Raw genomic sequence first — 56,732 nt, forward strand, 5'->3', positions numbered from 1 at the left:
CCTTGGGGAATAAACGATACCGAATTCTAGCACCAAGCAAGGGTAGCGGGGTAAAGGGAACGTCTATCGCCGTGGTGCCCTGTGCGGTGCAGTGCTGCGGTATACTCCGCGATTTTTCATCCAGGGGCAGATTTTATCGGCGCCTGGCAAAAACCGCTTACGCATTTGGCGTGTGCGGAGCGGGTTTTTCGTCCAGCCTGTATCCAGGATGGTACGGCGATTTGTGGAGTTGCACATGCTCGAACAGGCTCAGCGCGTTCTCAAGGACATTTTCGGCTACGACAGTTTCCGTGGGCGCCAGGCAGCAATCATCGAATGCGTGGCCAATGGCGGCGACGCCCTGGTGCTGATGCCCACCGGTGGCGGCAAGTCGCTGTGTTTCCAGGTGCCGGGGCTGCTGCGCCCAGGCCTTACGGTGGTGGTCTCGCCGCTGATTGCGCTGATGGATGACCAGGTCGCCACGCTGGACGAACTGGGTGTATCGGCCGCCGCGCTGAACTCGACCCTGACGGCGGAGCAGCAGCGTGAACTTGCCGGGCGCCTGCGCCGTGGCGAAGTGAAGATGCTGTACCTGGCGCCCGAGCGCCTGGTGCAGCCGCGCATGCTCGACTTCCTGCGCGAGCTGGACATCTCGCTGTTTGCCATCGACGAGGCGCACTGCGTGTCGCAATGGGGCCACGATTTCCGCCCCGAATACCTGCAACTGGGGCAGCTGGCCGAGCTGTTCCCGCATGTGCCGCGCATCGCGCTGACCGCCACCGCCGACATGCGCACCCGCGAAGAGATCGTCCAGCGCCTGCACCTGCAAGGCGCCGAGCGCTTCCTGTCGAGCTTCGACCGGCCGAACATCTTCTACCGCATCGTACCCAAGGAAGCGCCGCGCAAGCAGCTGATGGCCTTCCTCGGCGAGCGCCGCGGCAACGCCGGCATTGTCTACTGCCTGTCGCGCAAGAAGGTCGACGAAACCGCTGCCTTCCTTTGTGAACAGGGCTTCCCGGCATTGCCGTACCACGCTGGCCTGGCCGCCGAAACCCGTTCGTCCAACCAGCACCGCTTCCTCAACGAGGAAGGGCTGATCATGGTCGCCACCATTGCATTCGGCATGGGCATCGACAAACCCAACGTGCGCTTCGTTGCCCACCTCGACCTGCCCAAGTCGCTTGAGGCCTATTATCAGGAAACCGGCCGTGCCGGCCGTGACGGCCTGCCATCCGATGCCTGGATGGCCTACGGCCTGCAGGACATGGTAATGCTCAAGCAGATGCTGCAGAACTCCGAAGGTGACGAGCGCCACAAGCGCATCGAGCAGCACAAGCTCGACGCCATGCTGGCGCTGTGCGAAGAAACCCGCTGCCGTCGCCAGTCGCTGCTGGCCTATTTCGACGAAACCCTCGAACAGCCGTGCGGGCACTGCGACAACTGTGTCGACAACATCCAGACCTGGGACGCCACCGAGCCGGCCCGTCAGGCGCTGTCGGCGGTGTTCCGTACGGGCCAGCGCTATGGCGTGGGCCACCTGGTCGATGTGCTGCTGGGCAAGGACAACGAAAAGGTGCGCAATTTCGGCCACGAGAAGCTGTCGGTGTTCGGCGTCGGCAAGGGCCTGGCCGAGGTCGAGTGGCGTTCGCTGTTCCGCCAACTGGTGGCGCGCGGCCTGGTCGACATCGACCTGGAAGGCTACGGCGGGCTGCGCCTGTCCGACAGCTGCCGGCCGCTGCTGCGCGGCGAGGTGACCTTGCAACTGCGTCGCGACCTCAAGCCGCAGACCACGGCCAAGTCCTCGTCGTCCGGTGGCGGCAGCCCTGCCAGCCAGTTGGTGCGTGCCGAAGAGCGCGAGCTGTGGGAAGCGCTGCGTACCCTGCGGCGCAAGCTGGCGGAGGAGCACAGTGTGCCGCCCTATGTCATCTTCCCCGACTCGACGCTGCTGGAAATGCTGCGCAGCCAACCGGTCAGCCTCAGCGACATGGCCCAGGTCAGCGGTGTGGGCGCGCGCAAGCTGGAGCGCTACGGCCAGGCGTTCCTCGAAGTGCTGAACAGCAGCGGTGGCACTGAAGAGGCGCCGAAAGTGGTGCTCGACCTGCGCCACGAACTGGTCAGCCTGGCCCGGGCCGGCATGACCCCGGCGCAGATCGCCGGGCAGCTCAACTGCAGCGAGAAGAACGTGTATAGCCTGCTGGCCGAGGCGCTGGGCCGCCAGGAGCTGAGCCTCGACCAGGCGCTCGACCTGCCGGAAGACCTGCTGATGGAAGTGCAGGATGCCTTCCTGGATGGCGAGGGCGAGCTGCCGCCGGTGTCGGCTATTGCGCCGCAGTTTGCGGGCCGTGTGCCGGAGGGTGTGCTGTATTGCGTGCGTGCGGCGCTGGCGGCCGAGTTCGAGATGTGACTGGCATGCGGATCGAGGGCAGAACCGCCATCTGCTGACCTTTGTCATGCTTTTTGACGATTATCGAACAATGAGGAGGGCGCGAGCCTTGCCTCGTGGGGCAGGTCATGGTTAGCTGCCTAACAATTAGATCTGTTCAATGAGTTGCTTATGCCCCTGACCGACAACCAACACCGCTTCGGCATGCAGCTGGCCCAGATGTCCCGGGGCTGGCGTGCCGAGCTGGACCGCCGCCTGGCCGGGCTCAACCTGTCCCAGGCGCGCTGGCTGGTGTTGCTGCACCTGGCCCGGTTTGAAGAAGCCCCCACCCAGCGTGAGCTGGCCCAGAGCGTGGGCGTCGAAGGCCCGACCCTGGCGCGCCTGCTCGACAGCCTGGAAGCCCAAGGGCTGGTGCGCCGGCAGGCCGTGGTAGAAGACCGGCGAGCCAAGAAGATCTTGCTGTGCCCGCCGGCCAAGCCGCTGATCGACCAGATCGAAACCATCGCCAATCAACTGCGCGTGGAGCTGTTTACCGGGGTGGACGAGGCAGAGTTGCAGGTGTGCATGCGCGTGCATGCCACGATCCTGGCCAACCTCGAAAAATCCTGAGGCCCCTGGGGCCGCTTTGCGGCCCATCGCGACACAAGGCCGCTCCTACAGGGGAACGCGTACTCCTGTAGGAGCGGCCTTGTGTCGCGATGGGCTGCAAAGCAGCCCCCGACGATTCAGAAAGTATGCCCAAGGTTCAGGTACACCGCCTGCTCGTGCGCACTGTTGGTGCCATAGCTTAAGTTCAGCGGCCCCAGCGGCGTCTCCAGCCCCAGGAAGATGCTCGCCGCATTGATGTAGCCACTGTCGAACTCGTTGTCGTTGTTCCACGCGCGCCCACGCTCCAGCGACCCGCCAATGTACAGCGGGAAGTCCAGCGGTACGTAGGCCCGCGGCGTCAGCCGGCGGTAGTAGACCATGCGCAGCAGGCTCACGTTCTGCCCCGACACCGAGTCCTGGCGGAAGCCTGACAGCTCCCGCGCCCCGCCCATCACGAAGCTGGATGTCACCACTTCGGTGTCATCCAGCGTGCGCCCGTAGCGCCCGCCCAGCACGAACGTGTTCGGCCCGCTGCTGATGGCCTTGTCCAGGTTGAACAGCCACTGCCGGTAATCCTGGTCAGAATCCAGCGACTTGTCGTACTTGCGCAAGGTCAGGCTGATGTCCTCACCGCTGTGCGGGAAGTACACGTTATCGAGGGTGTCGAACGAGTACTTCAGCTCATAGAAGCCCTCGTTGAAACTGACATTGGGCAGGTCCTGGTCGCCGATGCGTACCTCGGCCTCGCCCCAGGCCTTGCCCACGCCCAGGCGTACTTCCCCGTTGGTGCCAATCTGCCGGCCGACGTTCAGGCCAAAGCCGTAGCGCTCCAGGCGGTACTCGGCGACGGGGTCGTTGTCCAGGGTGGCTTCGATATTCTGTGAGCTGAAGTCCAGGTACGGCGCGATGAAGTAGCGCGAGCCCACGTCCAACGGCTGGTAGAACTCGCTGTACAGTTCTTGCTGGTCGCCGATCTGGCCCCGGGTCAGCCACTCGGCACCCAGGCTGTTGATGCCGTTGACCCGGTAGCTGGCGCCCAGGTTGAAGGCGCTGTCACCGCGCAGGTCGTCCGACAGGTTCAGGCCCAGGCGCAGGTAGTCGGTGCCGCCGCGTCTACCGCGAGCGTTGATCACCAGGGTGTTGTCGTTGCCCTTGTGCACCACGCGGTACTGCACCCGGTCGAAGTAGTCCAGGCCGTACAGCGTGCCCATGTCGGTCTGCAGGCGGTCCAGCTCCAGCGGCGCGTCGATCGGCTGACGGATGTACGAGCGGATCACGTCGTCGCTGACCTTGGAGTCGTTTTCGATCCGGATCGCAGTGATTACCGGCGTGCGCTGGCGCGGCGAGCGGGCCACGGCCAGGCTGCTGTCGCCCTCGGGGTGGCGCAGGGCGGCAAGACGCGGGTCGAGCAGCCGGGTGGCGCGGTAACCGGCGTCGATCATGTCCCGTGCACGACCGAAGTCGGTCACGCCGAAGGCAGTCAGCGATGGCTGGATGAGGATGTCGTTGCGGTGCAGGCTGGCCAGTTGTTCTTCCGAATTGCGCCGGGTCATCAAAGTGATCGATTGATTGAGCACGTCGACCACGGTCAGTAACTGCTTGCGATCGCGCAGCGGGGTACCAATGTCGACCACGATGGCCAGGTCCACGCCCATTTCCCGGGCCACGTCCACCGGGATGTTGTCGACCATGCCGCCGTCCACCAGCAGGCGGCCGTCCAGTTCGACCGGGGCGAACACGGCGGGGATCGACATGCTGGCACGGATTACCTGGGGCAGGTGACCGCGGCGGAATACCACTTTTTCGCCACTGGCAATGTCGGTGGCCACTGCGCGAAAGGGGATGGGCAGCTTGTCGAAGTCGCGGGTGTCGGCGGTGTGCGCCAGCTTGCTTTCCAGCAGCAGTGACAGGTTCTGGCCCTGGATTACCCCCAGCGGCAGGCCCAGGCTGCCGTCGTCACGAAAGCTGAGCTTTTGCTTGACCAGGAAGTCGCGGTCATCCTGCTTGCGCCGGAACGGCACGTCCTTGCGCGGCGGGGCATCGGACAGCGCCTGTTGCCAGTCGAGGGTGGTGGCGAGTTTTTCCAGCTCTTCGACACTGTAGCCCGAGGCATAAAGCCCGCCGACCACTGCGCCCATGCTGGTGCCGGCGATGGCGTCGATGCGCACGCCCTGTTCTTCCAGGGCCTTGAGCACACCAATGTGGGCCAGGCCACGGGCCGCGCCGCCCGACAACACCAGGCCGACCTTTGGCCTGGCAGTTTCGGCGGCGATGGCCGTAAGCGAGGTGAGAACGAGGATGAAACAGAACAGCAAACGGCGCATCGTGAGTCTCAAACCGTGGGCTAAAGACCGCTAGTATAAGCGGCCCCTCACCTGGAGATGCCTCAGCATGGCCGACAACAAGCCCGAAATCGTCATTACTTATTGCACCCAGTGCCAATGGCTGCTGCGTGCTGCCTGGCTGGCCCAGGAACTGCTCAGCACGTTCACCGACGACCTTGGCCGGGTGGCGCTGGAGCCGGGTACCGGCGGCGTCTTCCGCATCACTTGCAATGGCGTGCAGATCTGGGAGCGCAAGGCCGACGGCGGCTTCCCTGAAGCCAAGGTGCTGAAGCAGCGGGTGCGTGACCAGATCGACCCGCAGCGTGACCTTGGCCACAACGACCGCTGATCAGGCGCCCTCGGCCAGAGGCCGCTGCTTGGGCGGTTGCTCGGTGGCGATGCGGCTGGACAGCACGATGGCGAAGATGATCAGCGCGCCGCCCAGCAGCATGCGCAGGGTCGGGGTTTCGGCGAACACCGCCCAGGCCACGGCAATGCCGTAGACCGGCTCCATGCCGAATACCACGGCGGCGGTGCGCGCCTTGATCACTGCCAGGCTGGCGACGAACAGGCTGTGCGCCACGCCGGTGCAGAATATGCCGAGCAGGGCGATCCACAGCCAGTCCATGGCGGCCACGCCTGCCAGGCCGGGTGCTGCAAACGGCAGCAGGCACAGGCCTACCACCAGGTTTTGCCACAGTGCAGCCTGTACCGCTGGCAAACGCCCGGAGCCGGCGCGGTTGGTGAGGGATAGCAGCGAGAACAGCAACCCCGAAAGCAGTGCCCAGAGCAGGCCGCCAGTGGCCTCGCTGGCCAGGTCGAAGGCCGGCGTGACCAGTATCAGGCCGATGCTGACCAACACTACCAGCACGGCCTCGTTGCGGCGGATGCGCTCGCGGAACAGCACGCCTTCAAGGATGACGGTGAAGGCCGGGAAGCTGGCAAAGCCGAGGGTGGCGATGGCCACGCCGCCGACTTTGACGGCGATGAAGAAACTGACCCAGTGGCCGGCCAGCAGCACACCGCCGAGCAGCAGGCGGCGGATGTCCTGGCTGCTCAGGCGTTGCCAGCCCGGGCCGGTCAGGCTGGCGAACAGGGCCAGGGCGAGTACGGCGAAGGCGGCGCGGCCGAAGACGATGATCGCCGGGCTGGCGCTGGCGGCCAGTTTGCCGAAGACGCCGGTCAGGCCGAAGAACAGTGCGCCAATGTGCAGGGCGCCCAATGCAGTACGGTGGTTCATGGTGGTCCTTGCTCAAGATCTTTATCGACTGAGCCGGCCTCTTCGCAGCACAAGGCTGCTCCTACAGAATACGTACAGGCCCTGTAGGAGCAGCCTTGTGCTGCGAAGAGGCCGGCACTGGCAAAGTGTAAAACCACAGGCCAACGATTTCTGTCGCAAGACTGCTGTCAGTTGTCGCCAGGCTCTCGCCGCAAAGCCCTTGGCGTACACCCGAACGCCCGCAACATCGCCGCTGAAAACGCACTCTGCGAGCCATACCCCACCTGCGCCGCAATTTCCCCCATCGGCAACAAGGTCTGCACCACCAGCCGCCGCGCCTTGAGCAAGCGCCGCTGGCGAATGTAGTCCATCGGTGTCATCGCGCACTCGGCAGTAAAGCGCGCGTGCAGCCGGGCGCTGGACAGCCCGGCGATGCGCGCCAGGTCGGCGACCTGCAACGGGTAGGCAGCATGCTGCTCGATATGTGCATCGAAAGCTGCATAAGGCAGGCGCTGGCTGGGGCGTACGTTGGCTGCTGCCGTGGAGTTGAGGCTGGCCAGCAACAGCGCTGCGCCTTGCCGGGCAATCAGCGGGTCGTCCATGGGGCTGGCCGCCAGCCAGTCGACCAACTGCTGCTGACGGTTGTCCAGGCCCAGCGCGGCGGGGCGGTCGAGCAGGCGGCGGCTGGCATCGGCATGCTCGCCCAACTGCTCGTGCAGCCACTGTTCCCCAGGCACATCAAGCACCAGGCAGTGGCTGCCGGCATCGCTGGCGCAGGTGTGATGCGCGCCCGCCGGTACCACCACCAGCCCCTGCCGGTCGATCCCGGCGCCTTGCCCCTGTACCTCGAACTCCAGGCGGCCGCGCAGGCCGAACACCAGTTGCGGGTGTTCGTGGCTGTGGGCGATCAGGCTGTCGCGGTAATGGCGCAGCGAGAGGATCGGGCCGGCGGTCATGGGGGCGTCCTCGCAGGGCAGATGCGTATTGTGCCTCATTCCCTGCAGGCCATCACTCGTAACCGTTTTGCCACGGCGCTGTCATGCGCGCCTGCCAGTCTCCAGCAAACTGCGCCGGAGCCTGTCCATGACCCATGCCGAACTCTCCCGTCCCTCGCGCAAGCAACGCGTGCGTACCTTGTGGATCTCCGATGTGCACCTGGGGACCCGCGACTGCCAGGCCGAACACCTGTCGCAGTTCCTCAAGGGTTACCAGGCCGACCGCGTGTACCTGGTAGGCGACATCATCGATGGCTGGAAACTGCGCGGCGGCATCTACTGGCCGCAAGCCCACACCAACGTGATCCGCCGCCTGCTGACCATGAGCAAGCGCGGTACCGAGGTGATCTACGTCACCGGCAACCATGACGAATTCCTGCGCCGATACTCCAGGCTGATCCTGGGCAACATCCAGCTGGTGGACGAGGCCGAGCACCTGACTGCAGATGGCCGCCGCCTGTTGGTGATCCATGGCGACCAGTTCGATGTGATTACCCGCTATCACCGCTGGCTGGCGTTTCTCGGCGACCGTGCCTACGAAATCACCCTGGTGCTCAACCGCTGGCTCAATCACTGGCGTGCGCGGTATGGCTATGGTTACTGGTCGCTGTCGGCGTACCTGAAGCACAAGGTCAAGGGCGCGGTGAACTTCATCAGCGACTTCGAGGATGCCATTGCCCACGAGTGCACCCGGCGGGGCTTTCATGGGGTGGTGTGCGGGCATATCCACCATGCCGAGATCCGCAAGGTGGGCGAGGTGGAGTACCTCAATTGCGGGGACTGGGTGGAGTCGTGCACGGCGCTGATCGAGCATTGGGATGGCAGTATCGAGCTGTATCGGCTGGCCGATGCCCAGGCGCGGCAAGCGCAGGCAGTGGCGGCGTTGCGTGAGCCGGATTAGGGCCTGAGGGCCATGGGGCCGCGACGCGGCCGCAGCTTCCTACAGCCTGATCTTGCCCAGCAAGATATCCCGGAACATTACAAAATCGCCGGCCAGGCTATATAGCGGATAGGTAAAGGTCGCCGGCCGGTTCTTTTCGAAAAAGAAGTGCCCGACCCAGGCAAAGCCATAGCCGAACAACGGCACGGCCAGCAAAAGCAACCACTTGCCACTGCCAATGGTGTAGGCCAGCAGGGCTATCACCAGGCTGGTGCCGACAAAGTGCAGGCGGCGGCAGGTGGGGTTGCTGTGCTCCCCCAGGTAGTACGGGTAGAACTCGGCAAAACTGCGATACTGCGCTGTGCGGTTCATGGCAGTGCTCCGGGATTAATACTTCTGGACAAGATGCACGGCGTGGAGCCTGATTCGAGTCTAGAGTGACTGACGGGCCCTACCAGTGACAATAGGCGCCAAATGAGTATCCTTGGGGTTCACCGCAGGAGCGGTCGGTAAAAAGAAGCCTGTCATGAGCGAAAGAACCACGTCAGCCAGCTGGGCATCAGGGATTGTGAAGGCACTCGAACTGGAAGGGCTGGACTGCCCGTCCATGTTCAAGCAGCTGGGGCTGGACTTCGCTGCCCTCGACGACCCCGATGCACGGTTCCCGCAAGATTCCATGACCCGGCTCTGGCAGCTGGCGGTGGAGCTGTCGGGCAATGAAGCCATCGGCCTGAACATGGCGCGGGTGGTACGGCCTGCGTCATTCCATGTGGTGGGCTATGCATTGATGTCCAGCCGCACTTTGGCCGAAGGCTTCCAGCGCCTGGTGCGTTACCAGCGCATCATCGCCGAAAGCTCCGATCTCAGTTTCGTCCTTGGCGCCGAGGGCTACTCGCTGATCCTGACGGTGCATGGTGACCACCTGCCACCGACCCGGCACAGCGCCGAAGCATCGCTGGCCTGTGCGCTGGCGCTGTGCAAATGGCTGAGTGGTCGGCCGGTGCAGCCGCGCCGGGTACTGGTGCAGGGGCCACAGCCAAAAAATGTCGAACCGTACAAGGTGGCGTTCCATTCGCCCCTGGTGTTCGGCGCGCCGCACGATGCACTGGTGTTCGAACGGGCCGACATGGAGGCGCCGCTGCCGACTGCCAACGAGGCCATGGCGGTGCTGCACGACCGATTTGCCGGGGAGTACCTGGCACGCTTTTCCGAAAGCCGGGTTACCCACCGTGTGCGCCAGGTGTTGTGCCGCATCCTGCCGCAGGGTGAGCCCAAGCGCGAAACCCTGGCCCAGGCCCTGCACCTGTCGCAGCGCACTTTGCAGCGGCGTCTGCAGGAGGAGGGCACCAGTTTCCAGACCTTGCTCGACGACACCCGCCGCGAGCTGGCCGAGCAATACCTGGCCCAGCCGGGCATGACACTGCTGGAAACCGCCTACCTGCTGGGCTTTGCCGACCCCAGCAATTTCTACCGGGCGTTCCGCCGCTGGTTCGATGCCACGCCAAGCGAGTATCGCGCCCGCCTCGGCGCGGACACCGAGGGGGTCAGTGACGCCAGAACGCCGGCATACACAGCACCAGCACCGTAATGATTTCCAGACGGCCAAGCAGCATGCCGGCCGCCAGGATCCACTTGGCCGCGTCCGGTAGCGTGGCATAGTTGCCCGACGGGCCGATCACTTCACCCAGGCCCGGGCCCACACCCGAAACCGTGCCGGCAGCACCGGTCAATGCGGTCATCCAGTCCACGCCCAGCAATGACAGCAGCAGGGCCATGACGCAGATGGTGATGGCGAAGAAGAACGAGAACGTCAGAATCGAACGCACGATGTCTTCGTCGAGGCGGTGGCCGTTGTATTTCTGCTTGATCACCGCACGCGGGTGGATCAGTTGGTTGAGGCTGGCCTTGAGCAGGATGTAGGCCACCTGGAAGCGGAAAATCTTGATACCGCCTGCCGTAGAGCCGGAGCAGCCGCCGACGAAGCCCAGGTAGAAGAACAGCATCAGCGAGAAGTTGCCCCACAGGCTGTAGTCGCCCAGGGCGAAGCCGGTGGTGGTGACGACCGAGGTCACGTTCAACGCCACGTGGCGCAGGGCATCGAGCCAGTGCAGGTTGGTGCTGTACCAGTACCAGGTGCCCAGTACCAACCAGGTAACGACCAGCATGCCCAGCAAACCTTGCACCTGCTGGTCACGGATCAGTGCCCTGCGGTTGCCGCGCAAGGTGGCGACGTAAAGGGTGAACGGCAGGCTGCCCATGATCATGACCACCACCGCGACCCAGTGCACGGCCGGGATATCCCATTTTGCCAGCGACTGGTCGGAGGTGGAGAAGCCACCGGTGGAGATGGCCGACATGGCGTGGTTGATCGCATCGAACGGGCTCATCCCGGCCCACCAGAATGCGAGCGAGCCGAGGATCGAGAAGCCGACGTACACCCCGACGATCGACTTGGCGACCATGTGCGAGCGCGGCATGACCTTTTCCGAGCGGTCGGACGATTCGGTCTGGAACAGGCGCATGCCACCGATGCGCAGCAATGGCAGGATCGCTACCGCCATGGCGATGAAACCGATGCCGCCGAGCCAGTGCAGCATCGAGCGCCACATCAGGATACCCGGCGACATGGTATCGAGCCCGCTGAGCACGGTAGCGCCGGTAGCGGTGATGCCCGACATGCTCTCGAAGAAGGCGTCGGTATAGCTGATGTGCTGGGTCAGCAGGAACGGCAGGGCGGCAAACACGCACACCACCAGCCAGCTGCTGACCGTCAGCAGGTACATGTCACGCGGGCGCAGGTGCACATGCTCGGGGCGGCCCGGTACCACCAGGGCCAGGCCGGCGATGAAGGTGATCAGGCTCGACCAGAGGAAGGACGGCATGTCACCGGTGCGCTCGAAGATCACCAGGGTTGCCATGGGCACGGCCATGCCGACGGCGAGGGTAATCAGGAAGATGCCGATGATGAAACCAATGATCCTTAAGGTCGGCAACGCCATGTGATCTGCTCTGACTTGAAACGGAAGGGCGCCATTCTACCTATGGGTCTGGTGATGTAAACGCTAGAATGGCCGCACATTCAACTGCCAGGAGGGTAGCCGATGGAGGCTCTCGACGCATTGCTCAACCGTGTTTCCGTGCCACGCCTGACCGAACCGGCACCCAATGCCGCCCAGCGCGAGGCGCTGTTCCAGGCTGCCTTGCGCGCCCCGGATCATGGCCAGCTGCGGCCATGGCGTTTCCTCACCATCGAAGGCCAGGGCCGTGAAAAGCTGGGCGAGCTGTTCGCTGAGGCCGTGCAGAACAAGGGCGATGCCAGCCAGGCAGCGCTGGACAAGGCCCGCGCCATGCCGCTGCGGGCACCGTTGCTGATCGTGGTAATTGCCAAGTTGCAGGAGCACTTCAAGGTGCCCAAGTCCGAGCAGCGCCTGGCTGCGGGCTGTGCCGCGCACGGCATTCTGATTGCCGCGCATGCGCAAGGCGTCGGGGCGGTGTGGCGCACCGGGGACATGGCGTTTGATGCTCATGTGCACAAGGGCTTGGGGTTGGCCGAGAACGAAGAGTTGATCGGTTACCTGTATGTCGGCACGCCCCTGACCGAGCCGCGTACGGCGCCGGTGCTGGACACTGCCGAGTTCGTCAGCGCCTGGGGCGAATAATCCGTTTCAGGCTGATTGATCTATTGAGGCTTCCGGCCTCTTCGCGGGTGAACCCGCTCCCACAGGTACGGCGCAAGTTTCAAGGCTTGCACAGTCTCTGTGGGAGCGGGTTCACCCGCGAAGATCACGTCAACTGCCAGTAGCTTCAGCCAAGGGCAACTCCAGCCTGGCCACAAAGCCCCCCTGTGGATGGTTGTCCAGCACCAGTCTCCCGCCATGGCGCTCCGCCGCCTTGCGCGCAATCGCCAGCCCCAGCCCATGTCCCGGCGCATCCTGCCCCGGTGCGCGGAAGAACGGCTCACCCAGCTGCGCCAGGTGTTCGGCTGCCGCCCCGGGCCCATGGTCACGCACGCTGATCACGATACGGTCCTGCTCACGCACGGCGCTCACTTCCACCGGCTGACCCGGCGGGTTGAAGCGCAGGGCGTTGCGCAGCAGGTTGTCCACGGCGCGTTCGATCAGCGTTGGCCAGCCTTGCAGGGTCAACCCCGGCTGCGTCTCCAGGCGCACGTCCTGGTCTGGTGCGCTCAGCAAGGCATCCTTGCGCACGCTGCCGAGCAGCGCATTGAGGTCGACCGGCTCGGCATGCGCCTGCTCGGCATCGACCCGGGCCAAGGCAAGGATTTCGCTGATAAGGTCTTCCAGGCGGTCGCACTCGCGGGTCAGGCGCGGCCACAAGGTCTCGCGCTGCTCGGGCCCGGCGCGCTCGGCCAAGGCGAGGGCAATGCGCAGCCTGGCCAGCGGCGAGCGCAGCTCATGGGATACATCGCGCAGTAACTGGCGCTGGCTGCCAATGGTGCTTTGCAGGCGCGCGCCCATCTTGTTGAAGTCCTTGGCCAGCACGCCAAACTCGTCACGCCGTGCGGCCAGTTGCGCCAGGCTGTTCTGCTGGTAGGTGGTCTGGCCCAGGTCATGCACGGCGCTGCGCAGGCGGCTTAGCGGGCGGGTGATGGACAGGGTGACCAGCAGGCTGAACAGGGTCAGTACCACCAGTGCAATGCCCAGGGCGCTGAGCGGCCACAGCAGGCTTTCACGGTGCCAGGCGTCCAGCGCAGGGTGGGGAATGCGATAGATCAGCAGGTAGGTTTCGCCGGTCTCGGGGCTAGTGTATTCCTCGGTCAGCCGACGCCACGGCAGGCGCCGCTCGTCATTGTGCTGGCGTGCCTCGAAGGCCGCTGCACGGCGCGGGAAGGTGCCGGGCACCACGGCCTCGCCACTGTCGTCTAGCACCTGCACGTCGATCTTGTAGCGATCTTTGCGCCGTTCCAGAAAGTGCTGTGCCGCATCCAGGCCTTGCTGCTCGTAATGCTTGGCCCACTTGCTGGCCAGGGTGTTCAGGCCCGGGTGGCGGCTGAGGATCCAGGCATCCTGGTTGAGCATGTGGCCCAGCAGGATAGACAGGCCTGCGACCAGGGTGATGGCCAGCCAGAAACTGGCCAGGATGCGCCAGAACAGTGAACGCAAGTGCACCTCCTGTAAACGGTAAAAGCCCGGCCCGCGGGGAGACGGGCCGGGCATCGGGCGTACAGCTTACTGAGCCTTGGTGCCTTTTTCAGCTTTCCAGGCCTGGAACTCCTGCCACTCGGCTTTCTTTGCGGCGCGTTCCTTTTGCAGTTCGTCGAACTTCTTCTGCTGCTCAGGTTTGAGCAGGTTGCGCACTGCGGTGTCGGTCTTGGCCCGGCTGGCTTGCAGCTCGTCCTTCATGGCTTTCTGGTCGGCGGCTGGCAGCTTGGCCAGGTAGCGCTCGTTGATTTCACGGCGCTGCTGCATCTGCTCGCCCATCAGCTTGCCGATCTGCTGGCGCTGGTCGCGGCTCAGGTCCAGTTGATGGAAAGGCGCATCACCGCGATGATGCGGGCCGTCGTGACGCGGGCCGCCTTCAGGCATGGCCATGGCCACGGTCGGCAGGGCGGCGGCGAACATCAGGGCGATAAGGGTCTTGCGCATGGTGTCTCTCCTTTCATAGGCCGGTGGTTACCGGATGAGCACAGTCTAGGGAGATCACCGTCAAGCGCAGTCAGCGGATGGTAAAGGCTCGGTAAAGATGGTCAGAGGCAGTAGTAATAGCCACGGCTACGCAGCGCCACGATGCGTGGACGGCCATCGGCATGTGGGCCAATCTTCTTGCGCAGGTTGCTGACATGCATGTCCAGGCTGCGGTCGTACAGGGTCAGTTTGCGGCCCAGGCCGATCTGCGCCAGCTCCTGCTTGTCCAGCGGTTCGCCGGGTTGGCGCAGCAGGGCTTCAAGAATGCGGCTTTCCGACAGGGTCAGGGTCATTTCACGGCCGTCGATGCTGGCCACGCCACGTGCTGGGCTGTACACCAGGTCGCCCAGTTCCACCTGGCTGGTGGTGGCAGTGGGGTGGCTGCGGCGCAGTACTGCCCGCAGACGGGCTGTGAGCTCGCGCGGATCGCAAGGTTTGGCCAGGTAGTCGTCGGCGCCCAGTTCCAGGCCGAGAATGCGGTCCAGCGGCTCGCCGCGTGCAGAGAGCATCAGTACCGGCAGCTCGGCATGCTCGCTGCGCAATTGCTTGAGCAGCTCCAGGCCGCTGCCATCGGGCAGCATCACGTCCAGTACCACGGCCGCCGGCGCGTACTCGGCCAGGGCCTGGCGTGCGCTCTGGCCATCGTGGCAGGCACGCACCGTGAACCCTTCCTGGGTCAGCCAGCTGCCGAGCAGCTCGCACAGCTCCTGGTCATCATCAATCAGTAACAGCTCGCTCATGACTCACTCAATTCAACCATTGACGGCGGCTATTCGGCCCGCCAGTGGCAAAGATACCGCAGACTGATGGCAATCGTATAACTGCGGGTACCGCGTCTGCTTCTTCGCGGGCAAGCCCGCGAAGAAGGCGACTCAGTCTCAGGTCAAGGAAGTACTTGCTTGAAGGGCTTGACGACGACTTTGTCGTACACGCCTGCAGCAATGTAAGGATCGGCAGCGGCCCAGGCCTGCGCCGATGCCAGCGATTCGAATTCGGCAACGATCAGGCTACCGCTGAAACCGGCTTCGCCCGGGTCGTTGCTGTCGATGGCCGGGTGTGGCCCGGCCAGCACCACGCGGCCTTCGGCCTTGAGCTGCTGCAGGCGTTCGATGTGCGCCGGGCGGGCAGCCAGGCGCTTTTCCAGGGAGTTTGCGACGTCGCTGGCGATGATGGCGTAGAGCATGTCAATCCTTGGGTTTGGTAATGGAAGGGTCGTCGTGCAGGTGGCGCGACAGGTACACGCCTTGCGCCACCAGGAAGATCACGGTCATGCCCAGGCTGCCGAACACCTTGAAGTCGACCCAGAAGTCCTGGAAGGTGAAGGCAACGAACAGGTTGGCCGCGCCGCAGAACAGGAAGAAGGCGATCCAGGCAACGTTCAGGCGGGACCAGACGGCATCGGGCAGGGTCAGGGCATGGCCCATGATGCGCTTGATCAGCACCCGGTCACCGATGAAGTGGCTGCCGGCAAAGCCCAGTGCGAACAGCCAGTTCACCACCGGTGCTTTCCATTTGAGGAAGGTTTCGCTGTGGAAGGTCAGGGTCAGGCCACCGAACACCAGGCAGGCCACCAGGGTCAGCCACTGGCCCTTTTCCAGCCGGCGCTGGCGCAGGAACAGCGCGCCGTACACCACCAGCGAGCTGATGATCAGCATGGCGGTGGCACTGTAGATGCCGCCGAATTCGAAGCTGTGGCCGGCGACTTCCATGGGGCGCGGGTCGAGCTTGTAGACGATGAAGAACAGCAGCAGCGGGATGAAATCGATGAATTGTTTCACAATGGCAGCCAGAATCGGGATGTGACGGCATAATAACAAACATCGATTCCAGCGAAAGCGCTCCTCCATGAATGTTGATCTGCACTGTCACAGTACGGCCTCCGACGGCGCGCTGTCGCCCTCGGTACTGGTTGCCCGGGCCCATGAGCACGGGGTGCAAACGCTGGCACTGACTGACCATGACACCCTCGAAGGCCTGGCCGAAGCACGCCAGGCCTGCACTGAACGGGGCATGCGTTGGGTCAGCGGGGTGGAATTGTCGTGCACCTGGGGTGGCGCGACCATCCATGTGCTGGGTTATGACTTCCCGCTGGACGCGCCGCCCTTGCTGGCAGCGATTGAATCACTGCACCGGGGGCGTTGGTTGCGCGCCGAAGAAATCGACAAACGGCTGGCGGCCAAAGGCATGCCCGGCACGCTGGAGGGCGCCCGCGCCGTGCAGCACGAACTGGGCGACAGCGGCAACGCCCCGGCGCGCCCGCATTTTGCCGAGTACCTGGTGCGTGCCGGGCACGTCAAGGACCGTGGCGAGGCGTTTCGCAAGTGGCTGGGTGCCGGCAAGCTGGGCGACGTCAAGCAGCACTGGCCGACCCTCGACGAAACTGTCGCCACCCTGCGCCAGTCCAAAGCATGGGTGAGCCTGGCGCACCCCATGCATTACGACCTGACCCGCAGCAAGCGCAGAAGGCTGATTGCCGACTATATTCAGGCAGGCGGGCAGGCACTTGAGGTGGTCAACGGGATGATGCCGGCCGAGCAGGTGGGCACGATGTCCATCCTTACTCGTGAGTTCGGCCTGCTGGCAAGCGCTGGCAGTGACTTCCACGGCCCCGGCACCTGGGGAGAGATCGGTGCCTACCGGCCTTTGCCCGAGGACCTGCCACCTCTGTGGCGTCGATTCAGCCATGAACAGCCCTTGGCGCTATGAACAGGATGACTACGTGAGCCAATTTTTCCAGATTCATCCGGAGAACCCCCAGGCGCGCCTGATAAAACAGGCCGTCGAGATCATCCGCAAGGGTGGCGTGGTGGTGTACCCGACCGACTCGGCCTATGCGCTGGGCTGCCAGATGGGTGACAAGGCGGCGATTGAGCGGGTGCGTCGCCTGCGCGGGCTGGACAAGACGCACAACTTCACCTTGATGTGCTGTGACATGTCTCAGCTGGGGTTGTACGCCAAGGTCGACACCGGCACCTTCCGCCTGCTCAAGGCGCATGTGCCGGGGCCTTATACCTTCATCCTCAACGGCACCCGTGAAGTGCCGCGGCTGCTGTTGCACGACAAGCGCCGCACCATTGGCCTGCGCGTACCGGCCCACGCCATCACGCTGGCCTTGCTGGCCGAGTTGGGCGAGCCGCTGATGAGCGTGAGCCTGATCCTGCCGGGCGACACCGAGCCGATGACCGACCCTCACGAAATCCGTGAGCGGCTGGAGCACCACGTCGACCTGGTGATCGACGGCGGTTTCGGCGACCTCAAGGCGTCGACCATCATCGACTTGTCCGGCGATGAGCCGGAACTGATCCGCGAAGGCTGCGGCGATCCCACGCCGTTTCTGGTCAGCGCGTGAGCCAGGTGGAAACGCCCGAGGCACCGGCTGAGCAGGCCGAGTCGCCTCGGCAGCTGCAACTGGCCCTGGTCTACGGCGAAGCCCTGACCGAAATGCCGCTGGACCTGTACATCCCGCCGGATGCCCTGGAAGTCATCCTCGAAGCCTTCGAAGGGCCGCTGGACCTGCTGCTGTACCTGATCCGCAAGCAGAACATCGACATCCTCGACATCCCGGTGGCGGAAATCACCCGCCAGTACATGGGCTATGTGGAGCTGATGAAGAGCGTGCGCCTGGAGCTGGCCGCCGAGTATCTGGTGATGGCCGCCATGCTGGCCGAGATCAAGTCGCGCATGCTGCTGCCACGTTCAGCCGATGTCGAGGAGGAGGAGGGCGACCCGCGCGCCGAGCTGATCCGCCGCCTGCAGGAGTATGAGCGTTTCAAGGCCGCAGCCGAAGGCATCGACGAACTGCCACGGGTGGGCCGCGATGTCGTGGTGCCGCGCCTGGAAGCACCGCAGGCCAAGGTGCGCAAATTGTTGCCGCAGGTCAGCCTGGAAGAGCTGCTGGTGTCCATGGCCGAGGTAATGCGCCGCAACGACCTGTTCGAAAGCCACCAGATCAGCCGTGAGACCTTGTCTACCCGCGAGCGCATGAGCCAGGTGCTGGAGCGCCTCAAGGGCGGTGCTTTCGTGCCGTTCGGCGCGCTGTTTGCCGCCGAAGAGGGCAAGCTGGGTGTGGTGGTGACCTTCATGGCGGTGCTCGAACTGGTGAAGGAATCGCTGATCGAACTGGTGCAGAATGAACCCTTCGCCGCCATCCACGTGCGGCTTCGCCCAGCGCTTGTTGAAGAACCTGATGAACCTGAATGACCCCCGCGACCTGGCGTCACTGATCGAAGCTTTTTTGCTGGCTTCGGGCAAGCCGCAATCCCTGGAGCGCCTGTACGAGCTGCTCGAAGAAGCCGAGCGCCCCGAGCCCCACGTGTTCAAGCAGGCCCTTGAGGTGCTTGGCAAGTCGTGCAGCGGCCGTGCCTTCGAACTCAAGGAAGTGGCCAGCGGCTACCGCCTGCAAATCCGCGAAGACTTTGCGCCCTGGGTCGGGCGCCTGTGGGAAGAGCGCCCGCAGCGTTATTCGCGCGCGCTGCTCGAAACCCTGGCCCTGATCGCCTACCGCCAGCCAATCACCCGTGGCGAGATTGAGGACGTACGGGGCGTGGCGGTGAACAGCAACATCATCAGGACCCTGGTCGAGCGCGAGTGGATTCGCGTGGTCGGCTACCGCGAAGTGCCCGGGCGGCCAGCGATGTTTGCCACCACCAAAGGCTTTCTCGACCATTTCAACCTCAAGAGCCTGGATGAGCTGCCGGCCCTGGCCGAGTTGCGCGAAATGGAGCCGGAGCCGCTGCTCGACCCGGATGACGCGCCCGTGCCGGCGCACCTGCAGGCGTTGGCGGATGCCAGCCTTGAGGACGAAGCGGTTGCTGAGCCTAAGGACGAAACCAGCTTCCGAAGCTTGCTGGTGGAGCTTGATGCCATGGAGGAGGGGCTGAAGATCGATTTTGATGACTTGCGCGAGGAGGAGCCAGAGGCTTCCGTGGAAGAAGAGGGCAAGTTACAGCCCTGATTCTTCTTTTGGCAGTGCTGGCCCTATCGCCGGCAAGCCAGCTCCCACAGGGGTTTCGCAGGTCTTGAAAGTGGTGTTGCACTTGTGGGAGCTGGTTTGCCGGCGATAGGGCCAGTGAACTCAACACAAGACCACTAGGCTGAAACCGCTCCCAATACTTGCAAAACCCTCTAACCTCCAGTGCGTTCCATTGCCGAACCGCGTATGATGCGCGGCCTTTTGGCGCGTTCGTCGCCAAGAACCTGTTTTCATTCCTACACCGGGAGGTGCCCAGATGAGTGAGCAAGACCTGCAAGATACCGAAATCACCCCGCCATCCGGCGAAAAGCTGCAGAAAGTGCTGGCGCGCATTGGCGTGGGCTCGCGCCGTGACGTCGAGGCCTGGATCAGCCAGGGCCGCATCAAGGTCAACGGCGTCGTAGCTACCCTTGGCCAGCGCGTCGACCTGCACGATGCCATTGCCGTAGACGGCAAGCTGATCAAGCGCGAAGAGGCCGCCGAGGCCACCCGCCGGGTGATCATGTACAACAAGCCCGATGGCGAAATCTGCACCCGTGACGACCCGGAAGGCCGTCCGACCGTGTTCGACCGCCTGCCACGGCCAAAAGAAGGCCGCTGGATCAACATCGGTCGCCTCGACATCAACACCACCGGCTTGCTGCTGTTCACCACCGACGGTGAGCTGGCCAACCGCCTGATGCACCCGTCCTACGAGATGGACCGTGAGTACGCGGTACGTGTGCGTGGTGAAGTCGACGACGAGATGATCGAGCGCCTGAAAGCCGGCGTAATGCTGGAAGACGGCCCGGCCAAGTTCACCGACATCCAGAAGGCACCAGGTGGCGAAGGCTTCAACCACTGGTACCACTGCGTGGTGATGGAAGGCCGTAACCGTGAAGTACGTCGCCTATGGGAATCCCAGGGCATGGTGGTCAGCCGCCTGAAGCGCGTGCGTTTCGGCCCGGTGTTCCTCAACTCCGACCTGCCGATGGGCCGCTGGCGTGAAATGAGCCAGGGCGAAATCGACATCCTGGCCGCCGAAGTGGGCCTGCAGCCAGTAGCGCTGCCGGCCATGAAGCTCAAGGCCAAGGACAAGATGGAGCGCCTGCAGCGCAAGTCCACCCGCCCGCTGGGCCGTGGCGAGCGCGTGCGCAACCTGCGCCCGGCTCACGAAGGTGCCGCTACCGGCGAGCGCCCGGCGCGTCAGCCGCGTGAAGAGGCTCCGCGTAAACCTAACCGTGGCAGCACGGTGGCCGAGCGCCCAAGCGATATGCGCAAGCGCCCGGGCAAGCCTGAGGGTGACAAGCCGGCAGGCCGTGGTCGCGGCAAGCCGCGTGGCTGATACGCCAGTGTGGTAATCAAGGAACCAGCCTTCGGGCTGGTTTTTTTATGCCTGTGGCAATTGGGGGCTGCAAAGCGACCCCAAGATATTGAACAAAAAGAATTTTTCGGACGACTGGCAAGTTCCTGAACCGCTCTGTAAAGAAATCTATACGAACATGGCCGTTTTCAGTCCGCATTTCAGATCAAGCCCAATCGTGTAAACAAACTTTGCCGGCGCCCATGTGCCAAAGCCGCCGCCCCGGCCCCACCCACCCTTGCCCAAACCCCCGTCCCCACGGTGTTATAGCCGCCATTGCCGTGTGCAAGAGCCCGTCCACAGAGCCGGGCTGACAAAACAACAAATGGAGGCGCCATGTACGCCGATCACTCCGCCTTTCAAGGCCCACACCACAGGATCGCTGCGTTTTTTCCGGATGGAAGGACGCAACGCGTTGACGCCTGCGCGTTTGCAGGGGTATACAGTGCGCCGCGTTTTACCTGTGACCCTCTTGCGTACCGCGCACTCTTGATCACGCCTGGTTGACCCGCCTCGGCGGCACCTGAGGTCAAGAAACCCAAGGTAACCACCTTGCCCATTCCGCTGCGCCACGAGCGCGGTGGGTCCGATTCCGTCACAGATAAAAACAATGCAGGTGACTTCGTTCATGAGTGGACAAAACATGCATTCAGGCGAGCTCAAGCGGGGCCTGAAGAACCGCCACATCCAGTTGATCGCCCTTGGTGGTGCGATTGGTACCGGCCTGTTCCTCGGCTCGGCAGGCGTGATGAAATCCGCCGGCCCGTCCATGATCCTTGGCTACGCCATTTGCGGCTTCATCGCCTTCATGATCATGCGCCAGCTTGGCGAAATGATTGTTGAAGAGCCGGTAGCCGGCTCGTTCAGCCATTTCGCCCACACCTACTGGGGTGGTTTCGCCGGCTTCCTGTCGGGCTGGAACTGCTGGGTGCTGTACATCCTGGTGGGCATGTCGGAGCTTTCGGCGGTGGGCAAGTATGTTCACTACTGGTGGCCGGAGATCCCTACCTGGGTCACGGCGGCGGCGTTCTTCGTGCTGATCAACGCCATCAACCTGATGAACGTGAAGTTCTTCGGTGAAGCCGAATTCTGGTTTGCCATCATCAAGGTCGTGGCCATCGTCAGCATGATCGGCCTGGGTGCCTACCTGCTCACCAGCGGCAGCGGTGGCCCGGACGCCACCATCGCCAACCTGTGGTCCCATGGCGGCTTCTTCCCGAACGGTGTCAGCGGGCTGGTCATGGCCCTGGCGTTCATCATGTTCTCCTTCGGTGGCCTGGAAATGCTTGGCTTCACCGCTGCCGAGGCCGACAAGCCCAAGACCGTGATCCCGAAGGCGATCAACCAGGTCATCTACCGCATCCTGATCTTCTATGTCGGTGCCTTGGTGGTGCTGCTGTCGCTCACCCCGTGGGACAACCTGGTTGCCAGCATCGATGCCTCGGGTGGCAGCTACGGCAGCAGCCCGTTCGTGCAGGTGTTCTCGCTGCTGGGCAGTGACGTGGCCGCCCACCTGCTGAACTTCGTGGTATTGACCGCCGCGCTGTCGGTGTACAACAGCGGCACCTACTGCAACGCCCGCATGCTGCTGGGCATGGCCGAGCAGGGCGATGCCCCGGCGTCGCTGGCCAAGGTCGACAAGCGTGGCGTGCCAGTGCGTGCGATCCTGGTGTCGGCAGCCGTTACCTTTGTCGCCGTGCTGCTCAACTACCTGATGCCGCAGAATGCCCTGGAGCTGCTGATGTCGCTGGTAGTGGCTACCCTGGTGATCAACTGGGCGATGATCAGCTACTCGCACCTGAAGTTCCGTCAGCACCTGGACCGTACTGGCCAGAAGCCGCTGTTCAAGGCGCTGTGGTATCCCTATGGCAACTACGTGGTAATGGCCTTCGTGGTGCTGATTCTGGGCATCATGCTGATGATTCCGGGCATCCAGGTTTCGGTGTATGCGATCCCGGTGTGGCTGTTTGCGATGTTCGTTGTCTACATGGTCAAGCCGCGCCGCCGGATGAATGCGGGTGGGGTTGCGGGTACCGCAGCCAAGTAAGCAACCCAACGTAGTAAGAAGAAACCCCAAGCCAGGTGACCGGCTTGGGGTTTTTTATTGCCTGTGCCGGCCTCTTCGCAGCACAAGGCTGCTCCTACAGGCGAACGCCGTTCCATGTGTAGGAGCAGCCTTGCGCTGCGAAGAGGCTGGTACGGGCAACCTATCCTTCAGATCTGTTCCAGCAACCAGCCCCTGAATGCCCGTAACGACGGCAAGGCCTCATTCCGGGGCGGATAGATCAGGTAGTAACTGCGCTGGCTGGCAAACGCTACCCCAGGGCTGTACAGCTCTGCCTTGGCCAGCTCCTCCTCTACCAGAATGCGCGGCACAAGGCCGATGCCAATCCCGGCGCGCACTGCCTGGATCAAATGCGAGGTCAGCTCAAAGCTCGGCCCCAGGCGCATCGACCGGTGCGGCAGGCCATGGTGCGAAAACCACTCGCCCCACGCATGCGGGTTGTTGGCCACATTCAGCAGCACCTCTTCACTGATCCTTGCCGGGCTCCAGCCCTGGCTATCTGCGCCGGCCTCCGGCGGCAGGATCACCACCAGTTCCTCGGCATGCAGGCGATGGCAGATCAGCCCCGGCAGGTCATGGCTGGCCACACCGATGGCGGCATCGATTTCGCTGGTGTCGAAGTTGATGGCTTCGATACGTGAATGAATGTGTACCAGCATGCCCGGGTGGGCGCTGTAGAACGCATGCAGCCTCGGCAACAGCCATTTCGAGCCGAAGGTAGGCAGCGTAGCCAGGCGCAAGGTGCCCACCCCTGACTGGTAGGCCAGTGCCTGCAAGGTGGCGCTGCGGATGCGCCCCAGTGCCTCGCTGAGCTCGCGCTGGTACAGGCGGCCGACATCGGTCAGCTGCACCTGGCGGCCCTCGCGGCGGAACAGGGTCAGGCCCAGTTGCTGTTCCAGCGCCTGCACCTGGCGGCTGACCGCGCTTTGGGTCAGTGACAGTTCGGCAGCGGCGCGGGTGTAGCTTTCATGCCGGGCGGCGGCCTCGAATGCCAGCAGCAGCGACATGGACGGTGTCAGGTGGCGGTAATTCATTCATAAAAGTCATTGATAGCGGCAGGATTATCCGTTTGCCCCTGAGGCGAAACTACAGGAACATTGGCCTATACGTCACCCCAGCATGGCAACACCTATGCCGGTGCGACAGGAATCCCGTGAATTAGCCAATATCAAGAGGCCATCCTTCGATGATCGCCCAGCTGCCGACCGTTGCACCGAGCGCCAACTACCCCGAATTCCTCGAAGCCCTGCGTAGCAGCGGCTTCCGTGGCCAGATCAGTGCCGACTACGGCACCCGTACCGTGCTGGCCACCGATAACTCGATCTACCAGCGCTTGCCCCAGGCGGCGGTCTTCCCGCTGGACGCCGACGACGTGGCGCGGGTTGCCACGCTGATGGGTGACCCGCGCTTCCAGGACGTCAAGCTGACCCCGCGCGGTGGTGGTACCGGCACCAACGGCCAGTCGTTGACCGACGGCATCGTCGTCGACCTGTCGCGGCACATGAACAAGATCCTCGAAATCAACGTCGAGGAGCGCTGGGTGCGGGTGCAGGCCGGTACGGTCAAGGACCAGCTCAATGCCGCGCTCAAGCCGCACGGCCTGTTCTTCGCCCCCGAACTGTCCACCTCCAACCGCGCCACCGTCGGCGGCATGATCAACACCGACGCCAGCGGCCAAGGCAGCTGCACCTATGGCAAGACCCGCGACCACGTACTGGAGCTGCACAGCGTGCTGCTCGGTGGCGAGCGCCTGCACAGCCTGCCGATCGACGATGCCGCACTGGAGCAGGCCTGCGCCGCGCCCGGCCGGGTCGGCGAGGTGTACCGCATGGCCCGCGAGATTCAGGAAACACAGGCTGAACTGATTGAAACCACCTTCCCCAAACTCAACCGTTGCCTGACCGGCTACGACCTGGCGCACCTGCGCGACGAGCAGGGCCGTTTCAACCTCAACAGCGTGCTGTGTGGCGCCGAAGGCTCGCTGGGTTACGTGGTCGAAGCCAAGCTCAACGTGCTGCCGATCCCCAAGTACGCGGTGCTGGTCAACGTGCGCTACACCAGCTTCATGGATGCCCTGCGCGACGCCAACGCGCTGATGGCACACAAGCCGCTGTCGATCGAGACCGTCGACTCCAGGGTGTTGATGCTGGCGATGAAAGATATCGTCTGGCACAGCGTTGCCGAATACTTCCCGGCCGACCCCGAGCGCCCCACTCTGGGCATCAACCTGGTGGAGTTCTGTGGCGACGAGCCGGCCGAGGTCAACGCCCGGGTGCAGGCTTTTGTCGAACACTTGCAGGCGGATACCAGCGTCGAGCGCCTGGGGCATACCCTGGCAGAAGGCGCCGAGGCGGTCACCCGCGTCTACGTCATGCGCAAGCGCTCGGTGGGCTTGCTGGGTAACGTCGAGGGCGAGGTGCGCCCGCAGCCGTTTGTCGAAGACACCGCGGTACCGCCGGAGCAGTTGGCCGACTACATCGCTGACTTCCGCGCGCTGCTCGACGGCTACGGCCTGACCTACGGCATGTTTGGCCACGTCGATGCCGGCGTGCTGCACGTACGCCCGGCACTGGACATGAAAGACCCGGCCCAGGCGGCGCTGGTGAAGCCGATTTCCGATGCGGTAGCGGCGCTGACCAAAAGCTACGGCGGTTTGCTGTGGGGCGAGCACGGCAAAGGCCTGCGCTCCGAATACGTGCCGGAGTACTTCGGCGAGCTGTACCCGGCGCTGCAGCGCCTGAAGGGGGCCTTTGACCCGCACAACCAGCTTAACCCGGGCAAGATCTGCACCCCGCCAGGCAGCGCCGAAGGCCTGACCCCGGTCGATGGCGTGACCCTGCGCGGCGACCTCGACCGCACCATCGACGAGCGCGTGTGGCAGGACTTCCCCAGCGCCGTGCACTGCAACGGCAACGGCGCCTGCTACAACTACGACCCCAACGACGCCATGTGCCCGTCGTGGAAGGCTACCCGCGAACGCCAGCATTCGCCCAAGGGCCGTGCTTCGCTGATGCGCGAATGGCTGCGCCTGCAGGGCGAGGCGAACATCGACGTGCTGGCCGCGGCGCGCAACAAGGTGTCGTGGCTCAAGGGCCTGCCAGCGCGCCTGCGCAACAACCGCGAACGCAGCCAGGGGCAGGACGATTTCTCCCATGAAGTGTACGACGCCATGGCCGGTTGCCTGGCGTGCAAGTCGTGCGCCGGGCAGTGCCCGATCAAGGTCAACGTGCCGGACTTCCGTTCACGCTTCCTCGAGTTGTACCACGGCCGCTACCAGCGCCCGCTGCGTGACTACCTGATTGGCTCGCTGGAATTCAGCATTCCGTACCTGGCCCACGCGCCAGGGCTTTACAACGCGGTGATGGGCTCGAAGTGGGTAACCAGGCTGCTGGCCGACAAGATCGGCATGGTCGACAGCCCGCTGATCAGCCGTTTCAACTTCCAGGCCACCCTGACCCGCTGCCGCGTTGGCGTGGCCAGTGTGCCGGCCCTGCGTGAGCTGACCCCGGCCCAGCGCGAGCGCAGCATCGTGCTGGTGCAGGACGCCTTTACCCGCTATTTCGAAACGCCGCTGCTGTCGGCCTTTATCGACCTGGCCCACCGCCTGGGTCATCGGGTGTTCCTGGCGCCGTACAGCGCTAACGGCAAACCGCTGCATGTGCAGGGCTTCCTCGGTGCATTCGCCAAGGCGGCGATCCGCAACGCCACCCAGCTCAAGGCCCTGGCCGACTGCGGCGTGCCGCTGGTGGGCCTGGACCCGGCGATGACCCTGGTGTATCGCCAGGAATACCAGAAAGTGCCGGGGCTGGAGGGTTGTCCGAAGGTACTGTTGCCGCAGGAGTGGCTGATGGATGTGCTGCCTGAGCAGGCGCCGACCGCGCCGGGCAACTTCCGCCTGATGGCGCATTGCACCGAGAAGACCAACGTGCCAGCCAGCACCCGGCAGTGGGAGCAGGTGTTTGAGCTTTTGGGCCTGAAGCTGGTGACTGAGGCGACGGGGTGCTGCGGCATGTCCGGTACCTACGGGCACGAGGCGCGTAACCAGGAAACATCGCGCACCATCTTTGAGCAGAGCTGGGCGACCAAGCTGGACAAGGAAGGGGAGCCGTTGGCGACGGGCTACTCGTGCCGTAGCCAGGTCAAGCGCATGACCGAGCGCAAGATGCGCCACCCGCTGGAAGTGGTGTTGCAGTACGCCCAGCGTTAACCTTCAGGGCCTCGGGGGCTGCTTTGCAGCCCATTCGCGGCACAAGGCCGCTCCTACAAGGAATAGCGTGCCCCTGTAGGAGCGGCCTTGTGCCGCGAAAGGGGCGCAAAGCGCCCCCGCTTGTTAGTGGCTGCGGCTACTCCGCGCCTGCCTGTACAGATACAGGCTCAACACCAGCCCGCAAGCCGCGGCAGCCGCCGCAAACAGAAACATCGAAGCAAACCCGAACCCCGCCGCCACCGCGCCCACCAGTGGCCCGGTCACCCCCAGCGACAAATCGATGAACAGCGAGTACGCCCCTACCGCCGCGCCGCGGTTGGCCGCCGACACCTGGTTCACCGCCTCCACGCCCAATGCCGGGAACACCAGCGAGAAACCGAACCCGCTCAGTGCTGCACCCGCCAATGCCAGTTCGGCACTGGGGGCCAGCCACAGCATCAGCAGCCCGAGTGTTTCCACCGACAGGCAGGCAATCGCCACCCTGAACCCGCCAATCCGGTTGATCAGGTTGCCGAACAGCAATCGCGCGCTGATGAAGCTGGCGCCGAACAGGCTCAGGGTCAACGCCGCATCGGCCCAGCCACGGCTGGCGTAGTACAGGGTAATGAAGGTGGCGATGGTGCCAAAGCCGATCGAGCCCAGGGCCAGTCCCGAACCGTGCGGGAACACCTTGCCCAGCACCCGCAGGAACGGCAGGCGTACACCGCTGACAATGGGCGCAGCTTGTTTGGGCCACGCCAGCAGCAGGCCGAGGGCGCACAGCAGGATGATGCTGACGCCCATGCTCCACAGCCCCAGGCCCTTGACCATCAGCACACCCAGTGGCGCGCCGATGGCCAGTGCGCCATAGCTGGCGATGCCATTCCAGGAGATGACCTTGGCGGTGTTATCGGCGCCCACCCTGCCGATGCCCCAGCCAATCGCGCCCGAGCCCACCAGGCTTTCGGCGCTGCCCAGCACCAGGCGGCCAACCAGCAGGCAGGTCAGGCTCAGCCAGGGCAGGTGGGTGAGGAAGGCGCAGGCCAGCATGAACACCCCGCTAAGCCCGCAGCCAACCAAGCCATACATGACGGCTTTCTTGCTGCCATGGTTGTCGATGATGCGGCTGGCGGTGGGGCGGCTGAGCAAGGTGGCCAGGTACTGCACGCTGATCACCAGGCCAGCGACCACGGCGCTGAAACCCAGGTCGTTATGCACATAGCCGGGCAACACGGCCAGTGGAATGCCGATGTTCAGGTAGCCGATGAAGGTGAAGAGGACGATGGAGATGACTTGCAGGGTGACCGCAAGGGGGCGCGGTGAGTCGGGCATGGGGACCTACATGTGTTCAGGACGGTGTGAAAACGTGATGACGGGGGTAGCCCGCAGGTCAGCCGTTTTCACACAGTCGGGGATGCGCAGTTATTCCTGGTCAGCGCTGGATTGATCGTCACCATCCTGCTCGACGGCTGCTGCCGGTTCGGCGTGAACGGTCACGGATGGCTCTTCTGGGTTCAAGCTTGGGAAGGGAAGATTCGGGATTTCGTGCATCTCGTCGTTCCTCGCAAGTGTGAGTGAAAAGTCTGCGCCAGGCGCGGTTGAAGCTTCGCAAAGCTGGGGCAGGATACACAAGTCTGGATGACAGTTTGGATTTTTTACCGGTCGCTTGTCGGTTTTGCGGGCGAACAGCGCACATTTTTCCCATAAAAAATGGGGCCGCCTGGGCCCCATTTTTCAGTGGTTACTTACGGCCTTCTGCCGTTTCAGCCACTTTGTCGGTGCGCGCGCACATGATGAAGTCGTTGCGGTGCAGGCCTTTGATCGAGTGGCTCCACCAGGTCACGGTGACCTTGCCCCACTCGGTCAGCAGCCCCGGGTGGTGGCCTTCGGCTTCGGCGATTTCGCCCACGGCGTTGGTGAACGCCAAGGCGTGCTTGAAGTTCTTGAACAGGAACACGCGCTCAAGCTCCATGTGGCCGTCACGTACTTCGATGTTCCAGTCCGGGATTTCGCGAATCAGCTCGGCCAGCTCTTCGTCGGTGACTTTCGGGGCATCGGCGCGGCAGGCTTCGCAATGGGCTTGGTTCAAGGCATTCATGGGGTGTCTTTCCAGTTCGAGTTGTTATCGGCAAGGTCGTTCAGGCGGCGACCTTGGGTGGAAACTTCGGCGCGTGCAGGCCCAGCTGCATGGCTTTATGGACCATGCCCATGATGTCTTCGTGGGCCAGGTCGAACAGGCGCTTCATGTTCGGCAGCACGAAATACAGCGGCTGCAGGATGTCGATGCGGTACGGCGTGCGCATCGCCTCGATCGGGTCGAAAGCCTGGTGCTCGGGCTCGCCAGACAGACTGTAGACGGTCTCCTTGGGCGACGAGAGGATGCCGCCGCCATAGATCTTGCGACCCTGCGGGGTTTCCATCAGGCCAAACTCGATGGTCATCCAGTACAGGCGCGCCAGGTACACGCGTTGTTCCTTGGTCGCAGCCAGGCCGAGCTTGCCGTAGGTGTGGGTGAATTCGGCGAACCATGGGTTGGTCAGCAGGGGGCAGTGGCCGAAGATTTCGTGGAAGATATCGGGCTCTTGCAGGTAGTCCAGCTCCTCCGGGGTACGGATGAAGGTGGCAACCGGGAAGCGCTTGCTGGCCAGCAGTTCGAAGAAGGTCTGGAAGGGGATCAGTGCCGGTACCCGGGCAACTTGCCAGCCGGTGGTGGCGCCCAGCACCTTGTTGACCTCGCCCAGCTGCGGAATACGGTCATGGGGCAGCTTGAGCTGGTCGATGCCGTCCAGGTATTCCTGGCACGCGCGGCCTTCGATCACTTTCAGCTGGCGAGTGATCAGGGTGTTCCATACCGCATGCTCTTGCTGCGGGTAATCGATAAAACCATGCGCATCGGGCTCGCGTGCCACGTATTGCGTCTGTTTCATGAGGCTCTCCTGGTGAGGGCTTTTCTTGTTATGTGCAGGACATGCCTAAGTAATATCCCCACCCGGGTCGGTTTGCACGATGGATGGCAGGGCTTGTCGTTGCTCGACACCCTCACTTTCGTAACGATAATTTTACAAAATCGAGTAGGTGTCGGAAAATCCGGGGCATCTGGCTGATGGTTGCGCGGTTTTTGTCAGCTTATCTTTACGATTTTTCTGCGCGGTGTTGAAAAACATTGGCGCTTCGAGAGCCCTCATGCGTATCAAAGTGCATTGCCAGAACCGTATTGGCATCCTGCGCGACATCCTCAACCTGCTGGTGGAGTACGGCATCAACGTGCTGCGCGGCGAGGTGGGCGGTGACCACGGCAACGCCATCTACCTGCATTGCCCGAACCTGATCAACCTGCAGTTCCAGGCATTGCGGCCCAAGTTCGAGGCGATTGCCGGGGTATTCGGCGTCAAGCGCGTGGGGCTGATGCCCAGCGAGCGCCGGCACATGGAGCTGAACGCACTGCTGGGCGCGCTGGATTTTCCGGTGCTGTCGATCGACATGGGCGGCAGTATCGTCGCCGCCAACCGCACCGCGGCGCAGCTGCTGGGGGTGCGAGTGGACGAGGTGCCGGGCATGCCGCTGGCGCGCTATGTGGAGGACTTTGACCTGCCAGAGCTGGTGCGGGCCAACAAGTCGCGCATCAACGGCATGCGTATCAAGGTCAAGGGCGATGTGTTCCTGGCCGATATCGCGCCGCTGCAGTCCGAGCACGATGACAGTGAGGCGTTGGCGGGCGCGGTACTCACCCTGCACCGGGCCGACCGCATCGGCGAGCGTATCTATAACGTGCGCAAGCAGGAACTGCGCGGTTTCGACAGCATCTTCCAGAGCTCGCGGGTGATGGCCGCCGTGGTGCGTGAGGCGCGGCGCATGGCACCGCTGGATGCTCCCTTGCTGATTGAAGGCGAGACCGGTACCGGCAAGGAACTGCTGGCGCGCGCCTGCCACCTGGCCAGCCCGCGCGGCCAGTCGCCGCTGATGGCGCTCAATTGCGCCGGGTTGCCAGAGTCGATGGCCGAGACCGAGCTGTTCGGTTACGGCCCCGGGGCATTTGAAGGGGCACGGGCCGAGGGCAAGCTGGGGCTGCTGGAGCTGACCGCTGGCGGCACGCTGTTTCTTGATGGGGTAGGGGAGATGAGCCCGCGCCTGCAAGTGAAGCTGCTGCGCTTTCTGCAGGACGGCTGCTTCCGCCGGGTAGGCAGCGATGAAGAGGTATACCTGGATGTGAGGGTTATTTGCGCGACCCAGGTGGATTTGTCCGAGCTGTGTGCCCGTGGCGAGTTTCGCCAGGACCTGTATCACCGCCTCAATGTATTGTCGCTGCACATTCCGCCTTTGCGTGAGTGCATGGATGGGCTGGAAGGGCTGGTACAGCACTTTCTCGATCAGGCCAGCCGGCAGATTGGCTGCGCCATGCCGCGCCTGGCGCCGGCCGCAATGGAAAAACTTGGGCAATACCATTGGCCGGGTAATGTAAGGCAGTTGGAAAACGTATTGTTCCAGGCGGTTTCTTTATGTGAAGGCGGCGTGGTCAAAAGCGAGCATATTCGCTTGCCGGATTATGGCGCGCGGCAACCGCTGGGTGAGTTTTCGCTGGAAGGCGATCTTTCGCAGATTGTCGGGCGCTTTGAAAAGGCGGTACTTGAAAGTTTGATGGGGGAGTTTTCGAGTAGTCGGGCTTTGGGGAAAAGATTGGGTGTTTCGCACACGACAATTGCCAACAAGTTAAGAGATTATTCGCTTGGCAAGTCTGCGGATTAGTTGTCAGGCAAAGAACTTGGGACTGCTTCGCAGTCCTTTCGCGGCGCAAGGCCGCTCCTACAGGTACGGCGCGGGTTTGAGGATTGCGCAATACCTGCAGGAGCGGCCTTGTGCCGCGAAGGGGCCCGCAGGGCCCCCAATTCATAAGGTATCAGCCGTTGGAGCAGCCGTTCCCCATCACGCGGTATTCGAGAATGTGCTTCTGGCCCTGGGAGTCCTCGTAGGTCATGCGGGCTGGCACGACTTCGCACACATTGGGCACTTCGCTCATGGAAATGACGCGGGCAATGTCCAGGTGCTGCGAGTAACTGTACTGTTCAACCGGAATCTGCTCGGCATCTTTGGCTTCGCCGGCCATCGCCGCGCCGCAAAGACTGCCAAGTACCAATACCAGTAAAGCTTTCATTTTCTATTTACCTGTCTAAGGTCGTGAGGGGGCACGCGGCGCTTATGGCGCCGCGAGTATTGCTAGTTTTAACTATCGGGATGAGATGGAGATTAACGCTTGCCTTCGTGGGGGCTGTTACCAGTTGTTAATCGCCTTGCCGTTGCTGGCAAGGTGAATTTTATGGCGCTGGCCAAGGCCGAAACAGTGGGTCTTTTGATAAAGTGTTTTGACAGAATCTGTAACAATCCCGTGTTAACCCCCATCTTTTTTTTCCCCCATGGGCTGTAATGCCCGAGCTAGAGGGCTTTGCCGGAACGGGCGTACCAAATTACTACCAACGTCGAATGGCTTTTGTCGCTCTGGTACAGTTACAAACGGTTCCATACAAAAACAACTATTACACCGAGGTAACACAGATGAGTGCGGCTCCACTGTATCCCGTTCGTCCCGAGGTTGCGGCCACTACCCTGACCGACGAGGCCACTTACAAGGCCATGTACCAGAAATCGGTGATCAACCCGGACGGCTTCTGGCGCGAGCAGGCCCAGCGTATCGACTGGATCAAACCGTTCACCAAGGTCAAGCAAACCTCCTTTGACGACCATCACGTCGATATCAAATGGTTCGCAGACGGCACTCTGAACGTTTCCTCCAACTGCCTGGACCGCCACCTCGAAGAGCGCGGTGATCAGCTGGCCATCATCTGGGAAGGCGACGACCCTTCCGAACACCGCAACATCACGTACCGTGAACTGCACGAGCAGGTCTGCAAGTTCGCCAACGCCCTGCGTGGCCAGGACGTGCACCGTGGTGACGTGGTCACCATCTACATGCCGATGATCCCCGAGGCCGTGGTCGCCATGCTGGCCTGTGCCCGTATTGGTGCGATCCACTCGGTGGTGTTCGGTGGTTTTTCCCCTGAAGCGCTGGCCGGCCGCATCATCGATTGCGAGTCCAAGGTGGTGATCACCGCCGACGAAGGCGTGCGTGGCGGCCGTCGTACCCCGCTCAAGGCCAACGTCGACCTGGCGCTGACCAACCCTGAAACCAAAAGCGTGCAGAAGATCATCGTGTGCAAGCGCACCGGTGGTGATATTGCCTGGCACCAGCACCGCGACATCTGGTACGAAGACCTGATGAAAGTGGCCTCCAGCCACTGCGCACCAAAAGAAATGGGTGCTGAAGAACCGCTGTTCATCCTTTATACCTCCGGCTCCACCGGCAAGCCGAAGGGTGTGCTGCACACCACCGGCGGTTATCTGGTGTATGCCGCGCTGACCCACGAGCGCGTGTTCGACTACCGCCCGGGCGAGGTCTACTGGTGCACCGCCGACGTCGGTTGGGTCACTGGCCACAGCTACATCGTCTACGGCCCGCTGGCCAACGGCGCCACCACCTTGCTGTTCGAAGGCGTGCCGAACTACCCGGACATTACCCGCGTCTCGAAGATCGTCGACAAGCACAAGGTCAACGTCCTCTACACCGCGCCAACCGCCATTCGCGCGATGATGGCCGAAGGGCAGGCCGCTGTTGAAGGCGCCGATGGTTCCAGCCTGCGTCTGCTTGGCTCGGTGGGCGAGCCGATCAACCCTGAAGCCTGGAACTGGTACTACAAGACTGTAGGCAAGGAGCGTTGCCCGATCGTCGACACCTGGTGGCAGACCGAAACCGGCGGCATCCTGATCAGCCCGCTGCCGGGTGCCACCGGCCTCAAGCCGGGCTCGGCAACCCGCCCGTTCTTTGGTGTGGTGCCCGCCCTGGTGGATAACCTGGGTAACCTGATCGAGGGTGCGGCCGAAGGCAACCTGGTGATCCTCGACTCCTGGCCAGGCCAGTCGCGTTCGCTGTACGGCGACCACGACCGCTTTGTCGACACCTACTTCAAGACCTTCCGTGGCATGTACTTCACCGGCGACGGTGCGCGCCGCGACGAAGATGGCTACTACTGGATCACCGGTCGTGTGGATGACGTGCTCAACGTCTCCGGTCACCGCATGGGTACTGCCGAAATCGAAAGCGCCATGGTCGCGCATTCGAAAGTTGCCGAGGCTGCAGTGGTTGGTGTGCCGCACGACATCAAGGGCCAGGGCATCTATGTGTATGTCACCCTCAATTCCGGTATCGAGGCCAGTGAGCAACTGCGCCTGGAACTGAAAAACTGGGTGCGCAAGGAAATCGGCCCGATTGCCTCGCCGGACGTGATCCAGTGGGCGCCGGGGCTGCCGAAGACCCGTTCGGGCAAGATCATGCGCCGTATCCTGCGCAAGATTGCCACCGGTGAGTACGATGCGCTGGGTGATATATCGACCCTGGCTGACCCGGGAGTGGTGCAACACCTGATCGATACCCACAAGGCCATGAACCTGGCTTCGGCCTGATATCGAGGCAGAGCGCGGGCCGCTCCTACAGGGGGTGTGTATGCGTCAGAAAACCCCGCCCGGGCAACCGGCGGGGTTTTTGCTTTACTGTTACCCGACATTCATCGGTAACTGTTCTGTCACCGGTCCTGCACAAGTTCGGGGCGCGAAGAAACAAATCAGGCCTGTTTCGGTGCATTCTCGTAGCCATTTTGTGCAACGCAGCACGCTACACTTGCCGTAGTACAAGGCTTTGCCAATAATAGGCCCAGGAATTGCTAGGTCTATAGGTTCTATTTCTTGCGCTTTTGCATATTTTGCACTGGCTGTCAACATCGCCCGCAGCGGTTTCAAGCGCTTCTGTAAGTAGTTGTCGCTTTGAAGAAATATCGACTACCGGGCTGTCGCTAAAATGCCACTCACTCGCTCGTGGTCTGCGACCTTGGTCGAACCCTGCGCGGCTCGCGTTGTACCCATTCGCATATCGGGCAGTTGTTACCTGCCTTGTATTGCCCCGTACCGATGGAGTTACCTGATGAAGAAGCTCGCACTGTTTGGCGCCCTGGCGCTGTCTGTGTTTTCCCTGGTGTCGCAGGCCGATGAAAAGCCCCTGAAAATCGGCATTGAAGCTGCCTACCCACCCTTCGCCTTCAAGCAGCCCGATGGCAGCATCGCCGGTTTCGACTACGACATCGGCAACGCCCTGTGCGAACAGATGAAAGCCAAGTGCACCTGGGTCGAGCAGGAGTTCGACGGCCTGATCCCGGCGCTGAAAGTGCGCAAGATCGACGCCATTCTGTCGTCCATGTCGATCACTGAAGACCGCAAGAAGTCGGTGGACTTCACCAAGCGCTACTACCTGACCCCGGCGCGCCTGGTGATGAAGGACGGCACCGCTGTCAGCGAAAGCCTGGATGAGCTCAAAGGCAAGAAGATCGGCGTGCAGCGCGGCTCGATCCATGACCGCTTCGCCAAGGAAGTGCTGGGCGCCAAAGGTGCCACCGTGGTGCCTTACGGCACCCAGAACGAAATCTACCTGGACGTGGCAGCCGGCCGTCTAGACGGTACCGTGGCTGACGCCACCCTGCTGGAAGACGGCTTCCTCAAGACCGACGCCGGCAAGGGCTTCGCCTTCGTAGGCCCGGCCTTCACAGACGCCAAGTACTTCGGTGACGGCATCGGCATTGCCGTGCGCAAGGGTGACAAGGCGAACGTCGAGCGCATCAACGCGGCCATCGACGCCATCCGTGCCAACGGCAAGTACAAAGAAATCGAGAAGAAGTACTTCAACTTCGATATCTACGGTCCAGACTCGAACTAAGACGTCGGGTTTCACCTGTGCAATGGTGCAAACAGCAGAGGCTCTGAGGTTTGCACCATTTTTCATTCTCTAGGTCGAGGACCTCATCATGTTGAAAGGCTACGGGGCAGTCATCCTCGACGGGGCGTGGCTGACGCTGCAGCTCGCCCTGTCGTCGATGGCCCTGGCCATCGTGCTCGGCCTGATCGGTGTGGCGCTGCGCTTGTCGCCGGTGCGCTGGCTGGCCTGGCTGGGCGATCTGTATTCCACCGTTATCCGTGGTATTCCGGACCTGGTCCTGATCCTGCTGATTTTCTACGGCGGGCAAGACATCATCAACCGGGTGGCACCGCTGCTCGGCTACGAAGACTACATCGACCTGAACCCGCTGGCGGCGGGTATCGGCACGCTGGGCTTCATCTTTGGCGCGTACCTGTCGGAAACCTTCCGCGGTGCCTTCCTCGGTATTCCCAAGGGCCAGGCCGAAGCGGGCGTGGCGTATGGCATGAGCAACCGTCAGGTGTTCTTCCGCATCCAGGTGCCGCAAATGATTCGCCTGGCGATCCCGGGTTTCACCAACAACTGGCTGGTGCTGACCAAGGCCACCGCGCTGATTTCGGTCGTCGGCCTGCAGGACATGATGTTCAAGGCCAAGCAGGCGGCCGATGCCACCCGCGAGCCTTTCACCTTCTTCCTGGCGGTGGCGGCCCTGTACCTGGTGCTGACCAGCGTCTCGCTGTTGGCCCTGAAGTATCTCGAGCGCCGCTACTCGGTGGGCGTCAAGGTGGCTGAACTATGATCTTCGACTACAACGTCGTCTGGGAGGCATTGCCGTTGTACTTCGGCGGCCTGCTGACCACCCTCAAGCTGCTGGCGATTTCGCTGTTCTTCGGCCTGTTGGCGGCCATTCCGCTGGGCCTGATGCGCGTGTCGAAGCAGCCTGTGGTCAATCTCGTGGCGTGGCTCTACACCTACGTGATCCGCGGCACGCCGATGCTGGTGCAGCTGTTCCTGATCTACTACGGCCTGGCGCAGTTCGAGGCGGTGCGTGAAAGCTTCCTCTGGCCGCTGCTGTCCAGCGCCACGTTCTGCGCCTGCCTGGCGTTCGGTGTCAACACCAGTGCCTACACCGCAGAAATCATCGCCGGCAGCCTCAAGGCCACGCCCCATGGCGAGATCGAGGCGGCCAAGGCCATGGGCATGTCGCGCATGAAGATGTACCGGCGCATCCTGCTGCCGTCGGCCCTGCGCCGGGCGCTGCCGCAGTACAGCAACGAAGTGATCATGATGCTGCAGACCACTAGCCTGGCGTCGATCGTCACCCTGATCGACATCACCGGTGCAGCACGCACGGTCAATGCCCAGTACTACCTGCCTTTCGAGGCCTACATCACGGCGGGCGTGTTCTACCTGTGCCTGACCTTCATCCTGGTGCGCCTGTTCAAGATGGCCGAACGCCGCTGGCTCGGCTACCTGGCGCCGCGCAAGCACTGACCGCTTTGTGAGAATCGACAGCATGTACAAACTCGAAGTCCAAGACCTGCACAAGCGCTACGGCAGCCATGAAGTGCTCAAGGGCGTGTCCCTGGCGGCCAAGGCTGGCGACGTCATCAGCATCATCGGCTCCAGTGGTTCGGGCAAGTCGACCTTCCTGCGCTGCATCAACCTGCTGGAGCAGCCGCACGCCGGCAAGATCCTGCTCAACAACGAAGAGCTCAAGCTGGTCGCCGGCAAGGACGGCGCGCTGAAGGCCTCCGACCCGCGCCAGCTGCAGCGCATGCGCTCGCGCCTGTCGATGGTGTTCCAGCACTTCAACCTGTGGTCGCACATGACGGCGCTGGAGAACGTGATCGAGGCTCCGGTACACGTGCTGGGCATGAACAAGAAAGAAGCCCTTGAAAAGGCCGAGCACTACCTGGCAAAGGTGGGGGTCGCCCACCGTAAAGACGCCTTCCCCGGGCATATGTCGGGTGGCGAGCAACAGCGTGTGGCAATTGCCCGGGCCCTCGCCGTGGAGCCAGAGGTTATGCTGTTCGACGAGCCGACTTCGGCGCTCGACCCGGAGCTGGTGGGCGATGTGCTCAAGGTCATGCAGGCGCTGGCTCAGGAAGGCCGGACCATGGTGGTGGTGACCCACGAAATGGGCTTTGCCCGCGAGGTCTCCAACCAGCTGGTGTTCCTGCACAAAGGCCTGGTGGAAGAGGCGGGCTGCCCACGCGAAGTATTGGCTAACCCGCAGTCGGAGCGCCTGAAGCAGTTCCTCTCCGGCAGCCTGAAGTAAAAGCTGCATTTTTGCACCAGAATAGGGCATGCTGCGCTGCGAGCACAGCCTGACCCGGCGCACAGACTCGAACGACCTCAGGTTTCGGACCGCACCCTATGACCACCCAGCGAATCGGTTTTCTCATCTGGCCCAGCACCAGGCCATTGACCCTGGCGCTGGCCGAGGAAGTGTTGCAGGTGGCGCAGCGGGTGCATCCGGATGTGGTCTACGAGCTGGCCTTCCTGCAGGCGGAGTCCGCGCCAGAGGGGGAGTGGCGCCTGCCGGGCGAGCCGTGGGCCGGCCGCCTGGAGGGTTGCCACAAACTGTTCCTGCTCGCTGACGAGCCGCCTGCGGCGGTAGGGGCTGCCTTGTCGACTGCGCTCAAGCAACTGGCGCGCAGTGGCTGCATGGTCGGTGGCCTGGCTGCCGGGGTTTATCCGCTGGCGATGCTGGGCCTGCTCGACGGTTACCGGGCTGCGGTGCACTGGCGCTGGCAGGACGATTTTGCCGAACGCTTCCCCAAGGTCATTGCCACCAGTCACTTGTTCGACTGGGACCGTGATCGCCTGACTGCCTGTGGCGGCATCGCCGTGGCCGACCTGTTGCTGGCAGTGCTGGCCCGTGATCACGGGGCGGAACTGGCGGGGGCAGTGTCGGAGGAGCTGGTGGTGGAGCGCATCCGCGAGGGTGGCGAGCGTCAGCGCATTCCGCTGCAGAACCGCCTGGGTTCTAGCCATCCCAAACTGACCCAGGCGGTGCTGTTGATGGAAGCCAACATCGAAGAGCCGCTGACCACTGACGAGATTGCCCAGCATGTGTGCGTGTCGCGTCGGCAGCTGGAGCGCATCTTCAAGCAGTACCTGAACCGCGTGCCGAGCCAGTACTACCTGGAGCTGCGGCTGAACAAGGCGCGCCAGATGCTGATGCAGACCAGCAAGTCGATCATCCAGATCGGCTTGTCCTGTGGCTTCTCCTCGGGGCCGCATTTTTCCAGTGCCTATCGCAACTTCTTTGGCGCCACGCCGCGGGAAGACCGGAATCAGCGGCGTAGCAGCAGCCCGTTCGAGCTGAGCTCGGCGCCTGCCGAAAAGGGCTGACATGATGCGTGGGGCCTGGGGTGTATGCCTTGGGGGTGATGGTGGGGCGGAAATCGAGCGCCGCCCGCGCGGCGCTTCGCAGCACAAGGCTGCTCCTACATCTGTTTCCGGCCAGTCACGCCTGCACCAACGCACGCGACCGCTTTGTTTGCCTGACGCGATATCGAGCCATGCACCAAAGCGTTCGCGCGCAATACCCACAGGAATAATTGGCCCGAAACAGATGTAGGAGCAGCCTTGTGCTGCGAAGCGCCGCGCGGGCGGCGCTCGATCTCACAGGCAACACATCAACATCGCCGAACATCCCCGTCACCCACAAACCTATGTGAACACCCGTTCACCCAGCATCCTCTCTCCCGTACACTGCGCTATTGCGACAGTGTTTGTCGCATTGCCGAAAGCCTTGTCAAAACTGGGTTTTGCGCTGTAACAAGTTGTCGCTTGGCCGCAAGGACAGGCGCGGATCAGTCCTTACAATCCCCCCATCGCTCGCCCACTTCCAGGCCAGCGTTCCTCTTCAGGAGACTCAGATGTCCGTTGAGCAAGCCCCGGTGCAACGTGCCGATTTCGACCAGGTCATGGTCCCCAACTATTCTCCGGCGGCCTTCATTCCTGTGCGAGGCGAGGGTTCGCGTGTGTGGGACCAGTCGGGTCGCGAGTTGATCGACTTTGCCGGTGGCATCGCGGTAAACGCCCTGGGCCACTGCCATCCGGCGCTGGTCAAGGCCCTGACCGACCAGGCCAACACCCTCTGGCACGTATCCAACGTCTTCACCAACGAGCCGGCCCTGCGCCTGGCCCACAAGCTGGTGGACGCCACCTTTGCCGATCGGGCGTTCTTCTGCAACTCCGGCGCCGAGGCCAACGAGGCCGCGTTCAAGCTGGCCCGTCGCGTCGCCCATGACCGCTTTGGCCCGGAAAAGCACGAAATCATCGCCACCGTGAACAGCTTCCACGGCCGTACCCTGTTCACCGTCAGCGTCGGTGGCCAGCCGAAGTACTCCGACGGTTTCGGCCCGAAGATCACCGGCATCAGCCACGTGCCGTACAACGACCTGGAAGCACTGAAAGCCCAGATTTCCGACAAGACCTGCGCCGTGGTGATTGAACCGATCCAGGGCGAAAGCGGCGTGGTACCGGCCGACCTGGCCTACCTGGAAGGCGCACGCAAGCTGTGCGACGAGCACAACGCCCTGCTGATCTTCGACGAAGTGCAGACCGGCGTGGGCCGTACCGGTTCGCTGTATGCCTACCAGCACTACGGCGTGACGCCCGACATCCTGACCAGTGCCAAGAGCCTGGGCGGTGGCTTCCCTATCGGCGCCATGCTGACCACCACCGAACTAGCCAAGCACCTGGCCGTCGGCACCCACGGCACCACTTACGGCGGCAACCCGCTGGGCTGCGCGGTCGCCTGCGCGGTGCTGGATGTGGTCAATACCCCTGAAACCCTGGCCGGCATCAAGGCCAAGCACGCACGTTTCAAGGCCCGCCTGGAACAGATCGGCCAGAAGTACAGCCTGTTCTCCCAGGTGCGTGGTGTCGGCCTGCTGCTCGGCTGCGTATTGACCGAGGCCTGGCAGGGCAAGGCCAAGGACGTGCTCAACGCCGCCGAGAAAGAAGGCGTGATGGTGTTGCAGGCCGGCCCGGACGTGGTGCGTTTTGCGCCAAGCCTGGTGGTTGAAGACGCCGACATCGACGAAGGCCTGGACCGCTTCGAGCGCGCCGTGGCCACCCTGACCAAAGGCTGATTCGCCTGCGGTCCCGTCGCCGGCCCGCGCCCCTGGCGGGCCTGGCCGGCGATACCCGATTCCACTGCAGGTGCCCGTGTACCTGCCGTTTTTCCGTGCCGCCGTGAGCGGCCCGTATTCCAAAGGAGTGACACCATGCTGGTGATGCGCCCCGCGCAAATGGCTGATCTGAACGAAGTGCAGCGCATGGCTGCAGACAGCCCCATTGGTGTCACCTCGCTGCCGGACGACGCTGCTCGCCTGGGCGACAAGATCGCCGCTTCCGAGACTTCCTTCGCCGCCGAGGTCAGCTTCAACGGCGAGGAAAGCTACTTTTTTGTGCTCGAAGACAGCGAGACCGGCAAGCTGGCCGGCTGCTCGGCGATTGTCGCTTCGGCTGGGTATTCCGAGCCTTTCTATAGTTTTCGCAACGAGACCTTCGTGCACGCCTCGCGCGAGCTGAAGATCCACAACAAGATCCACGTGCTGTCGTTGTGTCATGACCTGACCGGCAACAGCCTGCTGACCAGCTTCTATGTATTGCCGGAGCTGGTGAACAGTGGCTGGGCCGAGCTCAATTCGCGCGGTCGCCTGCTGTTCATGGCGGCGCACCCGGAGCGTTTCGCCGACTCGGTAGTGACCGAAATCGTCGGCTACAGCGACGAGAATGGTGAATCGCCGTTCTGGGATGCCATCGGCCGCAATTTCTTCGACCTCAACTACTCCGACGCCGAGCGCCTGTGTGGCCTGAAGAGCCGTACCTTCCTCGCTGAACTGATGCCGCACTACCCGATCTACGTGCCGCTGCTGCCCGATGAGGCGCAGGAAGCCATGGGCCAGGTGCACCCGCGCGCGCAGATCACCTTCGACATCCTCATGCGCGAAGGCTTTGAAACCGAGCACTACATCGACATCTTCGACGGTGGCCCGACCCTGCATGCGCGCACCTCGGGTATTCGCTCGATTGCCCAGAGCCGGTCGGCGCCGGTGAAAATCGAGGACGCCCCGGGCAAGGGCGGGCGCCCGTACCTGGTGTGCAATAGCCAGTTGCAGGATTACCGCGCGGTGCTGCTGGACCTCGACTGGGTGCCCGGCAAACCGGTGTGCCTGAGCGTGGCTGCGGCCGACGCGCTGGGTGTGGGCGAGGGTGGCAGCGTGCGCCTGGTCGCGGTCTGAGGTCTGGTAACAGACGTTTCGGGATTGATGCGTTAGAAGAGTTTTGCGCCGGCCAACGCCGCCGCACAAGGAGATAGCATGATCGTTCGTCCTGTACGCAGCAGCGATTTGCCTGCGTTGATCGAATTGGCACGCAGCACCGGCACCACCGGGCTGACCACGCTGCCGGCCAACGAAGAACGCCTGGGGCATCGCGTTGGCTGGGCGGAAAAGAGCTTCCGTGGCGAAGCCGAGCGTGGCGACACCGACTACCTGTTCGTGCTGGAAAACGACGAAGGCCTGGTGGTCGGCATCAGTGCCATCGCCGGTGCCGTCGGCCTGCGCGAGCCTTGGTACAACTATCGGGTCGGCCTCACCGTCAGCGCCTCGCAGGAGCTGAAGATCTATCGCGAAATCCCCACACTTTTCCTTGCCAACGACCTGACCGGCAACTCCGAGCTGTGCTCGCTGTTCCTGCGCAGCGATCACCGCTCCGGGCTCAATGGCCGCCTGCTGTCGCGTGCGCGGATGCTGTTCATTGCCGAGTTCCCGGAGCTGTTTGGCAAGAAGATCATTGCCGAAATGCGCGGCATGTCCGACGAGCAGGGGCGTTCGCCTTTCTGGGAAAGCCTTGGCCGGCATTTTTTCAAGATGGAGTTCAGCCAGGCGGATTACCTGACCGGTGTTGGCAACAAGTCGTTCATCGCCGAACTGATGCCCAAGTTCCCGCTGTACACCTGCTTCCTGTCCGAGGCGGCGCGCGACGTGATCGGCCGCGTGCACGTCGACACCGAGCCGGCGCTGGCCATGCTCAAGCAGGAAGGCTTCAACTACCAGGGCTATGTCGACATCTTCGACGCAGGCCCGGCCATCGAGTGTGATACCGCCAAGATCCGCGCGGTGCGCGAGAGCCAGACGCTGGTGCTGGCGGTGGGCACGCCGGGCGACGACGCCACCCCTTACATCATCCACAACCGCAAACGCGACGATTGCCGCATCACTGCCGCGCCTGCGCGGCTGGCCGCCGGTACCCTGGTGGTCGACCCGTTGACCGCCAAGCGCCTGCGCATGGGCGCCGGCGACAATGTGCGTGCCGTACCGTTGTCGGCCAGCCGGGAGGCCCAGTAAATGACCACACATTACATCGCAGGCAACTGGCTGGCGGGGCAGGGCGAACCCCTGCAGTCGCTGAACCCGGTGACCCAGGCTGTCATCTGGCAAGGGCAGGGCGCTGACGCCAGCCAGGTGGACGCCGCCGTGCAGGCAGCGCGCCAGACCTTTCCGGCGTGGGCGCAACTGAGCCTGGAAGCGCGCATCGATGTGCTGGAGAAGTTTGCCGAGCAGCTGAAAACGCATGCCGAAGCCTTGGCCCAGTGCATCGGTGAGGAAACCGGCAAGCCGCTGTGGGAATCGGCAACCGAAGTCACCAGCATGATCAACAAGGTGGCGATCTCGGTACAAAGCTACCGCGAGCGCACCGGGGAAAAGAGCGGCCCGCTGGCCGACGCCACGGCCGTGCTGCGGCACAAGCCCCATGGCGTGGTGGCGGTGTTCGGCCCCTACAACTTCCCCGGTCATCTGCCCAATGGCCATATCGTGCCGGCGCTGTTGGCGGGTAACTGCGTGGTGTTCAAGCCCAGCGAGCTGACGCCCAAAGTCGCCGAACTGACCGTCAACTGCTGGATCGCCGCCGGCCTGCCAGCGGGTGTGCTGAGCCTGGTGCAGGGCGCGCGTGAAACCGGTGTGGCGCTGGCCGCCAACCCGGGGATCGATGGCCTGTTCTTCACTGGCTCCAGCCGCACCGGCAACTTGCTGCACCAGCAGTTCGCCGGCCGCCCGGACAAGATCCTGGCCCTGGAAATGGGCGGCAACAACCCGCTCGTGGTAGACGAGGTCAAAGACCTGGACGCCGCGGTGTACACCATTATCCAGTCGGCGTTCATTTCTGCCGGCCAGCGTTGCACCTGCGCGCGTCGCCTGCTGGTGCCGCAGGGCGCCTGGGGCGATGCGCTGATCGCGCGCCTGGTCGAGGTGTGCAAGACCATCACGGTGGGTGCGTTCGATCAACAGCCAGCGCCGTTCATGGGCTCGGTGATTTCGCTGCAGGCGGCGCGGGCGCTGATTGCCGCCCAGGTCGAACTGGCCGCCAAAGGTGGCGTGAAGCTGCTGGAAATGACCCAGCCGCAGGCCGATGCCGCGCTACTGACCCCGGGTATTGTCGATGTCACAGGCGTGGCCGAGCGCCCGGACGAAGAGTTCTTCGGCCCGCTGCTGCAGGTGATTCGTTATGCCGACTTCGATGCCGCCATCGATGAAGCCAACAACACCCAGTACGGTCTGGCCGCCGGCTTGCTCTCAGACTCGCGTGCCCGCTACCAGTACTTCTGGTTGCGCAGCCGCGCGGGCATCGTCAACTGGAACAAGCAACTGACCGGCGCTGCCAGCAGCGCGCCGTTCGGTGGCGTGGGTGCCAGTGGCAACCATCGCGCCAGTGCCTATTACGCGGCTGACTACTGCGCTTATCCCGTGGCTTCGCTGGAGACTGCCAGCCTTGCCTTGCCGGCCACCCTGACGCCGGGCGTCACCCTATAACAACAGGTCACGGAGCCTAGCCGATGAAATCCTATGAAGTGAATTTTGATGGCCTGGTGGGGCCTACCCACAACTATGGCGGCCTGTCTTACGGCAACGTGGCTTCGCAGAGCAACAGCCAGCAGGGTTCCAACCCGCGCGAAGCCGCGCGCCAGGGGCTGGCGAAAATGAAAGCGCTGGCCGACATGGGCTTCAAGCAAGGCGTGCTGGCGCCGCAGGAGCGCCCGGATGTGGCCGCGCTGCGCCGCCTGGGCTTTAGCGGCAGCGATGCCGAGGTCATCCAGCGTGCTGCGAAAGAAGCCATGCCGTTGCTGGTGGCCAGTTGCTCGGCGTCGAGCATGTGGGTGGCCAATGCGGCCACGGTCAGCCCCAGTGCCGACACGGCGGATGGCCGCGTGCACTTCACCGCCGCCAACCTGAACTGCAAGTACCACCGCAGCATCGAGCATCCGACCACCAGCCGTGTGCTGGGCGCCATGTTCAACAACGAGAAACACTTTGCCCACCACGAAGCTTTGCCGGCCGTGGCACAGTTCGGTGACGAGGGCGCGGCCAACCACACGCGTTTCTGCCGTGCCTATGGCGACGCGGGTGTGGAGTTTTTCGTGTATGGCCGCAGTGCCTTCGACAGCCGTTACCCGGCGCCGCAGAAGTACCCGGCCCGGCAAACCCTGGAGGCCTCGCAGGCCGTCGCCCGGCTGCATGGGCTGAGCGATGGCGGCGTGGTCTACGCTCAACAGAACCCTGCGGTGATCGACCAGGGCGTGTTCCACAACGATGTGATTTCGGTGGGCAACGGCGAGGTGCTGTTCTACCACGAGGACGCCTTCCTCGAGACCGACGCGGTGCTTGGCCAGCTGCGAGCTAAACTGGCCAGCAAGGGTGGCAACTTCCAGGCCATCTGTGTGCCACGGGCGGCGGTGGCGGTAGAGGATGCCGTGCGCTCCTACCTGTTCAACAGCCAGCTGCTCAGCCGCGATGACGGCTCCATGCTGCTGGTGGTGCCGGAAGAGTGCCGCAACAATGAGCGGGTCTGGGCCTACCTGGGCCAGCTGACCAGCCAGGGTGGCCCGGTGAAGGAGGTCAAGGTATTCGACCTCAAGCAAAGCATGCAGAACGGCGGCGGCCCGGCTTGCCTGCGTTTGCGTGTGGCGTTGAAGGAATCGGAACTGGCGGCGGTCAACCAAGGCGTTATCATGACCGCCCCGCTGTACGACACCCTGGTGCAGTGGGTCGACAAGCATTACCGCGATCGCCTGGGCGAAGCGGACCTGGCCGACCCGCAGCTGCTGGTGGAATGCCGTACGGCACTGGACGAATTGACCCAGATTCTGAAGTTGGGCTCGGTATATCCGTTCCAACGCCAACCTTGAAGAGAGACTTTGCAATGACCGACGCCCTGCGCCTGATCCTCGAAGATGAAGACGGCACCCAGCTGGAAACCTCCTGCACCCGCTTTGCCGTGGTCTGGCAAGGCAAGGAAGTGTGGATTCAGCAGGACGGCCGTGGCCAGCTGCTGATCGGTGTGGATGTCGACGAAGACGATACCGAATACGCCAACCTGCTGCTGCGCCCGATGGCCACCAACCTGGTCAGCCTGCAACTGGAAATGGAGCCGGCCGAAGTTGGCGAAGACGACGATCACGTCCATGGCCCCGACTGCGGCCACCACCACTAAGGAAGCCCCTATGCTCGCCCTTGGCAAATTGCTTGAGCTGACCCTCACCGATCACGAACCGGCCGAGAAGACCCAAGTGACACCCAAGGGCGCGCGTTTGCGCTGGCTGGGGGAGGGCGCGCTCGAAGTACGCCCCGCCGAAAGCGAGGATTGCGGGCTGGACTTGCTGTTGTCTGCTGGCATTCATGGCAACGAAACGGCGCCGATCGAATTGCTCGAACGGCTGCTGCACGGCGTGGCCAACGGCAAGATCAAACCCAAGGCACGGCTGCTGTTCCTGTTCGGCAACCCGGCGGCGATCCGCAAGGGCGAGCGCTTCATCGAGCAGGACATCAACCGGCTGTTCAACGGGCGCCATGAGCTTTCCAGTGGTTTCGAGGCCTTGCGTGCCGCCGAGCTGGAACAGTTCGCCCGGGTGTTCTTCAGCAAGCCGGGACGTAGCCGCCTGCATTACGACCTGCATACCGCCATCCGCGGTTCGAAGATCGAGCAATTCGCCTTGTACCCTTATAAAGAGGGGCGCAAGCACTCCCGTCGCGAACTGGCGCGCCTGGCGGCAGCCGGCATGGAGGCGGTGCTGCTGCAAAGCAAATCCTCCATCACCTTCAGTGCCTTTACCTACGAACAGCTGGATGCCGAAGCTTTCACCCTGGAGCTGGGCAAGGCCCGCCCGTTTGGCCAGAACGAGCAGGTCAACCTCGACCGGCTGGAAGAACGCCTGATCCAGATCATCGAAGGCACCGAACCAGAGGGTGAAGGCTCGCTGGATGGCCTGCAACTGTTCAGCGTTTCTCGCGAGATCATCAAGCACAGCGACAGCTTCCACCTGCACCTGCCGGCGGACATCGAGAACTTCTCGGAGCTGAGCAAGGGTTACCTGCTGGCCGAAGACCTGGCCGAGACACGCTGGGTGGTAGAGGAGGAGGGGGCGCGTATCATCTTCCCCAACCCCAAGGTCAGGAACGGCTTGCGGGCGGGCATCCTGATCGTGCCGGATTCGGGGCAGCGGCTGGTCTGAGACCAGGTCGCCCGCTTCGCGGTTTCGGATCCCATTCATGATGAAAACCTTTTAATTCACCGCCTGTTCCATTTTCCCTCCCCATCAGCGGTAATTGGCTTGCCAGTGGCGAAAGACAGGATTTAGCATCCGGTCATGTCATTTTCGTTTGCATAGCCCGAAAAACCGTCCAATCGATGGTTTCTATCGTATAAACACACTGCATCGAGATTGCAGGACCGATATAATGCGGCCCTTTGCCGTCGTTTCGTCGACGCGTTTGCCCAACAGGGCCGCCGTTTCCGTGGAAGAACCTATGAAAAGCGCAGAAATCCGTGAAGCCTTCCTTCGCTTCTTCGAAGAGCAGGGACATACCCGAGTCGCCTCCAGTTCGTTGATCCCGAACAACGACCCGACCCTGCTGTTCACCAATGCCGGCATGAACCAGTTCAAGGACTGCTTCCTCGGCGCGGAGAAGCGTGCCTACACCCGTGCTGTAAGTAGCCAGAAGTGCGTGCGCGCCGGTGGTAAGCATAACGACCTGGAAAACGTCGGTTACACCGCGCGTCACCATACGTTCTTCGAAATGCTGGGCAACTTCAGCTTCGGCGACTATTTCAAGCGCGACGCCATCACCTTCGCCTGGACCTTCCTGACGTCGGAGCAATGGCTGAACCTGCCAAAGGAAAAGCTTTGGGTCACCGTCTACGCCACTGACGACGAAGCCTACGACATCTGGACCAAGGAAGTCGGCGTGCCGGCCGAGCGCATGGTACGCATCGGCGACAACAAAGGCGCCCCATACGCCTCCGACAACTTCTGGACCATGGGTGACACCGGCCCGTGCGGCCCGTGCACCGAGATCTTCTACGACCACGGCGCGGACATCTGGGGCGGCCCACCCGGCTCGCCAGAAGAAGACGGCGACCGCTACATCGAGATCTGGAACAACGTCTTCATGCAGTTCAACCGCACCGCCGACGGCGTGCTGCACCCACTACCAGCGCCGTCGGTGGACACCGGCATGGGCCTGGAGCGCGTCAGCGCCGTGCTGCAGCACGTGCACTCGAACTACGAGATCGACCTGTTCCAGAACCTGCTGTCGGCTGCGGCCAAGGCCATCGGTTGCAGCAATGACGGCCAGGCGTCGCTGAAAGTGGTCGCCGACCATATTCGCTCGTGTGGCTTCCTGATCGCCGACGGTGTGCTGCCGTCCAACGAAGGCCGTGGTTATGTGCTGCGTCGCATCATTCGTCGTGCCTGCCGTCACGGCAACAAGCTGGGCGCCAAGGGCAGCTTCTTCTACCAGATCGTTGCCGCACTGGCCGCCGAAATGGGCGAAGCCTTCCCTGAGCTGAAGAGCCAGCAAGCGCACATCGAGCGCGTGCTGAAGGCTGAAGAAGAGCAGTTCGCCAAGACCCTGGAGCAAGGCCTGCGCATCCTCGAGCAGGACCTGGCCCAGCTGAAAGGCAACGTGGTACCGGGCGACGTGGTGTTCAAGCTGTATGACACCTACGGCTTCCCGATGGACCTGACTGCCGACATCGCCCGTGAGCGCGAGCTGACCATCGACGAAGCCGGCTTCGAGCGCGAGATGGACGCCCAGCGTGAGCGCGCGCGTTCCGCCAGCGCCTTCGGCATGGACTACAACAGCGTGGTCAAGGTCGACAGCGCTACCGAGTTCGTCGGCTACGACGCCACCGAAGGCCAGGGCAAGATCATCGCCCTGTACAAGGACGGCCAGGCCGTCGACCAGCTGGGTGAAGGCGAGCAGGGCGTGGTCGTGCTCGACCGCACGCCGTTCTACGCCGAATCCGGTGGCCAGGTGGGTGATACCGGCTTCCTGCAGGCCGGCGCTGCGCGCTTCGACGTGCGCGACACCACCAAGACTGGCGGTGCCTTCCTGCACCACGGCGTGGTCGCCAGCGGTGCGCTGGTAATCGGTTCGCCGGTCGAGGCCAAGGTCGATGCCGACGTGCAGCACGCTACTTCGCTGAACCACTCCGCCACCCACCTGCTGCACGAAGCGCTGCGCCAGGTGCTGGGCGAACACGTACAGCAGAAGGGCTCGCTGGTTGACAGCCAGCGCCTGCGTTTCGACTTCAGCCACTTCGAGGCGCTGAAGCCGGAGCAGATCAAGGCCCTGGAAGACATCGTCAACCGCGAAGTGCGCAAAAACACCCCGGTGACAACCGAACTGACCGACATCGAAACCGCCAAGGCCAAAGGTGCCATGGCGCTGTTCGGCGAGAAGTACGGCGACACCGTGCGTGTGCTGAGCATGGGTGGTGATTTCTCGGTAGAGCTGTGCGGCGGTATCCACGCCAAGCGCACCGGTGATATCAGCCTGTTCAAGATCATCAGCGAAGGCGGCGTGGCCTCTGGTGTACGCCGTATCGAAGCAGTTACCGGCGCCGCTGCGTTGGCCTACCTGAACGCTGCCGAAGAGCAGGTCAAGGAAGCCGCGCAACTGGTCAAGGGTAACCGCGACAACCTGATCGACAAGCTGTCGGCTGTGCTGGAGCGCAACCGTCAGCTGGAGAAGCAGCTGGAACAGCTGCAGGCCAAAGCCGCCAGCGCCGCCGGGGACGATCTCTCCAACGCGGCTGTTGAGGTCAAGGGTGCCAAGGTCCTCGCCGCCCGCCTGGATGGGCAGGACGGCAAGGCCTTGCTGGCCCTGGTCGATCAGTTGAAGAACAAGCTCGGCCACGCAGTGATCCTGCTGGGCAGCGAGCATGAGGGCAAGGTTGTGCTGGTGGCCGGCGTGACCAAAGACCTCTCCAGCCAACTCAAGGCTGGCGATCTGATGAAACAAGCCGCTGCGGCGGTGGGTGGCAAGGGCGGTGGCCGTCCGGACATGGCCCAGGGTGGTGGCGTCGACGTCGCTGCACTGGACCAGGCCCTGGCGCTGGCCGTGCCATTCGCAGAGCAGGGACTTTGAGATGAAGGGGCCGGCGGTCTAGTCGCCGGCCTCTTCATGTTGGATTGTTTTTTGGGGCCCTGTATGGGCTGAGGCACCATTGAAATGGCGTTGATCGTACAGAAATTTGGCGGCACCTCTGTCGGTTCCATCGAGCGGATCGAGCAGGTAGCCGAAAAGGTCAAGAAACACCGTGAAGCGGGCGACGACCTGGTGGTTGTGCTGTCGGCCATGAGCGGTGAAACCAATCGCCTGATCGACCTGGCCAAGCAGATCACCGATCAACCGGTTCCGCGTGAACTGGACGTGATCGTGTCGACCGGTGAGCAGGTCACCATTGCCCTGCTGACCATGGCCTTGATCAAGCGTGGTGTGCCAGCGGTGTCCTACACCGGCAACCAGGTGCGCATCCTCACCGACAGCTCGCACAACAAGGCGCGCATCCTGCAGATCGACGACCAGAAGATTCGTGCCGACCTGAAGGAAGGCCGCGTGGTCGTGGTAGCAGGCTTCCAGGGTGTCGACGAGCACGGCAGCATCACCACCCTGGGCCGTGGCGGCTCCGACACCACTGGCGTGGCCCTGGCGGCGGCGCTGAAGGCTGACGAGTGCCAGATCTACACCGACGTCGATGGCGTCTACACCACCGACCCGCGCGTTGTGCCACAGGCCCGCCGCCTGGAGAAGATTACCTTCGAAGAGATGCTGGAAATGGCCAGCCTTGGTTCCAAGGTGCTGCAGATCCGTTCGGTGGAGTTCGCCGGCAAGTACAACGTTCCGCTGCGCGTGCTGCACAGCTTCAAGGAGGGTCCGGGTACCCTCATTACCATTGATGAAGAGGAATCCATGGAACAGCCGATCATTTCCGGTATCGCCTTCAACCGTGATGAAGCCAAGCTGACCATTCGCGGCGTGCCGGACACCCCGGGCGTGGCCTTCAAGATCCTCGGCCCGATCAGCGCTTCGAACATCGAAGTCGACATGATCGTGCAGAACGTTGCTCACGATAACACCACCGACTTCACCTTCACCGTACACCGCAACGAGTACGAGAGCGCGAAAAACGTGCTTGAAAACACTGCCCGCGAAATCGGTGCCCGTGAAGTGATCGGCGACACCAAGATCGCCAAGGTCTCGATCGTTGGCGTCGGCATGCGTTCGCACGCCGGTGTTGCCAGCCGCATGTTCGAAGCCCTGGCCAAGGAGAGCATCAACATCCAGATGATCTCCACCTCCGAGATCAAGGTTTCGGTCGTGATCGAAGAGAAGTACCTGGAGCTGGCCGTGCGCGCGCTGCACACCGCGTTCGAGCTCGACGCACCTGTACGACAGGGCGAGTAAGGCGCTGCCAGGAAGGGCGCGGCTTGCCGCGCCCTTCGCGTTTCTGCTCGCCACGCAGGCTTTGTCCTGCCCTGTGCGGCGAGTAACCGGAGCCTGGTCGTCGTCTACGATCAGGCCCTGATACCAAAGACTGTTACCCCTGAATGTTTGCGTAAGGAGAAAGCTATGTTGATTCTGACTCGTCGGTGCGCCGAGAGCCTGATCATTGGGGACGGCGAGATCACCGTGACGGTGCTTGGCGTCAAAGGCAACCAGGTGCGTATTGGCGTCAGCGCCCCTAAAGAAGTGGCCGTTCACCGCGAGGAAATCTACCTGCGGATCAAGAAAGAGAAGGATGAAGAGCCAAGCCTTTAATTTTTTTGAAGTTTTTTTCAAAAAAAGGGTTGCAAAGGTGAAAGAGGTTCTTTAATATTCGCCTCGTGTTGCGGTGAGGTGGCCGAGTGGCCGAAGGCGCTCCCCTGCTAAGGGAGTATACCTCATAAGGGTATCGGGGGTTCGAATCCCCCCTTCACCGCCATTATTTGCGTAGGGCGCTGTAAACGGTAAGAACGCTAAGTAGTTGATTTTAAACGAAAACGTTCTTGCAAAAATGTTTCAGCGACCTATAATGCGCGGCAAGACACGGACTCATAGCTCAGCTGGATAGAGTACTCGGCTACGAACCGAGCGGTCGCAGGTTCGAATCCTGCTGAGTCCGCCACTTTTGAAGTGGCTTTGTTTGCAAGGCTGCTTCAATCAACCAGTGGTAACTGGTCTAAAACTACCAATCGCGGACTCATAGCTCAGCTGGATAGAGTACTCGGCTACGAACCGAGCGGTCGCAGGTTCGAATCCTGCTGAGTCCGCCACTTTCTTGAAGTGGCTCTGCTTGCACAGCTGCTTCAGTCAACCAGCGGTAACTGGTATAAAACTTCCAATCGCGGACTCATAGCTCAGCTGGATAGAGTACTCGGCTACGAACCGAGCGGTCGCAGGTTCGAATCCTGCTGAGTCCGCCACTTTCTTGAAGTGGCTCTGCTTGCACAGCTACTTCAGTCAACCAGTGGTAACCTGGTCTAAAACTACCACTACGGACTCATAGCTCAGCTGGATAGAGTACTCGGCTACGAACCGAGCGGTCGCAGGTTCGAATCCTGCTGAGTCCGCCATATCCCATCAAGAAGCCCGCTCAGTTGAGCGGGCTTTTTGTTTTTCTGCGCCACTGAATTGTTGGCCATGTCGATCTAAGCTCTTCTGTAATGTTTGTGGTGTAGCTTGAGGCCGCTGTGCGGGGCCAAATCCGATCAGGCACCGCAACAAACACATCCACGCCCACAACAAATGTGCTTTAAACGCCAGAGCCACCGTCGCACTGATAGCTTCAAGCGTTGTCCCACCTTTATCGCGCAAACGATTGTTCTGGCCAAAAATTTAAGCGATCTGACAGCTTTAGCAGTGTATGATTGCGCCCGTCAGCCCCGCCGGGGCTTGTGGAAAACCACCATGGACTTACCCAGTAGTTACTCGCTAACACGATTCATACAGAAAGATCTGACCGATTGATTCTCCCGGCGTGCTCCGCTGCTGGGAGTGGAGTTCGCCTATGACTGAAGTAGAAGTAAAAAAAGCGCAAGAAAGCCTGCAGGATCGCCTGGCCCAGGTGGTCGAACTGCTGCAACGCCAGCGTGTGGTCGAAGACCTGACGCACCGCCAGGAAGGCGCGCACAACGACCTGGTCGAAAACCTGGTCCACCGCCAGAATCTCGTCGAGCTGCAGCGCAAGCTCGATGATCTGCACCCCGCCGACATCGCCTATATCCTCGAAGCCTTGCCCCTGGAAGACCGCCTGACGGTCTGGCAGCTGGTGCGCTCGGATCGCGATGGCGACATCCTGCTGGAAGTTTCCGACTCGGTTCGTCAATCCTTGATCGCCGACATGGACGATCACGAGCTGCTGGCCGCCGCCAAGGAAATGGACGCCGACGAGCTGGCCGACCTGGCCCCTGAGCTGCCGCGCGACGTTGTTCACGAGCTGATGGAAACCCTCGATGCCCAGCAACGCGAGCGTGTTCGCTCGGCGCTGAGCTACGACGAGGAGCAGGTCGGTGCGCTGATGGACTTCGAGATGGTCACCATCCGCGAAGACGTCAGCCTGGAAGTGGTGCTGCGCTACCTGCGCCGCCTGAAAGAGCTGCCCAACCACACCGACAAACTGTTTGTAGTCGACTATGACGGCATCCTGAAAGGGGTATTGCCGATCAAGCGTCTGCTGGTCAACGACCCGGAGAAGAAGGTAGCGGAGGTCATGGCGACCGACCCGGTGTCCTTCCAGCCCGAGGAAGATGCCTATGATGCAGCACAAGCTTTCGAGCGTTATGACCTGGTATCGGCACCTGTAGTAGACAAAGGCGGCCGCCTGATCGGCCGTTTGACCATCGACGAAATGGTCGACCTGATCCGTGAGGAGAGTGAAAGCGAAGTCCTCAACATGGCGGGTCTGCGTGAAGAGGAAGATATCTTTGCCTCGGTCTGGCGCTCGTTCCGCAACCGTTGGGCATGGCTGGCGATCAACCTGATTACCGCGTTTCTCGCTTCCCGCGTTATCGGGCTGTTCGAAGGCTCGATCGAAAAGCTGGTGGCATTGGCGGCATTGATGCCGATCGTTGCGGGTATTGGCGGCAACTCGGGTAACCAGACCATCACCATGATCGTCCGCGCCATGGCGCTGGACCAGGTGTCGCCGGGCAATACCAGCCGCCTGATGCGCAAGGAGTTGGCGGTGTCGCTGATCAACGGCCTGGTGTGGGGTGGCGTTATTGGTGCGGTGGCTTTCTGGCTGTATGGCAGCTGGTCACTGGGTTTGGTGATGACCGCAGCGATGACCTTGAACCTGTTGCTGGCAGCGCTGATGGGCGTGCTCATCCCGATGACATTGGCCCGCCTGGGCCGCGACCCGGCGATGGGCGCGAGTGTGATGATCACTGCCGTGACCGACAGTGGCGGCTTCTTCATCTTCCTTGGCCTGGCTACGCTGTTCCTGCTGTAAACCGATCTTTCTCTGTGGGAGCGGGCATGCCCGCTCCCACAGTGGTCCTGCAAAGGTGTATGCCGTTGCGGTAGGCCAGCCACAAAAAAGCCAGCTTACGCTGGCTTTTTCATGTTCGCTGCAGGCCTCAGGAAGCGTCGGCCGCCATTTCCACATCGTGAGCGATGAGGGCCACCAAGGCGTTCTGCTGGCGGTGGGACAGTTGGCGGAAGCGTTGCAGCAACTCGCGCTCATGCAGGGACAGCTCAGGGCTGTCCAGGCGCATGCTCAGCTCGTCACCCAGCGCACCTTCCTGGATAAGGCTCTGTTCCAGGCGCGCGATGATTTCGGAGTTCATGCTGCGGTGATGGTTGCGCGCTACCTCGGCAATGCGCTCACGCATCCCGTCTGGCAGGCGGACGACAAATTTGTCAGCAGTGCGGCTCGAATAAATAGCCTGTTTCATTGGGCGCATATAAATTGACCAGATTTTGGTTCAGGGGAAGCGGTTCTCAAATTGGCCGCACGGGGTGGAAATACGACCGTGGCGACGACAAAATGTTCAACCGTCAGTAAAAATGGATGCTCATCTTGCCTTGGGGTCGCCGTTTCCTTGGCGTCAATTCTGTGACAAATAGTGAGCCGGATAAAGGCTTTATGCCAGTACCAATTATCAGAAATGAGCACTGGTTTGAAAAGTTTTACATGCTCCGGCTGGCCCAACCGTCAGACTTTTGCCGTCAAAAACTGGTAAAACGCAGCAAAAGACCAGGAAAACACCTAGAATGCGGCGGTTTCCCTTCATAGAGCATAGTGGCTATGCAACATGACGCAAGCGACCGTCGATCAGGGACAGGCCGGTTGATATTTCTGATAGGACCGTCGGGTTCAGGGAAAGATTCCCTGATCGACGCTTCACGTGAGCGGCTGGCGGCCGCCGGGGTAGATATTGCCCGTCGGGTCATTACCCGTTCGGCCGAAGCCAAGGGCGAAGCCGCTCATGGGGTCACGCCCGAGCAGTTCGAGACCCTGCGTGCGCAGGGCGCATTTGCCATGCACTGGCGCGCCAACGGCCTGGACTATGGTATTGCGCAGCAGGTGGACGAGTGGATGGCGGCGGGCAGGGCAGTGCTGGTGAATGGCTCGCGGGCCTACCTGGCCGAAGCGCGCCAGCGTTACCCGGACCTGCTGGCGGTACTGGTCGAGGTCAGGCCCGAAGTGCTGCGTCAGCGCTTGCTGGCCCGGGGCCGCGAAAACGCCGAGGAAATCGAGCAGCGCCTGGCTCGCAGCGCCCGTTTGCAGGCACCGCCCGATCCTTCAGTGCATGTCCTGGACAACTCGACAACCCTGGAGGCAGCGGTAGCAGCCCTGTTCGGGCTGCTTCGCGATGAAGGAGTTCTGCCACCGGTGTAGCAGTGCCAGAAAAGGATTACGCGAAAAAGCCCGGTAGGTGCATGACAAACGCCAGCATGCTGGTTAACATGCTGGCCGTCCCGCTGTGCAGCGCTTGCTGCCGGTCGTAGCGTCTCAGTAGCTCAATTGGATAGAGCATCCCCCTCCTAAGGGGAAGGTTGCAGGTTCAATTCCTGCCTGGGACGCCATTTCTTGTTTCTACCATTTTTGCCTCCGCCTCCTGCGCAGGCGCCGCCGTCCGTTGGCGCGTCAGGAAGTACCCCGCCACTACCAGCACCACCGTCAGTACCGTGAACCAGAACTGGAAACGCGACGCCGGTTCGAACGCCTGGGTGCCGATCACCGCCAGTAAGGCGAACAGTGCAACGATATTGGCGTACGGGAACAGCCAGGCGCGGAAGGCCTTGGGGTCGACCGCTTCGTGACGGGTTTTCCAGCGCATGGCCACGTGGGCGATGATGATGAAGATCCACACGACCATCACGAGGCTGCCGGTACTCTTGGCCAGCGTCATGAACAGGTCGCCGGCGCTGATAAAGTGCACGGTCAGGATCATCGTGCAGATCGACAGGCTCAGCAGCAGTGCATTGATTGGCACGCCCTTGGCGCTGGTGCGCGAGAACAGCTTGGGCGCGTGCCCGCGCTGGCTCAGCGAGAACAGCATGCGCGAGTTGGAGAACATGAACGAGTTCATCACCGACATGAACGAGACGAACAACACCAGTTTCATGGCCACCGCAGCACCACCGAACCCGGCCAGGCTGAACAGCGAAACATAGGGCGAGGCCAGGTTGGCCTTGTCGGTCCATGGCAGGCACAGGATCAGGATCGACACCGAGCCTACGTAGAACAGCATCACGCGCAGGATCACGCTCTTGATCGCGCGGATCACGTTCTGCCGCGGGTTCTCCGACTCACCTGCGGCCACGGCGGCGATTTCGCTGCCGCCCAGCGAGAAGATCACCACGATGACACCCGCCATTACCGGCGACAGGCCGTTGGGCATGAAGCCGTCGTGGGCGGTGAGGTTGACCAGGCCAGGCGACGGAATGTCGTGGTGCAGGCCGAGCAGGATCGAGATGCCCAGCAGCATGAAGATGAGGATGGTGGCGACCTTCATCGCCGCCAGCCAGTACTCCACTTCGGCAAACGAACGCACCGAGTAGGCGTTGCTGG

General features: G+C 62.5%; 50 protein-coding genes and 6 tRNA genes (1 of these 56 only partly in view). 38 read left to right on the top strand and 18 right to left on the bottom strand.

Annotation, left to right across the window (positions count from 1 at the left end):
• Positions 1–235: 235 nt before the first annotated feature.
• Positions 236–2,383: a DNA helicase RecQ gene (recQ, locus tag ABI582_RS18395; protein ID WP_442119888.1), complete on the top strand. Its 2,148-nt coding sequence runs from the start codon at positions 236–238 to the stop codon at positions 2,381–2,383.
• Positions 2,384–2,533: 150 nt separating this feature from the next.
• On the top strand, positions 2,534–2,971 hold the full coding sequence (locus ABI582_RS18400; protein ID WP_043201636.1) for a MarR family transcriptional regulator: 438 nt from the start codon (positions 2,534–2,536) through the stop codon (positions 2,969–2,971).
• 116 nt (positions 2,972–3,087) lie between these two features.
• On the opposite strand, the gene ABI582_RS18405 is transcribed toward ABI582_RS18400, so the two are convergent.
• On the bottom strand, positions 3,088–5,274 hold the full coding sequence (locus tag ABI582_RS18405) for a patatin-like phospholipase family protein (protein ID WP_442119889.1): 2,187 nt from the start codon (positions 5,272–5,274) through the stop codon (positions 3,088–3,090).
• Between the two features lie 67 nt (positions 5,275–5,341).
• Here ABI582_RS18405 and ABI582_RS18410 point away from each other — a divergent pair, with 67 nt between their 5' ends.
• Entirely contained in the window at positions 5,342–5,623 is a 282-nt protein-coding gene (locus tag ABI582_RS18410; RefSeq protein ID WP_059394746.1) for a SelT/SelW/SelH family protein, read from the top strand.
• On the opposite strand, the gene ABI582_RS18415 is transcribed toward ABI582_RS18410, so the two are convergent.
• Entirely contained in the window at positions 5,624–6,514 is an 891-nt protein-coding gene (locus ABI582_RS18415) for a DMT family transporter (RefSeq protein ID WP_338744832.1), read from the bottom strand.
• 167 nt (positions 6,515–6,681) lie between these two features.
• A complete protein-coding gene (locus ABI582_RS18420) occupies positions 6,682–7,449 on the bottom strand; it encodes a helix-turn-helix transcriptional regulator (RefSeq protein ID WP_338744831.1) in 768 nt (255 codons plus the stop codon).
• Between the two features lie 127 nt (positions 7,450–7,576).
• On the opposite strand from ABI582_RS18420, the gene ABI582_RS18425 reads away from it, so the two are divergent.
• A complete protein-coding gene (locus ABI582_RS18425; RefSeq protein WP_442119890.1) occupies positions 7,577–8,389 on the top strand; it encodes a UDP-2,3-diacylglucosamine diphosphatase in 813 nt (270 codons plus the stop codon).
• 39 nt (positions 8,390–8,428) lie between these two features.
• Here the strand turns inward: ABI582_RS18425 and ABI582_RS18430 are convergent, their stop codons facing one another.
• A complete protein-coding gene (locus tag ABI582_RS18430) occupies positions 8,429–8,740 on the bottom strand; it encodes a DUF962 domain-containing protein (protein WP_016488523.1) in 312 nt (103 codons plus the stop codon).
• 154 nt (positions 8,741–8,894) lie between these two features.
• Between ABI582_RS18430 and ABI582_RS18435 the strand changes: the two genes are divergently transcribed.
• Positions 8,895–9,956 carry an AraC family transcriptional regulator gene (locus ABI582_RS18435; protein WP_338744830.1) on the top strand — a complete coding sequence of 354 codons (1,062 nt, stop codon included), beginning with the start codon at positions 8,895–8,897 and terminating at the stop codon, positions 9,954–9,956.
• Here ABI582_RS18435 and ABI582_RS18440 read toward each other — a convergent pair.
• Entirely contained in the window at positions 9,913–11,367 is a 1,455-nt protein-coding gene (locus ABI582_RS18440) for a TrkH family potassium uptake protein (protein ID WP_019472981.1), read from the bottom strand. The two genes, ABI582_RS18435 and ABI582_RS18440, sit on opposite strands and share 44 nt — an antisense overlap.
• A gap of 102 nt (positions 11,368–11,469) precedes the next feature.
• Between ABI582_RS18440 and ABI582_RS18445 the strand changes: the two genes are divergently transcribed.
• Positions 11,470–12,027, top strand: coding sequence for an NAD(P)H nitroreductase (locus ABI582_RS18445; RefSeq protein ID WP_338744829.1), 558 nt, complete (start codon positions 11,470–11,472; stop codon positions 12,025–12,027).
• A 129-nt stretch (positions 12,028–12,156) separates the two neighbouring features.
• Here ABI582_RS18445 and ABI582_RS18450 read toward each other — a convergent pair whose 3' ends face one another.
• From ABI582_RS18450 to ABI582_RS18470, 5 genes are all read right to left on the bottom strand, one after another.
• On the bottom strand, positions 12,157–13,497 hold the full coding sequence (locus ABI582_RS18450) for an ATP-binding protein (RefSeq protein ID WP_442119891.1): 1,341 nt from the start codon (positions 13,495–13,497) through the stop codon (positions 12,157–12,159).
• Positions 13,498–13,557: 60 nt separating this feature from the next.
• Positions 13,558–13,974: a Spy/CpxP family protein refolding chaperone gene (locus ABI582_RS18455; protein WP_338744827.1), complete on the bottom strand. Its 417-nt coding sequence runs from the start codon at positions 13,972–13,974 to the stop codon at positions 13,558–13,560.
• 101 nt (positions 13,975–14,075) lie between these two features.
• Positions 14,076–14,753 (bottom strand): response regulator transcription factor, encoded by a 678-nt coding sequence (locus tag ABI582_RS18460; RefSeq protein WP_236198047.1) that lies wholly within the window; start codon positions 14,751–14,753, stop codon positions 14,076–14,078.
• 143 nt (positions 14,754–14,896) lie between these two features.
• Positions 14,897–15,196, bottom strand: coding sequence for a YciI family protein (locus ABI582_RS18465; RefSeq protein WP_442119892.1), 300 nt, complete (start codon positions 15,194–15,196; stop codon positions 14,897–14,899).
• Between the two features lies 1 nt (position 15,197).
• On the bottom strand, positions 15,198–15,791 hold the full coding sequence (locus ABI582_RS18470; protein ID WP_442119893.1) for a septation protein A: 594 nt from the start codon (positions 15,789–15,791) through the stop codon (positions 15,198–15,200).
• 67 nt (positions 15,792–15,858) lie between these two features.
• On the opposite strand from ABI582_RS18470, the gene ABI582_RS18475 reads away from it, so the two are divergent.
• The 6 genes from ABI582_RS18475 (at position 15,859) to ABI582_RS18500 (ending at position 22,374) form a co-directional block, all read left to right on the top strand.
• The gene (locus tag ABI582_RS18475) at positions 15,859–16,719 is read left to right on the top strand and encodes a PHP domain-containing protein (protein WP_043201612.1); all 861 of its coding nucleotides are present in this window, start codon (positions 15,859–15,861) and stop codon (positions 16,717–16,719) included.
• A gap of 13 nt (positions 16,720–16,732) precedes the next feature.
• On the top strand, positions 16,733–17,362 hold the full coding sequence (locus ABI582_RS18480) for an L-threonylcarbamoyladenylate synthase (RefSeq protein ID WP_338747527.1): 630 nt from the start codon (positions 16,733–16,735) through the stop codon (positions 17,360–17,362).
• A 125-nt stretch (positions 17,363–17,487) separates the two neighbouring features.
• A complete protein-coding gene (locus tag ABI582_RS18485) occupies positions 17,488–18,213 on the top strand; it encodes a segregation and condensation protein A (RefSeq protein WP_162801848.1) in 726 nt (241 codons plus the stop codon).
• Complete coding sequence (gene scpB, locus ABI582_RS18490) at positions 18,200–18,967, top strand: SMC-Scp complex subunit ScpB (protein ID WP_442119894.1); 768 nt, start codon at positions 18,200–18,202, stop codon at positions 18,965–18,967. The genes ABI582_RS18485 and scpB overlap by 14 nt, the downstream gene beginning before the upstream one ends.
• Before the next feature lie 274 nt (positions 18,968–19,241).
• Positions 19,242–20,309: a 23S rRNA pseudouridine(2605) synthase RluB gene (rluB, locus tag ABI582_RS18495; protein WP_258653568.1), complete on the top strand. Its 1,068-nt coding sequence runs from the start codon at positions 19,242–19,244 to the stop codon at positions 20,307–20,309.
• A 646-nt stretch (positions 20,310–20,955) separates the two neighbouring features.
• Positions 20,956–22,374, top strand: coding sequence for an amino acid permease (locus tag ABI582_RS18500; protein ID WP_162465267.1), 1,419 nt, complete (start codon positions 20,956–20,958; stop codon positions 22,372–22,374).
• Between the two features lie 167 nt (positions 22,375–22,541).
• Here ABI582_RS18500 and ABI582_RS18505 read toward each other — a convergent pair whose 3' ends face one another.
• Positions 22,542–23,426 carry a LysR substrate-binding domain-containing protein gene (locus tag ABI582_RS18505; protein ID WP_016498479.1) on the bottom strand — a complete coding sequence of 295 codons (885 nt, stop codon included), beginning with the start codon at positions 23,424–23,426 and terminating at the stop codon, positions 22,542–22,544.
• 152 nt (positions 23,427–23,578) lie between these two features.
• Here ABI582_RS18505 and ydiJ point away from each other — a divergent pair, with 152 nt between their 5' ends.
• Positions 23,579–26,599, top strand: a complete 3,021-nt coding sequence (gene ydiJ, locus ABI582_RS18510) for a D-2-hydroxyglutarate dehydrogenase YdiJ (RefSeq protein ID WP_442119895.1) — start codon at positions 23,579–23,581, stop codon at positions 26,597–26,599.
• A 123-nt stretch (positions 26,600–26,722) separates the two neighbouring features.
• On the opposite strand, the gene ABI582_RS18515 is transcribed toward ydiJ, so the two are convergent.
• The 4 genes from ABI582_RS18515 to phhA form a co-directional block, all read right to left on the bottom strand.
• Positions 26,723–27,910, bottom strand: coding sequence for an MFS transporter (locus ABI582_RS18515; RefSeq protein ID WP_442119896.1), 1,188 nt, complete (start codon positions 27,908–27,910; stop codon positions 26,723–26,725).
• A gap of 90 nt (positions 27,911–28,000) precedes the next feature.
• Positions 28,001–28,129 (bottom strand): hypothetical protein, encoded by a 129-nt coding sequence (locus ABI582_RS18520; RefSeq protein WP_016488505.1) that lies wholly within the window; start codon positions 28,127–28,129, stop codon positions 28,001–28,003.
• 190 nt (positions 28,130–28,319) lie between these two features.
• Positions 28,320–28,676, bottom strand: coding sequence for a 4a-hydroxytetrahydrobiopterin dehydratase (locus ABI582_RS18525; protein WP_003254532.1), 357 nt, complete (start codon positions 28,674–28,676; stop codon positions 28,320–28,322).
• Between the two features lie 40 nt (positions 28,677–28,716).
• The gene (gene phhA / locus ABI582_RS18530) at positions 28,717–29,505 is read right to left on the bottom strand and encodes a phenylalanine 4-monooxygenase (protein ID WP_016498483.1); all 789 of its coding nucleotides are present in this window, start codon (positions 29,503–29,505) and stop codon (positions 28,717–28,719) included.
• 256 nt (positions 29,506–29,761) lie between these two features.
• On the opposite strand from phhA, the gene ABI582_RS18535 reads away from it, so the two are divergent.
• Positions 29,762–31,321 carry a sigma-54-dependent transcriptional regulator gene (locus ABI582_RS18535; RefSeq protein WP_258911631.1) on the top strand — a complete coding sequence of 520 codons (1,560 nt, stop codon included), beginning with the start codon at positions 29,762–29,764 and terminating at the stop codon, positions 31,319–31,321.
• 151 nt (positions 31,322–31,472) lie between these two features.
• On the opposite strand, the gene ABI582_RS18540 is transcribed toward ABI582_RS18535, so the two are convergent.
• The gene (locus ABI582_RS18540; RefSeq protein WP_003254526.1) at positions 31,473–31,727 is read right to left on the bottom strand and encodes a DUF2790 domain-containing protein; all 255 of its coding nucleotides are present in this window, start codon (positions 31,725–31,727) and stop codon (positions 31,473–31,475) included.
• Between the two features lie 398 nt (positions 31,728–32,125).
• Here ABI582_RS18540 and acs point away from each other — a divergent pair, with 398 nt between their 5' ends.
• The 22 genes from acs (at position 32,126) to mgtE (ending at position 54,164) form a co-directional block, all read left to right on the top strand.
• Positions 32,126–34,087: an acetate--CoA ligase gene (gene acs, locus ABI582_RS18545; RefSeq protein WP_442119897.1), complete on the top strand. Its 1,962-nt coding sequence runs from the start codon at positions 32,126–32,128 to the stop codon at positions 34,085–34,087.
• A 514-nt stretch (positions 34,088–34,601) separates the two neighbouring features.
• The gene (locus ABI582_RS18550) at positions 34,602–35,387 is read left to right on the top strand and encodes an ABC transporter substrate-binding protein (protein WP_258653564.1); all 786 of its coding nucleotides are present in this window, start codon (positions 34,602–34,604) and stop codon (positions 35,385–35,387) included.
• Positions 35,388–35,475: 88 nt separating this feature from the next.
• The gene (locus ABI582_RS18555) at positions 35,476–36,165 is read left to right on the top strand and encodes an ABC transporter permease (protein WP_016498487.1); all 690 of its coding nucleotides are present in this window, start codon (positions 35,476–35,478) and stop codon (positions 36,163–36,165) included.
• On the top strand, positions 36,162–36,860 hold the full coding sequence (locus ABI582_RS18560; RefSeq protein ID WP_086976446.1) for an ABC transporter permease: 699 nt from the start codon (positions 36,162–36,164) through the stop codon (positions 36,858–36,860). The genes ABI582_RS18555 and ABI582_RS18560 overlap by 4 nt, the downstream gene beginning before the upstream one ends.
• Before the next feature lie 22 nt (positions 36,861–36,882).
• Positions 36,883–37,647, top strand: a complete 765-nt coding sequence (locus ABI582_RS18565) for an ABC transporter ATP-binding protein (RefSeq protein ID WP_019472961.1) — start codon at positions 36,883–36,885, stop codon at positions 37,645–37,647.
• 98 nt (positions 37,648–37,745) lie between these two features.
• Positions 37,746–38,726: a transcriptional regulator ArgR gene (gene argR / locus ABI582_RS18570; RefSeq protein ID WP_338744818.1), complete on the top strand. Its 981-nt coding sequence runs from the start codon at positions 37,746–37,748 to the stop codon at positions 38,724–38,726.
• Positions 38,727–39,256: 530 nt separating this feature from the next.
• Positions 39,257–40,477, top strand: coding sequence for an aspartate aminotransferase family protein (locus ABI582_RS18575; RefSeq protein ID WP_442119898.1), 1,221 nt, complete (start codon positions 39,257–39,259; stop codon positions 40,475–40,477).
• A 135-nt stretch (positions 40,478–40,612) separates the two neighbouring features.
• Entirely contained in the window at positions 40,613–41,632 is a 1,020-nt protein-coding gene (aruF, locus tag ABI582_RS18580) for an arginine/ornithine succinyltransferase subunit alpha (RefSeq protein ID WP_442119899.1), read from the top strand.
• Positions 41,633–41,710: 78 nt separating this feature from the next.
• Positions 41,711–42,739 (top strand): arginine N-succinyltransferase, encoded by a 1,029-nt coding sequence (gene astA / locus ABI582_RS18585; RefSeq protein ID WP_016498492.1) that lies wholly within the window; start codon positions 41,711–41,713, stop codon positions 42,737–42,739.
• Positions 42,740–44,203, top strand: coding sequence for a succinylglutamate-semialdehyde dehydrogenase (astD, locus tag ABI582_RS18590; RefSeq protein WP_442119900.1), 1,464 nt, complete (start codon positions 42,740–42,742; stop codon positions 44,201–44,203).
• A 23-nt stretch (positions 44,204–44,226) separates the two neighbouring features.
• Positions 44,227–45,576, top strand: a complete 1,350-nt coding sequence (astB, locus tag ABI582_RS18595) for an N-succinylarginine dihydrolase (protein ID WP_197898175.1) — start codon at positions 44,227–44,229, stop codon at positions 45,574–45,576.
• Positions 45,577–45,590: 14 nt separating this feature from the next.
• A complete protein-coding gene (locus tag ABI582_RS18600; RefSeq protein WP_016488488.1) occupies positions 45,591–45,881 on the top strand; it encodes a hypothetical protein in 291 nt (96 codons plus the stop codon).
• Between the two features lie 10 nt (positions 45,882–45,891).
• Entirely contained in the window at positions 45,892–46,899 is a 1,008-nt protein-coding gene (astE, locus tag ABI582_RS18605) for a succinylglutamate desuccinylase (RefSeq protein WP_442119901.1), read from the top strand.
• A 295-nt stretch (positions 46,900–47,194) separates the two neighbouring features.
• Complete coding sequence (gene alaS, locus ABI582_RS18610; RefSeq protein ID WP_338744813.1) at positions 47,195–49,819, top strand: alanine--tRNA ligase; 2,625 nt, start codon at positions 47,195–47,197, stop codon at positions 49,817–49,819.
• An 84-nt stretch (positions 49,820–49,903) separates the two neighbouring features.
• On the top strand, positions 49,904–51,139 hold the full coding sequence (locus ABI582_RS18615) for an aspartate kinase (protein WP_016498499.1): 1,236 nt from the start codon (positions 49,904–49,906) through the stop codon (positions 51,137–51,139).
• 165 nt (positions 51,140–51,304) lie between these two features.
• Positions 51,305–51,493 carry a carbon storage regulator CsrA gene (csrA, locus tag ABI582_RS18620; RefSeq protein WP_003254503.1) on the top strand — a complete coding sequence of 63 codons (189 nt, stop codon included), beginning with the start codon at positions 51,305–51,307 and terminating at the stop codon, positions 51,491–51,493.
• 72 nt (positions 51,494–51,565) lie between these two features.
• Positions 51,566–51,656: transfer RNA gene (locus ABI582_RS18625), tRNA-Ser, on the top strand.
• A gap of 106 nt (positions 51,657–51,762) precedes the next feature.
• A tRNA-Arg gene (locus ABI582_RS18630) sits at positions 51,763–51,839 on the top strand.
• Positions 51,840–51,910: 71 nt separating this feature from the next.
• Positions 51,911–51,987: transfer RNA gene (locus ABI582_RS18635), tRNA-Arg, on the top strand.
• A gap of 73 nt (positions 51,988–52,060) precedes the next feature.
• Positions 52,061–52,137: transfer RNA gene (locus ABI582_RS18640), tRNA-Arg, on the top strand.
• A 73-nt stretch (positions 52,138–52,210) separates the two neighbouring features.
• Positions 52,211–52,287: transfer RNA gene (locus ABI582_RS18645), tRNA-Arg, on the top strand.
• A gap of 434 nt (positions 52,288–52,721) precedes the next feature.
• Positions 52,722–54,164 carry a magnesium transporter gene (mgtE, locus tag ABI582_RS18650; protein WP_016498500.1) on the top strand — a complete coding sequence of 481 codons (1,443 nt, stop codon included), beginning with the start codon at positions 52,722–52,724 and terminating at the stop codon, positions 54,162–54,164.
• Positions 54,165–54,291: 127 nt separating this feature from the next.
• Here the strand turns inward: mgtE and ABI582_RS18655 are convergent, their stop codons facing one another.
• The gene (locus ABI582_RS18655) at positions 54,292–54,618 is read right to left on the bottom strand and encodes an Arc family DNA-binding protein (protein WP_003254499.1); all 327 of its coding nucleotides are present in this window, start codon (positions 54,616–54,618) and stop codon (positions 54,292–54,294) included.
• A gap of 344 nt (positions 54,619–54,962) precedes the next feature.
• On the opposite strand from ABI582_RS18655, the gene phnN reads away from it, so the two are divergent.
• Positions 54,963–55,556 (top strand): phosphonate metabolism protein/1,5-bisphosphokinase (PRPP-forming) PhnN, encoded by a 594-nt coding sequence (gene phnN, locus ABI582_RS18660; RefSeq protein WP_338744812.1) that lies wholly within the window; start codon positions 54,963–54,965, stop codon positions 55,554–55,556.
• A 111-nt stretch (positions 55,557–55,667) separates the two neighbouring features.
• Positions 55,668–55,744, top strand: a tRNA-Arg gene (locus tag ABI582_RS18665).
• Here the strand turns inward: ABI582_RS18665 and ABI582_RS18670 are convergent.
• Positions 55,723–56,732: the 3' portion of an amino acid permease gene (locus tag ABI582_RS18670; protein WP_338744811.1), read on the bottom strand. 403 nt of this gene lie beyond the right edge of the window; only the last 1,010 of its 1,413 coding nucleotides appear in the window; its start codon lies off the right edge, out of view — the gene reads right to left on this strand; the stop codon is at positions 55,723–55,725. The two genes, ABI582_RS18665 and ABI582_RS18670, sit on opposite strands and share 22 nt — an antisense overlap.

This window comes from Pseudomonas sp. SAS7 (assembly GCF_052112345.1).
Classification (GTDB): domain Bacteria; phylum Pseudomonadota; class Gammaproteobacteria; order Pseudomonadales; family Pseudomonadaceae; genus Aquipseudomonas; species Aquipseudomonas putida_Q.

Excerpts from the sequence above, each read along its gene's own strand:
- recQ (WP_442119888.1), top strand. The coding sequence starts at position 236 with ATGCTCGAACAGGCTCAGCGCGTTCTCAAGGACATTTTCGGCTACGAC.
- ABI582_RS18400 (WP_043201636.1), top strand. The coding sequence starts at position 2,534 with ATGCCCCTGACCGACAACCAACACCGCTTCGGCATGCAGCTGGCCCAG.
- ABI582_RS18405 (WP_442119889.1), bottom strand. The coding sequence starts at position 5,274 with ATGCGCCGTTTGCTGTTCTGTTTCATCCTCGTTCTCACCTCGCTTACG.
- ABI582_RS18410 (WP_059394746.1), top strand. The coding sequence starts at position 5,342 with ATGGCCGACAACAAGCCCGAAATCGTCATTACTTATTGCACCCAGTGC.
- ABI582_RS18415 (WP_338744832.1), bottom strand. The coding sequence starts at position 6,514 with ATGAACCACCGTACTGCATTGGGCGCCCTGCACATTGGCGCACTGTTC.
- ABI582_RS18420 (WP_338744831.1), bottom strand. The coding sequence starts at position 7,449 with ATGACCGCCGGCCCGATCCTCTCGCTGCGCCATTACCGCGACAGCCTG.
- ABI582_RS18425 (WP_442119890.1), top strand. The coding sequence starts at position 7,577 with ATGACCCATGCCGAACTCTCCCGTCCCTCGCGCAAGCAACGCGTGCGT.
- ABI582_RS18430 (WP_016488523.1), bottom strand. The coding sequence starts at position 8,740 with ATGAACCGCACAGCGCAGTATCGCAGTTTTGCCGAGTTCTACCCGTAC.
- ABI582_RS18435 (WP_338744830.1), top strand. The coding sequence starts at position 8,895 with ATGAGCGAAAGAACCACGTCAGCCAGCTGGGCATCAGGGATTGTGAAG.
- ABI582_RS18440 (WP_019472981.1), bottom strand. The coding sequence starts at position 11,367 with ATGGCGTTGCCGACCTTAAGGATCATTGGTTTCATCATCGGCATCTTC.
- ABI582_RS18445 (WP_338744829.1), top strand. The coding sequence starts at position 11,470 with ATGGAGGCTCTCGACGCATTGCTCAACCGTGTTTCCGTGCCACGCCTG.
- ABI582_RS18455 (WP_338744827.1), bottom strand. The coding sequence starts at position 13,974 with ATGCGCAAGACCCTTATCGCCCTGATGTTCGCCGCCGCCCTGCCGACC.
- ABI582_RS18460 (WP_236198047.1), bottom strand. The coding sequence starts at position 14,753 with ATGAGCGAGCTGTTACTGATTGATGATGACCAGGAGCTGTGCGAGCTG.
- ABI582_RS18465 (WP_442119892.1), bottom strand. The coding sequence starts at position 15,196 with ATGCTCTACGCCATCATCGCCAGCGACGTCGCAAACTCCCTGGAAAAG.
- ABI582_RS18475 (WP_043201612.1), top strand. The coding sequence starts at position 15,859 with ATGAATGTTGATCTGCACTGTCACAGTACGGCCTCCGACGGCGCGCTG.
- scpB (WP_442119894.1), top strand. The coding sequence starts at position 18,200 with ATGAACCTGAATGACCCCCGCGACCTGGCGTCACTGATCGAAGCTTTT.
- rluB (WP_258653568.1), top strand. The coding sequence starts at position 19,242 with ATGAGTGAGCAAGACCTGCAAGATACCGAAATCACCCCGCCATCCGGC.
- ABI582_RS18500 (WP_162465267.1), top strand. The coding sequence starts at position 20,956 with ATGAGTGGACAAAACATGCATTCAGGCGAGCTCAAGCGGGGCCTGAAG.
- ABI582_RS18505 (WP_016498479.1), bottom strand. The coding sequence starts at position 23,426 with ATGAATTACCGCCACCTGACACCGTCCATGTCGCTGCTGCTGGCATTC.
- ydiJ (WP_442119895.1), top strand. The coding sequence starts at position 23,579 with ATGATCGCCCAGCTGCCGACCGTTGCACCGAGCGCCAACTACCCCGAA.
- ABI582_RS18515 (WP_442119896.1), bottom strand. The coding sequence starts at position 27,910 with ATGCCCGACTCACCGCGCCCCCTTGCGGTCACCCTGCAAGTCATCTCC.
- ABI582_RS18520 (WP_016488505.1), bottom strand. The coding sequence starts at position 28,129 with ATGCACGAAATCCCGAATCTTCCCTTCCCAAGCTTGAACCCAGAAGAG.
- ABI582_RS18525 (WP_003254532.1), bottom strand. The coding sequence starts at position 28,676 with ATGAATGCCTTGAACCAAGCCCATTGCGAAGCCTGCCGCGCCGATGCC.
- phhA (WP_016498483.1), bottom strand. The coding sequence starts at position 29,505 with ATGAAACAGACGCAATACGTGGCACGCGAGCCCGATGCGCATGGTTTT.
- ABI582_RS18535 (WP_258911631.1), top strand. The coding sequence starts at position 29,762 with ATGCGTATCAAAGTGCATTGCCAGAACCGTATTGGCATCCTGCGCGAC.
- ABI582_RS18540 (WP_003254526.1), bottom strand. The coding sequence starts at position 31,727 with ATGAAAGCTTTACTGGTATTGGTACTTGGCAGTCTTTGCGGCGCGGCG.
- acs (WP_442119897.1), top strand. The coding sequence starts at position 32,126 with ATGAGTGCGGCTCCACTGTATCCCGTTCGTCCCGAGGTTGCGGCCACT.
- ABI582_RS18550 (WP_258653564.1), top strand. The coding sequence starts at position 34,602 with ATGAAGAAGCTCGCACTGTTTGGCGCCCTGGCGCTGTCTGTGTTTTCC.
- ABI582_RS18555 (WP_016498487.1), top strand. The coding sequence starts at position 35,476 with ATGTTGAAAGGCTACGGGGCAGTCATCCTCGACGGGGCGTGGCTGACG.
- ABI582_RS18560 (WP_086976446.1), top strand. The coding sequence starts at position 36,162 with ATGATCTTCGACTACAACGTCGTCTGGGAGGCATTGCCGTTGTACTTC.
- ABI582_RS18565 (WP_019472961.1), top strand. The coding sequence starts at position 36,883 with ATGTACAAACTCGAAGTCCAAGACCTGCACAAGCGCTACGGCAGCCAT.
- argR (WP_338744818.1), top strand. The coding sequence starts at position 37,746 with ATGACCACCCAGCGAATCGGTTTTCTCATCTGGCCCAGCACCAGGCCA.
- ABI582_RS18575 (WP_442119898.1), top strand. The coding sequence starts at position 39,257 with ATGTCCGTTGAGCAAGCCCCGGTGCAACGTGCCGATTTCGACCAGGTC.
- aruF (WP_442119899.1), top strand. The coding sequence starts at position 40,613 with ATGCTGGTGATGCGCCCCGCGCAAATGGCTGATCTGAACGAAGTGCAG.
- astA (WP_016498492.1), top strand. The coding sequence starts at position 41,711 with ATGATCGTTCGTCCTGTACGCAGCAGCGATTTGCCTGCGTTGATCGAA.
- astD (WP_442119900.1), top strand. The coding sequence starts at position 42,740 with ATGACCACACATTACATCGCAGGCAACTGGCTGGCGGGGCAGGGCGAA.
- astB (WP_197898175.1), top strand. The coding sequence starts at position 44,227 with ATGAAATCCTATGAAGTGAATTTTGATGGCCTGGTGGGGCCTACCCAC.
- ABI582_RS18600 (WP_016488488.1), top strand. The coding sequence starts at position 45,591 with ATGACCGACGCCCTGCGCCTGATCCTCGAAGATGAAGACGGCACCCAG.
- astE (WP_442119901.1), top strand. The coding sequence starts at position 45,892 with ATGCTCGCCCTTGGCAAATTGCTTGAGCTGACCCTCACCGATCACGAA.
- alaS (WP_338744813.1), top strand. The coding sequence starts at position 47,195 with ATGAAAAGCGCAGAAATCCGTGAAGCCTTCCTTCGCTTCTTCGAAGAG.
- ABI582_RS18615 (WP_016498499.1), top strand. The coding sequence starts at position 49,904 with ATGGCGTTGATCGTACAGAAATTTGGCGGCACCTCTGTCGGTTCCATC.
- csrA (WP_003254503.1), top strand. The coding sequence starts at position 51,305 with ATGTTGATTCTGACTCGTCGGTGCGCCGAGAGCCTGATCATTGGGGAC.
- mgtE (WP_016498500.1), top strand. The coding sequence starts at position 52,722 with ATGACTGAAGTAGAAGTAAAAAAAGCGCAAGAAAGCCTGCAGGATCGC.
- ABI582_RS18655 (WP_003254499.1), bottom strand. The coding sequence starts at position 54,618 with ATGCGCCCAATGAAACAGGCTATTTATTCGAGCCGCACTGCTGACAAA.
- phnN (WP_338744812.1), top strand. The coding sequence starts at position 54,963 with ATGCAACATGACGCAAGCGACCGTCGATCAGGGACAGGCCGGTTGATA.